At 33.8% G+C, this 57,671-nt stretch carries 34 protein-coding genes (2 of these 34 only partly in view); 9 read left to right on the top strand and 25 right to left on the bottom strand.

Going from position 1 to position 57,671, the window contains the following annotated elements:
- From B0I03_RS06560 to B0I03_RS06540, 5 genes are all read right to left on the bottom strand, one after another.
- Positions 1-825 carry the 5' portion of a dipeptidase gene (locus tag B0I03_RS06560; protein WP_111566658.1) on the bottom strand. The gene continues 564 nt to the left of window position 1, outside the view, so the window shows 825 of its 1,389 coding nt (coding positions 1-825); it begins with the start codon at positions 823-825; its stop codon lies off the left edge, out of view.
- Between the two features lie 102 nt (positions 826-927).
- The gene (locus tag B0I03_RS06555) at positions 928-5,199 is read right to left on the bottom strand and encodes a T9SS sorting signal type C domain-containing protein (protein WP_111566657.1); all 4,272 of its coding nucleotides are present in this window, start codon (positions 5,197-5,199) and stop codon (positions 928-930) included.
- Between the two features lie 94 nt (positions 5,200-5,293).
- Entirely contained in the window at positions 5,294-9,517 is a 4,224-nt protein-coding gene (locus tag B0I03_RS06550) for a M43 family zinc metalloprotease (RefSeq protein WP_111566656.1), read from the bottom strand.
- A gap of 122 nt (positions 9,518-9,639) precedes the next feature.
- Positions 9,640-13,734 (bottom strand): reprolysin-like metallopeptidase, encoded by a 4,095-nt coding sequence (locus B0I03_RS06545; protein ID WP_111566655.1) that lies wholly within the window; start codon positions 13,732-13,734, stop codon positions 9,640-9,642.
- 117 nt (positions 13,735-13,851) lie between these two features.
- On the bottom strand, positions 13,852-19,581 hold the full coding sequence (locus B0I03_RS06540; RefSeq protein WP_111566654.1) for a GEVED domain-containing protein: 5,730 nt from the start codon (positions 19,579-19,581) through the stop codon (positions 13,852-13,854).
- Positions 19,582-19,704: 123 nt separating this feature from the next.
- Here B0I03_RS06540 and B0I03_RS06535 point away from each other — a divergent pair, with 123 nt between their 5' ends.
- Positions 19,705-20,187 (top strand): regulatory protein RecX, encoded by a 483-nt coding sequence (locus B0I03_RS06535; RefSeq protein WP_317048044.1) that lies wholly within the window; start codon positions 19,705-19,707, stop codon positions 20,185-20,187.
- Between the two features lie 176 nt (positions 20,188-20,363).
- Positions 20,364-21,410, top strand: coding sequence for a thiamine-phosphate kinase (thiL, locus tag B0I03_RS06530; RefSeq protein WP_111566652.1), 1,047 nt, complete (start codon positions 20,364-20,366; stop codon positions 21,408-21,410).
- Positions 21,411-21,526: 116 nt separating this feature from the next.
- Here thiL and B0I03_RS06525 read toward each other — a convergent pair whose 3' ends face one another.
- Together B0I03_RS06525 and B0I03_RS06520 are read right to left on the bottom strand one after the other, a co-directional pair.
- Complete coding sequence (locus B0I03_RS06525; RefSeq protein ID WP_111566651.1) at positions 21,527-23,068, bottom strand: glycine--tRNA ligase; 1,542 nt, start codon at positions 23,066-23,068, stop codon at positions 21,527-21,529.
- A 63-nt stretch (positions 23,069-23,131) separates the two neighbouring features.
- The gene (locus tag B0I03_RS06520; protein WP_111566650.1) at positions 23,132-23,899 is read right to left on the bottom strand and encodes a hypothetical protein; all 768 of its coding nucleotides are present in this window, start codon (positions 23,897-23,899) and stop codon (positions 23,132-23,134) included.
- Positions 23,900-24,152: 253 nt separating this feature from the next.
- Between B0I03_RS06520 and B0I03_RS06515 the strand changes: the two genes are divergently transcribed.
- Both B0I03_RS06515 and B0I03_RS06510 read left to right on the top strand, forming a co-directional pair.
- Positions 24,153-24,644, top strand: coding sequence for a ComF family protein (locus tag B0I03_RS06515; RefSeq protein WP_317048043.1), 492 nt, complete (start codon positions 24,153-24,155; stop codon positions 24,642-24,644).
- Between the two features lie 67 nt (positions 24,645-24,711).
- Positions 24,712-26,313, top strand: coding sequence for an Ig-like domain-containing protein (locus B0I03_RS06510; protein WP_111566648.1), 1,602 nt, complete (start codon positions 24,712-24,714; stop codon positions 26,311-26,313).
- Here the strand turns inward: B0I03_RS06510 and B0I03_RS06505 are convergent.
- From B0I03_RS06505 to B0I03_RS06475, 7 genes are all read right to left on the bottom strand, one after another.
- A complete protein-coding gene (locus tag B0I03_RS06505) occupies positions 26,310-27,074 on the bottom strand; it encodes a nitrilase family protein (RefSeq protein WP_111566647.1) in 765 nt (254 codons plus the stop codon). The genes B0I03_RS06510 and B0I03_RS06505 overlap by 4 nt on opposite strands.
- Before the next feature lie 81 nt (positions 27,075-27,155).
- Positions 27,156-27,917 carry a succinate dehydrogenase/fumarate reductase iron-sulfur subunit gene (locus B0I03_RS06500; RefSeq protein WP_111566646.1) on the bottom strand — a complete coding sequence of 254 codons (762 nt, stop codon included), beginning with the start codon at positions 27,915-27,917 and terminating at the stop codon, positions 27,156-27,158.
- A gap of 6 nt (positions 27,918-27,923) precedes the next feature.
- A complete protein-coding gene (locus tag B0I03_RS06495; protein WP_111566645.1) occupies positions 27,924-29,933 on the bottom strand; it encodes a fumarate reductase/succinate dehydrogenase flavoprotein subunit in 2,010 nt (669 codons plus the stop codon).
- A gap of 18 nt (positions 29,934-29,951) precedes the next feature.
- Positions 29,952-30,818 (bottom strand): succinate dehydrogenase cytochrome b subunit, encoded by an 867-nt coding sequence (locus tag B0I03_RS06490; RefSeq protein ID WP_111566644.1) that lies wholly within the window; start codon positions 30,816-30,818, stop codon positions 29,952-29,954.
- A gap of 179 nt (positions 30,819-30,997) precedes the next feature.
- Complete coding sequence (locus B0I03_RS06485; RefSeq protein ID WP_111566643.1) at positions 30,998-31,870, bottom strand: hypothetical protein; 873 nt, start codon at positions 31,868-31,870, stop codon at positions 30,998-31,000.
- A 123-nt stretch (positions 31,871-31,993) separates the two neighbouring features.
- Entirely contained in the window at positions 31,994-32,845 is an 852-nt protein-coding gene (locus B0I03_RS06480) for a ChaN family lipoprotein (RefSeq protein ID WP_111566642.1), read from the bottom strand.
- 3 nt (positions 32,846-32,848) lie between these two features.
- The gene (locus B0I03_RS06475; protein WP_111566641.1) at positions 32,849-35,626 is read right to left on the bottom strand and encodes a VPS10 domain-containing protein; all 2,778 of its coding nucleotides are present in this window, start codon (positions 35,624-35,626) and stop codon (positions 32,849-32,851) included.
- 115 nt (positions 35,627-35,741) lie between these two features.
- Between B0I03_RS06475 and B0I03_RS06470 the strand changes: the two genes are divergently transcribed.
- A complete protein-coding gene (locus B0I03_RS06470; protein ID WP_111566640.1) occupies positions 35,742-37,034 on the top strand; it encodes an aminopeptidase P family protein in 1,293 nt (430 codons plus the stop codon).
- Between the two features lie 140 nt (positions 37,035-37,174).
- Here B0I03_RS06470 and B0I03_RS06465 read toward each other — a convergent pair whose 3' ends face one another.
- Both B0I03_RS06465 and B0I03_RS06460 read right to left on the bottom strand, forming a co-directional pair.
- Complete coding sequence (locus tag B0I03_RS06465; RefSeq protein ID WP_111566639.1) at positions 37,175-37,567, bottom strand: DUF1398 domain-containing protein; 393 nt, start codon at positions 37,565-37,567, stop codon at positions 37,175-37,177.
- A 19-nt stretch (positions 37,568-37,586) separates the two neighbouring features.
- Positions 37,587-38,765, bottom strand: a complete 1,179-nt coding sequence (locus B0I03_RS06460; protein ID WP_111566638.1) for an AbiH family protein — start codon at positions 38,763-38,765, stop codon at positions 37,587-37,589.
- 169 nt (positions 38,766-38,934) lie between these two features.
- Between B0I03_RS06460 and B0I03_RS06455 the strand changes: the two genes are divergently transcribed.
- Positions 38,935-39,717 carry an alpha/beta fold hydrolase gene (locus B0I03_RS06455; RefSeq protein WP_111566637.1) on the top strand — a complete coding sequence of 261 codons (783 nt, stop codon included), beginning with the start codon at positions 38,935-38,937 and terminating at the stop codon, positions 39,715-39,717.
- On the opposite strand, the gene B0I03_RS06450 is transcribed toward B0I03_RS06455, so the two are convergent.
- The 5 genes from B0I03_RS06450 to B0I03_RS06430 form a co-directional block, all read right to left on the bottom strand.
- On the bottom strand, positions 39,714-41,894 hold the full coding sequence (locus tag B0I03_RS06450) for a S41 family peptidase (RefSeq protein ID WP_111566636.1): 2,181 nt from the start codon (positions 41,892-41,894) through the stop codon (positions 39,714-39,716). The two genes, B0I03_RS06455 and B0I03_RS06450, sit on opposite strands and share 4 nt — an antisense overlap.
- Positions 41,895-41,966: 72 nt before the next feature.
- The gene (locus B0I03_RS06445) at positions 41,967-44,744 is read right to left on the bottom strand and encodes a PD-(D/E)XK nuclease family protein (RefSeq protein WP_111566635.1); all 2,778 of its coding nucleotides are present in this window, start codon (positions 44,742-44,744) and stop codon (positions 41,967-41,969) included.
- A gap of 63 nt (positions 44,745-44,807) precedes the next feature.
- Positions 44,808-46,211 carry an OmpA family protein gene (locus B0I03_RS06440; protein WP_111566634.1) on the bottom strand — a complete coding sequence of 468 codons (1,404 nt, stop codon included), beginning with the start codon at positions 46,209-46,211 and terminating at the stop codon, positions 44,808-44,810.
- Positions 46,212-46,313: 102 nt separating this feature from the next.
- Complete coding sequence (kbl, locus tag B0I03_RS06435; RefSeq protein ID WP_111566633.1) at positions 46,314-47,510, bottom strand: glycine C-acetyltransferase; 1,197 nt, start codon at positions 47,508-47,510, stop codon at positions 46,314-46,316.
- 32 nt (positions 47,511-47,542) lie between these two features.
- Positions 47,543-50,716, bottom strand: a complete 3,174-nt coding sequence (locus tag B0I03_RS06430; protein ID WP_111566632.1) for a UvrD-helicase domain-containing protein — start codon at positions 50,714-50,716, stop codon at positions 47,543-47,545.
- Positions 50,717-50,822: 106 nt separating this feature from the next.
- Between B0I03_RS06430 and B0I03_RS06425 the strand changes: the two genes are divergently transcribed.
- Positions 50,823-51,428 carry a superoxide dismutase gene (locus B0I03_RS06425; protein WP_111566631.1) on the top strand — a complete coding sequence of 202 codons (606 nt, stop codon included), beginning with the start codon at positions 50,823-50,825 and terminating at the stop codon, positions 51,426-51,428.
- A gap of 630 nt (positions 51,429-52,058) precedes the next feature.
- Here B0I03_RS06425 and B0I03_RS06420 read toward each other — a convergent pair.
- The 4 genes from B0I03_RS06420 to purN all read right to left on the bottom strand — a co-directional run bounded on the left by B0I03_RS06420 (position 52,059) and on the right by purN (position 56,246).
- Entirely contained in the window at positions 52,059-53,957 is a 1,899-nt protein-coding gene (locus B0I03_RS06420; protein ID WP_111566630.1) for an amidophosphoribosyltransferase, read from the bottom strand.
- An 80-nt stretch (positions 53,958-54,037) separates the two neighbouring features.
- Complete coding sequence (locus tag B0I03_RS06415) at positions 54,038-54,967, bottom strand: PfkB family carbohydrate kinase (RefSeq protein ID WP_111566629.1); 930 nt, start codon at positions 54,965-54,967, stop codon at positions 54,038-54,040.
- 79 nt (positions 54,968-55,046) lie between these two features.
- A complete protein-coding gene (locus tag B0I03_RS06410) occupies positions 55,047-55,682 on the bottom strand; it encodes a ribonuclease H1 domain-containing protein (protein ID WP_111566628.1) in 636 nt (211 codons plus the stop codon).
- A 3-nt stretch (positions 55,683-55,685) separates the two neighbouring features.
- On the bottom strand, positions 55,686-56,246 hold the full coding sequence (purN, locus tag B0I03_RS06405) for a phosphoribosylglycinamide formyltransferase (protein WP_111566711.1): 561 nt from the start codon (positions 56,244-56,246) through the stop codon (positions 55,686-55,688).
- A gap of 173 nt (positions 56,247-56,419) precedes the next feature.
- On the opposite strand from purN, the gene B0I03_RS06400 reads away from it, so the two are divergent.
- Complete coding sequence (locus B0I03_RS06400) at positions 56,420-56,656, top strand: acyl carrier protein (RefSeq protein WP_007137004.1); 237 nt, start codon at positions 56,420-56,422, stop codon at positions 56,654-56,656.
- A gap of 176 nt (positions 56,657-56,832) precedes the next feature.
- Positions 56,833-57,671 carry the 5' portion of a beta-ketoacyl-ACP synthase II gene (fabF, locus tag B0I03_RS06395; RefSeq protein WP_111566627.1) on the top strand. Its footprint extends 415 nt past the window's final position, so only the first 839 of its 1,254 coding nucleotides appear in the window; the start codon lies at positions 56,833-56,835; its stop codon lies off the right edge, out of view.

The raw sequence follows: 57,671 nt of genomic DNA, 5'->3' as shown, positions 1-57,671 counted from the left end.
TTCTAATGAGAATGGTGCTTTTGCCATTTCAGCTCTTTCAGCAGCAGATAATTCTTCTACTTTATCGTAAAAACCTGGAATCGTAATATGATTGTTTTCATCATGCAACGAAGCAATCATTTTAGTTAATACATTAATTGGATTTGCAACCGCCCCACCGTATAAACCTGAATGTAAATCTCTATTTGGACCCGTAACTTCTACCTCAACATAACTTAAACCTCTTAACCCAGTTGTAATAGAAGGCTGTTGATTAGAAATCATTCCGGTATCTGAAATCAAAATCACATCATTCGCTAACTTCTCTTGATTTCTTTCTACAAACCAACCTAAACTTTTAGAACCTACTTCTTCTTCGCCTTCAATCATGAATTTTACGTTACATGGTAAGCAATTGTTTTGAATCATGTATTCAAACGCTTTTACATGCATGTACATTTGACCTTTATCATCACAAGCACCACGAGCAAAAATAGCGCCTTCAGGGTGAATTTCTGTTGTTTTGATTACAGGTTCAAAAGGTGGCGATGTCCATAAATCCATTGGATCAGGTGGTTGTACATCGTAATGTCCGTACACTAAAACTGTTGGTAAATTTTTATCGATGATTTTTTCTCCGTAAACAATTGGATAACCTGGTGTTTCGCAAAGTTCTACGAAATCGCAACCTGCTTTTTCTAAACTTGCTTTAACTGCTTCGGCTGTTAATACTACATCGTGAGCATAAGCGCTATCAGCACTTACTGATGGTATTTTTAAAAGTTCGATTAATTCGTTTAAAAAACGTTCTTTATTTTCTTGAACGTATTGTTTTATATTGTCCATTGTGATTGTTTGATAAAGTTCAAAAATACAAAATTGATTTCAAATGAAATAAAAAAAGCCCAATCTTTAACGATTGGGCTTTTAAGCAAAACTATTTTAGGTTTAAAAAACTACTTTTTTAGTAATCTGACGACCATCTTCTAAGACTAATCTAACGATTAAAGATTGATTGCTTGATGTTAAACCTGAAACAATATATTCTTTATTATTAATGTTGTTTTTTGAAACAATTTGTTTCCCTAAAACATCATAAATTTCAAAAGATTGAATGTTTTTATCTGATGAAGTTAAATTAATTTTTCCAGCGTTAACAAAAACGAATACTTGATTATCAACTATAATTTCTTGTGAAACTGATGGTTTTTTAAATACCAATTCAAAACGATTTTTAAAATCACCTATTTGAGATAAGAAGAAATATTTTCCTTCTTTTAAGTTATGAATAGCTCCAATAAAATTATCTTTTAAATACACCTCTTGGTTTTCGAATATTCCATCAAAACTATTAATTTCAATTTCAAAAGAACTGTTCTCTGTTGCTTTGAAACCTATTGGAACAATATCATTTTCATCAAAAGGCAAGCTTCTTCCTTGAATTACATATTCTTTATCATCAATAATATTGTAAATCATAGATTTTGATGTTTCTAAAGCTAAAGCATCAATCTTTTTGTCAAATCCAGCAGTTGCTCCATTCATGTAACCTACTAAAATTTGATTATGTGCGTTTGTACTTGAATTTAAATTTAACCAAATTCTGTGTTTCTCTGTTTCTGAAACATTTTGTACTGTATTTTGAAGTCTGAAAAACTGAGTACTTAATGCTGCATCAACACGATATTCGTTTTCAAAATTCACATTAAAAGCTGAATTTGCTTGAACAAAAAATCCTTGTCCTACTTGGATGTAATCATTTGGAATTGCACTACCATTTGCCGATGCGGTTCCACCAAGAATAGTATAAGAAGCATAGTTATTAGAAGGATAAGTTCCACCACTTGCCGGAACGGTATGAGTCCAATAATACAATGCATCAACTTTTGGATTGTTAATCATAAACGTTTTAGCATTAATTGGTGAAGCATACGGATTTGAAAGTAAATTATATCCTTGACCAACCGCAAATGTAATTGAACCATTATTTGGAACTCCAGTAAACTGACCCAAGAATGATGTTCCTGGAGCAATTGAGGTCCAATTATTAGCCACACGAATCATATATCCTTTTGCTGTTTGAAAGCTATTAGTTGAAGGATCTAATGATTGATAAGCTGTTGGAGTTGTTGTTCCTGTAAACAAATATTGATAAAAACGATTTGTTAATGTGTTAGGTGAAAATGCTAAAAGATTTTGTCCTGAAACTGGCGAACCCCAAGCTGTATAATCTTGACGAATCATATTAGCTGAATTTCTTTTAACCGTTATATTTCCAGTATTTACAGCGTGTTTTGTGTACTGAACTAATGCTGAATTATTTTCAAATGTTAAAGTTCCTGTTCCGTTAACTGTGATATTTTCTCCAACGCGTAAAGAATGTCCTGAGTTAAATACGACATTAGCTCCTGAATTTACAGTTACTGAACAAGCATCTAAACTAGCTGTAGAAGTATAATTTCCTGCAAATGTAACAGCCGTTTTTGATGTAGGTGCGCCATTAGACCAAGTAGAACCGTTCCAAGAAGTTGTTAAATCACCACATTGCCAAAATTGACCTGTCCACATTCCTCTTCCAAAAGTTGCTGCTAAAATAGTTTTATCTGCAGCTCTGTAATCCAATGAAAGTACTTTACAATCTTTCATTCCAGCGTTTGCTCTTCTCCATGTTGGAGTTGCAGCATTAAAGTTTACGGTATACCAAATTCCTAATTCTGTTCCAATGATAACTTCGTTAGTTGCATTAGGATTTTGCAAAATACATTTTACTGGAATATTAGGAAGATCGCCTTCTTTATTAGCCCAATTTGCTCCACCATCAGCAGAATACCAAACACTTGTTACACCATAATTATGAATCGTAACAAATAAATCATTTTCAGAATTTCCGTATTTGATATCAGAAATAGCTCCTGTAAATGGCGTTGTTAAAGTTACATAGGTTGGTGTTGCAGCGTTTGCACTATTCATTCGAATTAATCTACCATTTGACAATCCTACCATTATTCTGTTTGTTGTATAAGGAGAAGGCTCAAAATAGGTTGGAATAGCATTAATAGAAGCATCTGTTAAAGTAGTAGTAGTGGTTGCTCCTGTACTTGGATTAATAGCATATCTATAAATTCGATATGTAGTTCCAGACGTTCCATTAGCATATAAAATATTTGAATTACTATCTAATCCACACTGATTAACGAAGTCTCCATCACTTCCACCATTATCATTAGCAATGTAAGCTGTTGCAACTCCTGCATACGTACAATAGATATAAGTATTATATACATAAGAAACCACCATGTATTGCTGTTGCTTATCAATAAACTCCCAACATCCATCACCGCCATAAACTTCATTTCCTGCACCTGTAGTAGCAGGATTAGAAACCAATTGGGAACCGTTATCTTGCAAACCGCCCAACATTTTATTTCCTGCAATGGATTGATCAATTGATCCTTTGTAAACTTGAGTTACGTTATAATCTTTATTTCTTTCACCAATTGAAGTTCCTGAATTATTACTGTAATAAACTCCTCCATCACATCCAAAAACAACTCTTGATGTTTGACTAGGACAAAAAGCCATTACATGATGATCTGAATGTACACCGTCTAAAGAATTTGCCGTTGCATTTCCGTTTGCAGTAGGATTTACCGTCCAATCCGTTAATTGAGTCCAATCTCCCGCCACTGGTGACGCTTTAAATGCATTCGTGTTTTTGAATATTTCAATTCCTCCAACATAAACCTCACTATCATTTGTTGGGTTCATCCCTATCATTAAATCATAAAAAGCTTGATTTCTACAAAAGTCAGTTGCTGCAGGAGGTTGATTCCCTGAACTCACAGGCAAAGGAACATTGGTATCAACAGTTGCAAAGGCATCCGTAGATCTTCTTATTACAGGTAATCCTGTAGCATAATTTTCGCATAAAGCATACATTCTACCCACTGTAGTTTTAGAAGCTACTAATTGTACTCTTCCATTAGCTGTTAAGGTTCTTACTAAAGTCCAGTTAGTACCATTTGTACATTTGTAAATTCTTCCGCCACCTGTTCCATAAGCACTTCTTTTTGTACCCATGAACAAATCTCCGTTAGCATCAATAGTAAAAGTATTTGGTGCGCAATAAGTAGTTGCAGTAGTTTGTAAAGCTACATTGGTAAACTTAGCAAAGTTTAATCCATCTGTACTTTTCCACAAGCCAATTGTATTCACTCCTAACCATTGCGTTGCTCCAACCGCTTCAGAATAAAACATGGCATCAGCACCAAAATAAATTTCTGTTAAACCTGTACTGGGATTAACCCAAGCAATAATATCTTGAATATACGTTAATTGATCTGCTATACCAGCACCTATTGAAGTTCCAAAAATTAATCTCCAAGTTACACCACCATCAATTGATTTGTATACTCCGTTACCATTTACTGCTCCCCAAGTATAAACTTCACCTGTTCCAATATACATAATATTAGAATTTTGAGGATCTATAGTCATACAAGTAACCGCCATATTACTAGGAACTCCCGAAACTTGTGTCCAAGATGAAGTTGCATTTGTAATATCATTATTTACCCATAAACCACCGCTTACTGCACCCGCAAAAACCTTGGTTGTACTTCCTGGAGCAAATTGCAAAACTCTTGTTCTTCCGCCTACATTGTTTGGTCCTCTTTCAACCCATTGATTATCTAGACCATCACCTGGAACTCTTCCTTCTTCTAATTGTCTATCTAATGTTTTTTGTAAGTCTAAAACAACTTCAGGAGTAGGTCTTCCTAAATTTGGATCAGCTGTATATAACCATTCTTGCTCATTAAATGCATTAGGAGGTAATCCCATTGCTTTTCTTTGTGCCTTTGGCAATTTCATCCTTTCTCTAAATGGATGATTTACTATAAATTGTTGGTATTTTTCTCTAATTTGATCAATAGAATCTAGTTCTCTTTTAAAAAGTTTTTGAACTTTTTCTTCTTGAATTGATTGAGATAAATTTACAGTCTGTGATTTTCTAAGATCTAACTGAATGTTAGTTTTCGAAGGTTGATTAACTATTGTTTCCTTTTTATCGGTAACATTTAGTTTTGAATTGGTATCAACTGACTTTACTTCTTCTTTTTTACTTTCTTTTTGAAACTCTTGTTCAGAATTTGAGAAAAAATAAAAGGAAGCCGAAAGAATTAGCGCTAACACACCAATTTTAAGTAATTTATTTTTCATGTTTATAGATTTGGGAAATCAAATATATTTATTATTAATTAATTAACAAAAAAAGCTCGGTAAATACCGAGCTTTTCAAAAAATATTATTTTTATTAATAAATTACTTTCTTCGTAATTACTTGACCATTTGACAATGTTGTCTTAACCAATAAGGCTTGGTTTGATTTTACAATCTTAGAAACAACAACCTCTTCTTGATTAACTGTTTGTTGGTGTAATTTTCTTCCTAAAACATCAAAAACAACTACTTCTGAAATCATTTCTGAAGAATTTACAACAATACCATTGTTTGAAGTGTAGACTGTTAATGCGTTTTCGCTAACAAAATCTTCACCTCCTAATGTTGTGTTTTTATAAACCAATTCAAAACGATCTTCAAATGTTCCTTCTTGTGATGTAAATGAATAAGCGCCTTGTTTGATATCATGAATAACACTCAAATACTTATCTTTTACAAAAACGTCTTGATTTACAAATAAGCCATCAACATTTTCTAACGAAATTGAATAGTTTCCTGGAACTAATACTTTTAACCCTAAAGGAATAATATCCTCATCAGTAAAAGGCAACCCTTTTCCTTGAATTACTAATTTATCAGTATTTAATACCGAATATAAGTTTGGTTTAGAATCATCTAAAATTCTACCGTCTATTGCAATGTCAAATCCTGAAGTTGCTCCTTCAGTATAACCTACTAACATTTGATTATAAGAAACATTCGAATCGTTTAAGTTTAACCAAATTCTATGTTTTTCAGCCATAGAAGTTGTTGCTTCTGAAGTTCTGTAAAACTGTGTAGAAACCGAAGCATTCTCTCTTAAATTGTTTGCAAAACTAACATTATTTGCTACAGAACTTAACACATAGAAACCTTGTCCTGTTTGAATAGTTCCATTTGGAACAACAGCACTACCAAAAGCCGCCGCACCACCTAAAGTTGTATAAGAAGCAAAGTTATTTTGTGGATAAACGCCTCCTGATGCAGGCGTTGTATTTGTCCAAAAATAAAGCGTTCCAATAGAAGAGTTATCTGCAAAGAATTTATTTGCGTTAATAGGTGATGGATAAGGATTTCCTAAAAGATTATATCCCACACCAACATTTTGAGAAACAACACCATTTACTGGAGTTCCAAAAAACTGACCATTATATGCCGACGCAACAGTAGCCGACCAATCATCCGCCACACGAATCATGTAACCTTTACCAGAAATAAAATTATTATTTGGATTAACCGATTGATAAGCTGTTGGGGTTGTTGTCCCTGTAAACAAATACTCATAAAAACGAGTACTAATTGTATTTGGTGAGAAAGCCAACAATTGTTGGTTAGCAACCGGAGATGACCAAGCCGTATAATCTAATCTTCTCATTGCAGATGATGATCGTTTAACAGTAATTGATCCTGTATTTACAGCTGTATCATTTAATTGTCTTAATGCTGCATTATTTTCAATGGTTAAGCTTCCGCCTGCATTTACAACAACATCTCCTTCAACAATTAAAGTATGATTAGGGTTAAAAACAACATTTGCTCCACTTGAAATTGTTACTGAACAAGCTTCTAAATTAGATGAAGAAGAATAATTACCCGTAATTGTTACAGCGTGTAATTTTGTTGGTACACCACTACTCCAAGCAGTCCCATTCCATGTTGTTGTAAAATCTCCACAAATAAGTCCAGTTGCAGGACCCACAGCATAACCTCCTCTTAAGTTAGAATTAAAAGTAGCTTCAAAAGTAACGTTTGTACCGAAAGCACCTATTGTTGCAGGAACTTCAGTAATAGTAAAATTCTCATAATTTGTTGAATTAACAGAACTAATACTATTATCAACCACTTTAATTATTCTTAAACTTGTCCTTGATTTACCTGTAGCAGCTTCCCAAGCAGCAACTTCTGCTTCTGTAAAATACAATTTAACTGTAAAATTACCCGATGCGTTATCATTCGCTGGATTAACATAAAAAGTCTTTGATAAAACTCTATTTGGGGCTGTAGTATCTATAAAATTAACTGTTGGTGCACCAGCAGAAACTTGACTTCTATCCACTTCAACTGTCGTACATCCGTAATTAAAGCTTGCTGCGCTAGTTACATTTGCCATTACTCTACCAGAAGTAACATCAGATGTATAGATAGTACCCGATGATGGGAATGTAGCTTGATAACGCGTTGGGTTATTCACCTCTGTTTGAACGTTTTTAGTAGCTACAGCTTGTAGTAGAACAGTATCTAATAAAAGTAACCCTACATTTGTTGTTCCTGTATTATTATGTCTAAATACAATATACCCTGTTTGACCTGCTAATGCCAACAAATTATAGGTTCTTAATTGTGAAGTATTCTCATTAACCACCGCATTTGCTTGAATAACAGTTCCAGCTAAAATTGCAGCTTCATTAGCAATACTTGTAGTAAAATAAACACTGTAGTTTCCTGCATTTCTTGTTTGAGCAGTATTATCGTAACCTGCTACTATATATGAAAAAGAAACTGATGTTGCATTTGCAGGAATTGTTACTTGAGGACTTATAAAATAATTATTTGGATTTGCATTACCTGTTCCTGTACCTAAATAATTTAATCGCTTTTCAGAATAAGCACAAGTTCCAGAAATTGTATTTGGAGGTGTTCCTAATCCGTCAGCGTTAATTAGCCCCCAATCTCTTCCATCTCCATCAGCATCAAAAATTAACCAATCTGAAGGATCTTCAAAATCTTCATTGATAAGTGTTAATGTTTCAACTAATGTTGGAGCCGCGTCATCATTTACAATTGTTAGTGAAAAGAAGTTCCCTTCTGTATTCATAACAGCATTTCCACCATTAGCATTAACTGTAAAAGAAATAACTAATTCTTCGTCTATTTCTTGAACTCCGTCATTGAAAATTCTAAATACTAAATTTTGATCTGCTGTAGAACCTGAGTTAAAAGTAACCGTTGGCGTCATTATTTGAATATCTGTAGCATCTGCTTGAGATGAAGCATCTATAAAGAAACTTACAACAGCATTTGCAGAAGGTGCTTTATCAATATTAAGTGGAACCGTAAATTCTGTATAATTACAACCATTTCCTTCGATTATAGATTTTGCTACTCTTTGTTCGCAAACTTGTCTTTTGAATTGAATATAAGGAACAGAAACAGGATTACAAACTGTTGAAGTTAACAAATCATCTCTTCTTGGAGAATTCATAAGTACGGCTAGAATTCTATCTTTTTGATCTTCTGTAAAAATGTTCATACAAGCATCATCACTATAATCCATGTAGTTCTGAACCATATCGTTGTAATCAACAGGAGAATCTACACAACTATTTGTTGTAGGACAACCATAATTTGCTGCATCAGACAATGGAGTATCGGCGCAAAAATCATCTACACCACAGCCACCATCACCCCAAATATGACGTAATCCAAACATGTGACCTACTTCATGAGTCATTGTTCTTCCTTTGTCGTATTGTGTTCCACCATAGTTTCCTGTTGGAAAAATTGTTCGAGAACCCCAAGTATCATAGCTACAAACTACACCATCAGTAGAAGCCTCTCCTGCAATACAATCTGCAACTGGCATACCTGCTAAACCTGAACCCGATGGAAATTGTGCATATCCTAAAATCCCTGCTAAATCACCTCCAAAACTAAAGGTCCACATATTTAAATATTTGGTAGGATCCCAAATTGTATTTGCCTTTGCTGTTTCTACTGCCGCATTATCAAAACTTGCAATTCCAAGATTTCTTCTATCAATTCCGTTTGTTGGATTACCATTTGGATCTACTTGGGCCAAACAAAATTCAATAGTTGTATCAGCTCCTACAGGATTTGTGTTATATCCTGGAGTTCCAACCATTCTTCTAAAATCTTGATTAAATACTGTTATTTGCGATAGCACTTGACCATCTGCGATGTTTTCATTAGCACCAATTGCGTCTCCATTATGAATAACATGAACTACAACTGGAATGGTAATAACTGAAGGCAATCTCCCTTGTCTTCTTAATCTTTTAATTTCCTGAACTCTAGGCGCTAACCATCTTTCAAAGTCTTCATCAGATGGTGCTAATCCAGCTTTTTGTTTTTGCTTTGTGTATTCGCTAGTAGCACATCTTACTATGCCATTAGGCGAAAACTGCCTCGCTCTATTAACCGATTCAGAAAAATTAAAATCTTGAGAATTTTCACGAGAACTCTCGTTGTTAATTAAAGAATTAGAATTCTTTTTTTCAATTACACGTTTAGATTGAGCATTTATACTTTGAAAACAAGCAAGCATAAACACTACAACGAATAAGTAGGTTTTTTTCATTATTTTTTAATTTGGGGAATTAATAGCAAACATAATAAAGTTTTTAATATTTAACAATTAATAAATGAATTTAATAAAAAAAGCTCGGTAAATACCGAGCTTTTCAAAAAATATTGTTTTTATTAATAAATTACTTTCTTCGTAATTACTTGACCATTTGACAATGTTGTCTTAACCAATAAGGCTTGGTTTGATTTTACAATCTTAGAGATAACAACCTCTTCTTGATTAACTGTTTGTTGGTGTAATTTTCTTCCTAAAACATCATAAACAACTACTTCTGAAATCATTTCTGAAGAATTTACAACAATACCGTTGTTTGAAGTGTAGACTGTTAATGCATTTTCATTAACAAAATCTTCACCTCCTAATGTTGTGTTTTTGTAAACCAATTCAAAACGATCTTCAAATGTTCCTTCTTGTGATGTAAATGAATAAGCGCCTTGTTTGATATTATGAATAACATTCAAATACTTATCTTTTACAAAAACATCTTGATTTACAAATAATCCATCAACATTTTCTAACGAAATCGAATAGTTTCCTGGAACTAATACTTTCAATCCTAAAAGAACAATATCCTCATCAGTAAAAGGCAACCCTTTTCCTTGAATTACTAATTTATCAGCATTTAATACCGAATATAAGTTTGGTTTAGAATCATCTAAAATTCTACCGTCTATTGCAATGTCAAATCCTGAAGTTGCTCCTTCAGTATAACCTACTAACATTTGATTATAAGAAACATTCGAATCGTTTAAGTTTAACCAAATTCTATGTTTTTCAGCCACAGAAGTTGTTGCTTCTGAAGTTCTGTAAAACTGTGTAGAAACTGAAGCATTAACTCTTTGGAAATTAGAAAACAATGCAGTACCAAAATCATAAGCTCTTACATAAAAACCTTGACCCGTTTGAATAGTTCCATTAGGCACTGGTCCGCCAGCTGCAGCTGCAGTTCCCCCTAATTTAGTATAACTTGCATAATTATTAACTGGATAAACACCTCCACTTGCAGCCACTGAGTGTGTCCAGAAATATAAGGCTCCAACTGTTGTTTCGTTGTCATTTAAGAATCTATCTGCATTAATAGGTGATGCATATGGATTTCCAATTAAATTAAAACCTCTTCCTAAATTTACTGATAAATCTCCATTAAATGGAACTCCCGTAAATTGTCCGTTATAAGGTGCTGGAGTAATAGATGACCAATTATTATCTACACGAATCATATATCCTTTACCGGAAACAAAATTATTTGTAGGCGTTATTGATTGATAAGCCGTAGGAGTTGTTGTTCCTGTGTACAAATACTCATAAAAACGAGTAGTAACTGTATTAGGCGAGAATGCTAATAATTGTTGTCCGGCAACTGGTGAAGACCAAGCCGTATAATCTTGACGAATCATAGGTGTAGAACTTCTTTTAACAATAATATTTCCTTCATTGATTGCTTGTTCTGTTATTTGACGTAAAGCAGCATTATTTTCGATAGTTAATGTTCCTGTTCCGTTAACCGTAACTTCGTTACCAACAATTAGAGTATGTCCTGGATTAAACACAACATTAAAACCACTATTTACAATAACTGAACACGCTTCAAGGTCGGCCGTTGATGAATAATTACCATTAAAAATTGCAACTACATTTTTCAGTGGCGTTCCGTTTGACCAAGTAGTTCCATTCCAAGTAGTAGTAATTACACCACAAGCATTTGGAGATTCTACAATCTGTTTGTAACAAATTTGAATTGAAAAACTATTAAGCACACCATCTCTTGCATCTGCAGTAACATCGGCAACTCTAAAGAACCAGTTTCCTAATGAACTTTGTCCGTTTAAAGTATTTAAATCACCTGTTGGTCTCATTGTACCAAAGTTATTATTTGCACCACATCCTGCAGCTGTTCCAGATTGACTGTCCCAAGTTCCCGATAAATCAGAAATTGCATTAGAACAACCTCCATCAGTAAATAATTGAACAAATGTTCCAGCTGGACTATTAATAGCGGCATATACCTGATTTCTTCTTGCATGTGTTACATTTGAAGTAACATTTACATCTGTAATTACAACATTATCAGGAATATTCAATGAAAAATTCTGATAAGCAAGAGGGTTTTGAGCCGTGATAACATTTCCTGTTGTTAGTGTTCTTGTATAGGTATTACAAACATCATTTACAGTATAACCAATAGCAAAATTTTGCGAGTTAATGGCATAAAAATCATTTGCAGTTGGCTCAATTAAAATTCTACAGAAAGGAGCAGAAACATTAGGAATAGTAACCGTTTGAGTTCCATCATTAGTAGTATTTGCAGCTAAAATTATCGGATAGGTTTGTCCGCCATCTGTTGAAAGCTTAATGTTTACGTTTGCTGCGCCAGTCATAGTATTGGTAGCATTAACTGACCAAGTAACTGTTTGAGTAGAACCTTGTGTATAACTAATTCCGGCTGTATTTTGTGAAGTAATAAGGAAAGGACCTTTAGTAGCGTCAAAAGTAACTGCAGTATTAGCACTTTCGTTATTACCTCCACCCGGTCTGTTATCTCGAACCGTCATTCTAAAATTTAATGTTCTATTTATTGTTGGAATAATTTCCCATGGATTTCCGTTGATACCGTTTGCAACGTGATCTTCTAATCTAGGGAAATATCTTGTACCATTATTTTTTGGCATAAAAGAGCGGAAATTAGCTCCATTTGTTTTTGTTCCTGAAGGATAAGATGCTGCCGCTCCAACAGTTGTTGCATCATTAACTTGTTCCCAACAATACGATAAAACATCTCCAGCATTTGCATCTGTTGCAGTTCCTGTTAATTTAAAAGCAGTACCAATTGGTAATGTTTTTGTAGCTGGAGCCGAAGGAACTGGCACTGCATTACCCGTATTTAGCAATGTAGGACAACTTTTCCCTTTAATATTATTAGTAATTTGCTGGATTGAACCTGCATGAAAAATTGGAATTGAATGTGCCGCAACATCTGTAGCTCCTGTAATTCCAGCATATCCCATAATAGTTACTCCTGAACCAGGTTCCATATTTACGGCATTATTTTCAGTACTATGAGAAAACGTATGGTTACCTCCTAATTGATGTCCGATTTCATGTGCTACGTAATCGATGTCAAAAAAGTCACCTTCAGGTATTCCGTTAGAAGGCGAAGTATAGCCACTTCCTTTGTAAGCAACTGGATAAAGTTGAGGATCACCTGCATAAGTAGTTGTTGTTTGGTCGTTACTACATACACAACCAATACACCCAGCATTTCCACCACCACCAGAAGCTCCGAACAAATGACCAATATCAAAATTTGAATTTCCAATAACACTACTTAAAGTTGTCATTAATTCATAATTCCATGGGTCCATATTAGTTGATGCAGTATATGGATCTGTTGCAGCATTATAATAAATTACATTAACCGTGCTAGCAATTAAAACCATTGTTGCATTAAAATCCATTTCAAACACAGCATTTACTCTTGTGTAAGTTCTGTTAAATGCCGCCAAAACTAAATTAACTTGCGCTGCAGAAGTTGCTCCAAAATAATTTGAATATTCTGCAGTACACGATTGTGCCATTCTGAAACTTCTTAACACACCGTCATCTGCGTTGTTTAAAACAACATTACCATCTGATGGACGATTTAAAACCTGCCCAAATTGCTGTACTGCTTCTTCAGTAGTACATGTAAAACCAGATTCTTTTTTAGAATGAACTCTATCGAAGACAATAACGGTTTTGTAATCCATTGAAATTGGATCGATAACATAAGTTGTTCCGTTTGATCCTGAACGAATTAAAGCACTTACACCATTATACGGTGAAACACTAAAACGAATTACATTTGAAGGATCATTTACACCTTGACCGGCATAAGATCTAATTTCAGGAAATTGACTTTGTAAACTTTTTTCAAAAGTAGATGCTTCGATAATTCTAAAATCTTCTACGGTACCATTTGGCATTGGAAAAGAAACAATTACATTTGAAATACCTGTAAACTCTCCTCGAACAGGAACATTAACTAATTGCGATTTGAATTTGTCGTAATCAAAAGTAAACAGTTTGTACTGAGTAGGTAAAACTTCTCTTCTTAGTTTACTTTGGATAAACTCAAGAGAATTATCAACTTCTTTCCAAGCTTTTTTATCTTGAGCACCAGCAAAAAAAGCACAAAATAGCAATGAAAAAATAAGTATTCTTTTTTTCATATTATAATAAATTGGGGTTAGAGAACAAACTTAACAAAAAATATTAGATATTCTAAAAAATAAACAAAAAAAACTAGCTATTTAGTAGCTAGTTTTTTGTTAGAATACACTTCGTTATTAGTATAAAACCTTTCTAATTATTTGTTTACCGTTTTCTAAAGTAACATATATAATTAAAGCACTGTTTGTCTTAATAATTTCATTTAACGAAACATTAAATGAATTCACATTTTGCTTATTTTTTATTAATCTACCTAAAACATCATAAACCATAACATCCTTTATTGACTCTTTTGTTGATGTTACTGATAAATTATCTCCACCAATAACAAAAACAGAATTGTCAAGTGTTTCAAAGTCTTCGTTACCTAAAGTTTCATTTGTATATCTTAAAACAAATCTATTATTTACAACACCTGAAGTTCCTGTAAATGAATAAGGAGCTTGTCTTAAATCATGTATAATTCCTAATAGTTTATCTTCTAAATAGATATTTTGTCCTTGTTCAAAAAGTCCATCTATGGCTCCAATTGCAATTTTATAAATTCCATTTGAAGCTATCTTAATTCCTAAAGGAACTTTATCTTCTTGATAGAATGGCAATCCTTTCCCTTGAATAGTCATTACTTGATCATCAATCAAAGAATAAAAATTTTGAGCACTTTTATAATCTGTTAAAGCATCAAACATTCTGTCTTTTCCTTCTGTTGCGCCTTCAACATAAGCAACTAATGTTCTCGTAGTTTGATTTGTTGGACTTACTAAATCTAACCAAATTCTATGTCTTTCGATATTTCCACCTGGTGCTGAATTCACAACATTAGCGCTTCTATAAAATTGATTATTAGAATATCCAATATTACGCATTGCATTATTAAATGTAGCAGTTGTTGTAGTAGCTGCACCTGGATCCATTAGAACAAAAAATCCTTGACCTGCTCCAATAACACTTAAAGTTCCCGGACCACTTGTAGCTCCTGCTCCATTAATTGCAATATAATCTGAAGCTGAATAATTATAGGTAAAATTATTGTAAAAAGGATCTACAGAAGATGTTGGAAGTGTTCCATGTGTCCATAATCTCACAAAACCATCTAATTGAGGATTTGCAGTTAAAAACGCACCAATACTAATAGCTGATGGATATGGATTTCCTAGTAAATTCCAATTGTCATCATTAACAGTCCTCATTACACCATTTGGACCAGCGGTTCCTGCATTTAAATCAGTTCCTCTAGCAATTGTAGGTGTATAAACTCCATTATTAGCAACACCATTATTAAAAGTAGCCGTCCAGTTTTGATTTACAGTATTACTAAATCCACTTGGCGCTCTCACGATATATCCTTTACCTCCTAGCATTGTTGTAGAAGCATTTACCCAATTTCCTTCTCCACCATTTGGATTCAAAATAGTTGGATTCCATTGCCAATGATAATAAGCAGGTGTTAAAGGTGAAATACTATTTACATCAAAACCACTAACAGGAGAAGACCAATACACGTAATCTTGAAGTTTTACTGAAGCAATTCTTTGGTATGAAATATTACCTGTGTTTACTCCTAAATCATTTACCTGAACTAAAGAACCGTCGTTTAACACATTAAGTGTTCCATTAACAGTTAAATCATTTTGAATTAACACATAATCATCGGCCTGAATATTTAATGTAAAAGTTGCATTTACTAACAAACTACAACACTCAAAATCACCGTGAGTTGTGGTATCGTAGTTCCCGTTTATAATTGCTAATTTACTTACATCTGGAGTACCATTAGACCATGTTGCTCCATTCCAAGTTGTCGCACTAGAATCTGTAATTTTTATTGCATTACTCGCTGTATAACAAGTAGCTAAATTTTCTCTAATTTGACAGTAATATTGATAATCTATAACTCCAACAATCGAAGAAATAGTTAAAGAAGCTGTTGTTGCACCACTATAAATTCCTCCATCTGCAACAGCTGTCCATGTTGCGCTTCCTGGTGCCGCAAAATACCACTGATAAGTTAGTGCATTTCCGCCAGCAAAACCTTCAGTTCCAGCTGTAGTTAATACTGCAGAAGTTGATGCACATGATGAAATGTATGATGGATGAGTAGTAACTGTCGGAGGCGTAGCTCCTCCACTTGGAAGTACTAACCCTGCACTTGGATTACAAACTCCTGGACCTAATGGAATAGCACTCCAATCTGCAGCAACATAAGATACTCTTGCATTTAATGCTCCTGCATTTCTAACCATATAATAACCTGGTGCTGTTGGATAGGTATCAACATCATCAATTATAACAGTTCCTGCCGCATTTCTTAACTGAATACCATCATTTTCATTAAATCCACCGTCTATTGTTCCATTTGTTGATGCTGGTCCACAACTACCTACAGATACTTTTAGTATTCCTAAAGCTCCTGGAGCAATTGTTCCAGTTAAATTAGCATAATCAACTTCATTTCCATCATCATGAACAGATGTTCTCCAAATACTGTAATTTGTTAAATCTACAGTAGTAGCAGTCCCATTGTATAATGTTATAAATCCTCCCGAACCAGTTTCTTCGTCATGAATATCATAAATAATTAAATCTGTAGTAACTGCAATTCCTTCACATGAAGTCACATCACTTGATATAATTGTGTAAACATTATCAATTGCACAAGGTTGAGCATCTCTTACAGACAACATTCCTGTTGTAGCTCCTGCTGGAATAATAGCCACAATTTGAGTTCCTGAATTAGAAACAATTGTTGCATTAACACCTGAAAAAGTTACTGTTGCCCCTGTTAAACCAGTCCCATTAATAGTAACTTCTGTTCCTACAGGTCCGGATGTTGGTGTAAAAGTGGTAACCGTATGAGTAGGAATACAAGCGTTTACAACCTGAACAGTATAATCTTCCGTTGAACCATATGTAAATGTGCCACAAGGATTAATTGTTTCTAATGTACCACCTTCTGTTTGAACAATTCTCATTCTATAATTTCCAATTGGTTGCCCTCCTGGAACGTTAATTGTAAAGTTTTGAATTACATTTCCACCAGAAACAGCAACTAATGCTGTACCAATCATTTCATTAGCATCAAGAAAATCGCCATCGTTATTCCAATCAATCCAAACTCCTCCTGCGCCATCATATTGCGTTCCTCCATCACAATCTCCAAATTCAACCGCAACCGTATAAGTTCCGCCAACTTGTAAATCAGCACTCATGGCTGTGTAATTATTTACACCTGTAGTACAAGCATTTGTTGTATTATTTGAAATTGTAGTAGAATATCCTACTAACGTAACATTTTCAATTTCAGAATCAGCTGTATTAGTAGCGCCTGAAGCACAATATACAATGTTTGGTGTTTGACACACTTCTACTCCATCACTCCATTCTGTACCTCTTCTTACAAACACTTTGTAACAATATGATACCCCATTTGTAAGTCCTGTAACTGTTACACCGGTACCTGTTCCATTATAAACCACTTGATTTGGTCCTGAATAAACTGTATTTGGACTATAAGCTGTTCCATCACCTGTTGGTGTAAACACTACAGAACCTTGATTGGCAACCACTAAATATTGGTCATAACAAGCTAAAGGTGTTGGTCTGTTCCATGTTAAAGCAGATTGACCACTTGCAATTGAAGCCGTCAAACTTGATACTTCTGGCATATCGGCAATAATATTGGTTGTTGGTGTACTCCAACTTCCATTTGTATTAATACCACTTGACCAACCTGTTCCCGTATTTCCTCTGTAAGCTACAACTTTGAAAGAGTAATTAGACAAGTTTGTTAAACCAGTAACTGTAACCGAAGTTCCTGTTCCTTTATAAACACACTTTCCTAAAGACGCTGTAACAACTGTTGCTAAAGAAAAATCAGAATTAGCAGTGTATAAACTAGCATTTCCAGCCACAACTGTAGTTGCCGCAGGTGCAGTAGCTCCTGCCAAAGCGAAAACCATATATCCATCTGGAGCAGCACCACCAGAAGAGGCTGTCCATGACAATGCAATTGAATTATTTTCGTAACACGGAACTATATTTGATGGATTATTTGGAGCTGTTAAAGTCACTGTTAAAGTTCCCACATTTGATGTCACACTTCCACACGGAGCAGCACCACTTACTATACAACGATATAAGTATCCATTCATTCCAATTGTAGCTCCAGTAATATTTAAAGTTGCAGTTGTAACATTAGAATATGGCGCACCATTTGTTAAATTAACAAATCCACTTCCTGTATCTACTTGCCATTGATATGTAGGAGTAGTTCCAGTAGCTGTAACAGTAAATGTAGTATTATTGCCATCGGTGATAACTCTATTTGGTGGTTGAGCAGTAATATTTATTGGCTCAACAATTGTAAAAGATGCTGATGCCGTAGCAGGCGACCAACAAGTTCCATTCAATTCTCTTACGTATCTTATATAAGTACCTGCTGTTGCTAATGATGTGAAAGAAGAAGTAGTTGGATTTGCTGTAGATGTTCCTGTAGCAGTAGTTTGCCAATAAATATTGGCACTTGGTGCTGAATAAGTCAAAGTTGCCGCTCCGCAAGATGGATTAGCTGAAATATTTATGGTTCCAGATGGTGCACTTGGAATTGCTGTTACATTTACAGCACCCGAAACATTACTAGTAACCGAAGCACCACAAGCTGCCGAAACCACACAGTAATAATATAAAGTTCCCGCTACAGTTGTAACTGGCGTATAAGAATTACTGCTTGTTCCAACTGGAGTTCCTCCTGATGTAGTTGCAGTTGTATTGCTATACCATTGGTAAGTTAAAGTAGTCCCTGTTGCCGTTACTGATAAAGCTGTAGCAGCCGAACCTTGACAAAGGTTTTGAACCGTAGTAGAAGGCTGAGTAGTTATTGCCGCCGGAACTTGAACCGTTAAATTAACCGTATTGTCTGTTCCAATAACTGTTGGATTATTTGAAACCACACGAATTCTATATCCTGTTCCTGCTGCTGTCCCTGCTGGTATTGTAGCAGAAATAGTGCCTGAGTTTGCTGTACTTGTAACCGTACCAATACTTACAGGCGAAGCAAAACTTCCAGCTGCGTTTGATAATTGAGCTGTATATACATTACCTGCATTAAAAGTACCCACACTTGTAAAAGGTACCGAAACCGAAGCTCCCGTTGAAGCACTTACACAAAATGGACTGCCTGTGATAGCCGTATCTGTTGTGATGGTGTTTGTAGAAGCTGGAGTACCAATTACCTCTACATCATCAATACACCAAACTTCTGTTGTATCATTATTCAAAGAATTAATCCTTAAGCCTACCAAAGAAGTTCCGTTTGGGATATTTATAATTAAAGTTGAATAAATTGTTCCAGTATTTGTACCTGAAGTACCCGCAACAACTGAATTTGTCCCTGCATTTGTTGTATTTCCAGTTGTATTGTAACCCCATCTTGAATTAGAATTACCATTTACAGCAATATCAGCATTTGCCTGTGTATTGGTTAAAAAAGTTCCTGCATCTAACTTAACAAATGTTCTAATATAATCAGCGGCATCCGCACCATTGGTTGTATTGGTTGAAATACTTGAAACTCTAATTATAACACTAACAGAATTATACCCAGAAACATTTATATCATCAAAGGTTAAAGTACTTGTAGAATTATTGATTTGAAATGATCTCAAACCATTTCTAATTCTTTGATTATTTGGAGTTCCTGTGTTTGTTGTAGAAACTCCACCACCTGTGTTAGTGTAACTCCATGTTGGTGTTGCAGGAGAAGTTTCAAAATCTTGAATAGCGATAGTAGTCTGTCCCCACCCTAAAACCGAGCAAAATAACGCAACAATAAGTAATTTTAATTTCATAACTTTGAATGAAAATATTAGATTTGGTTTGATTATGCTTCTTTGCTTAAAAAAAAGCCAACAAAGATAAATCATAATTTTTTGATTATGAAATATTTATTGCATTATTAAATTGTTAACGAATTGAAAACTAATAAATCCGCTTTTTCCTTAAAAGAAATCTATTCTAAGATGGAATATTACTGCGCGTATCAAGAGCGTTGTTATAAAGAAGTAGAGGAAAAATTGCATTCGTTTTCGGTTAATTCTTCTGAAAAAGAAGAAGTTCTAACGTATCTAATCGAAAATAATTTCATCAACGAAGAACGTTTTGCACAGAGTTTTGTTCGTGGCAAACACAATTATAAACATTGGGGTAAAAACCGCATTGTAAACGAATTGAAGTTTCGAAATATCTCCTCACGTATCATCACAATTGCCTTAAAAGAAATTCCTGAAGCCACGTATTTAGAAAATTTTCATCAATTAGCTGAAAAAAATTGGAACAACATCACCGAACGAAAAGGTCAAAAAAAGAACAAAAAGTTCGTCGATTTCTTACTTCGTAAAGGCTATGAAACGAGTTTGATTTATGAGAAGCTAAAAGAGTTGGAAGCTGGGAGTTAGAAGTGGGGAGTTGTTACACAGAGCCACACGAAGTCAACACAGCGTTTCACAGAGATTTACTTATATTCCTTATGTGGTTTAGAAAACTTTGCGATACTTTGCGAAAAAACTTTGCGTGACTTTGCGTTAAAACATTTGTATCACAATAAAATCGTACTTTTGCAAAAAAATAATCCATGTTAGAAAATAAAGACCAATCAAGAACCAGTTTATCGCAATTAGGCGAATTTGGCTTAATTGAGCACTTAACTAAAAACTTTACTATCAATCAAGAATCAACACTAAAAAGCATTGGTGACGATGCTGCGGTATTGAATTTTGGCGATAAAAAAGCGGTAATTTCCACCGATTTATTAGTTGAAGGCGTTCATTTTGATTTGGCTTACATGCCATTAAAACATTTAGGTTACAAAGCCGTTGTTGCCAATGTATCTGATATTTGCGCGATGAACGCAACTCCTACTCAAATTACGGTTTCGGTAGCGGTTTCGAATCGTTTCCCTTTGGAAGCTTTGGAAGAATTATTCGAGGGAATTACGTTAGCTTCTAAAATTTACAATGTAGATGTGATTGGTGGAGACACGACTTCTTCACAAAAAGGATTAATCATTAGCATTACCGCTATTGGTGAGGCGAATTTAGAAGATATTGTATATAGAAACGGAGCGAAAGAAAACGATTTATTAGTAGTTTCGGGTGATATTGGAGCGGCTTACATGGGATTACAAGTTTTGGAACGCGAAAAACAAGTGTTTCAGGTAAATCCAAACAATCAACCAGTTTTAGATGATTACACGTATTTGATCGAGCGTCAGTTAAAACCAGAAGCACGTAACGATATTAAAGAATTACTAGAAAAACTAGAAATTAAACCAACTGCCATGATTGATATTTCGGATGGTTTGTCGTCTGAGATTTTACATTTGTGTAAGCAAAGTAATGTTGGTTGTAATTTATATGAAGAGAAAATACCAGTTGACCCACAGTTGATTAATGTGTGTGAAGAATTTAATTTGGACATCACAACCGTAGCGTTAAGCGGTGGCGAAGACTACGAATTGCTTTTCACCATTAAAATGGAAGATTTTGACAAAATCAAAGGGAATCCAAATTTCACCGTAATCGGACACATGGTTGCCGCTACAGAAGGAAATCATTTAATCACAAGATCAAATACTAAAATTGAATTGAAAGCAAGAGGCTGGAATGCTTTGAGTGAGTAGTTTACAGTCGCAGTATTCAGTCTCAGTTTAAATAATTTTAGAAATAAAAACCCCGAATTTCATTTAAAATTCGGGGTTTTACTTTGTATTTCGTACTTTGTATTTCGTACCTCCAACTACATTTTCATCAACCAATTTCTCATCGAAACTTCGTTGTTGATAATATCGCGCAATTCCGAAATCTTCACTCTATCTTGTTGCATCGAATCTCTGTGACGGATTGTTACGGTTTCATCTTCTAGTGTTTGATGATCTACGGTGATACAGAATGGCGTTCCAAGAGCATCTTGTCTTCTGTAACGTCTTCCTACCGCATCTTTTTCATCATAGGCAACATTGAAATCCCATTTTAAATCATCGATAATTTTACGAGCTACTTCTGGTAAACCGTCTTTTTTAACCAATGGCAAAACGGCAGCTTTTGTTGGTGCTAATACCGAAGGCAAACGTAAAACCGTTCTTGTTGAACCATCTTCTAAAACTTCTTCTTGTAACGAGTTTGAGAAAACCGCTAAGAACATTCTGTCTAAACCAACCGAAGTTTCTACCACATAAGGCGTGTAGTTTGAATTCGTATCGTTATCAAAATATTGTAATTTTTTACCTGAGAATTGTTCGTGTGCTTTCAAATCGAAATCGGTTCTCGAGTGAATTCCTTCTAATTCTTTGAATCCGAATGGGAAATTGAATTCGATATCTGCAGCTGCATTTGCATAATGTGCTAATTTCTCGTGATCGTGGAAACGGTAATTTGATTTCCCTAATCCAAGCGATAAATGCCAATTTAAACGAGTCGTTTTCCAGTATTCGTACCATTTCATTTCTTCTCCTGGCTTTACGAAAAACTGCATTTCCATTTGTTCAAATTCGCGCATACGGAAAATGAATTGTCTTGCTACGATTTCGTTTCTAAACGCTTTACCCGTTTGAGCAATTCCAAAAGGAATTTTCATACGACCTGTTTTTTGAACATTTAAGAAGTTTACGAAAATACCTTGAGCCGTTTCAGGACGAAGGTATAAATCCATCGCACTTTCAGCTGAAGCACCTAATTTAGTTCCGAACATTAAGTTAAACTGCTTCACATCCGTCCAGTTTTTTGAACCACTTTCAGGACAAGCAATTTCTAATTCTTCGATTAAAGCTTTAACATCAGCAAGATTTTCTGTCTCTAAAGAGCGAGCCATTCTTTCTAGAATTTCTTTCTTTTTAGACAAATATTCCATCACACGAGGATTCGTTGTTTTGTATTGTTCTTCATCAAATGAAGCTCCAAAACGCTCACGTGCTTTGTCGATTTCTTTTTGTGCTTTTTGATTTAATTTTTCGGCATAATCCTCAATTAAAACATCGGCACGGTATCTTTTTTTAGAATCTTTATTATCGATTAATGGATCATTAAACGCATCAACGTGTCCTGAAGCTTTCCAAGTGGTTGGATGCATTAAAATTGCAGCGTCTAATCCTACAATATTTTCGTGCATTTGCACCATAGATTGCCACCAGTATTCACGGATGTTCTTTTTTAACTCCACACCATTTTGTGCGTAATCATAAACCGCACTTAAACCGTCGTAAATTTCGCTAGACGGAAATATAAATCCGTACTCTTTTGCATGCGAAACTACATTTTTGAAAATATCATCTTGTTTTGCCATAGTGCAAAAGTAAAAATAGGAATGAAATAAAGAAAAGAAATTAAGGAATAAAAATAAGAATTATTAATATTCGAAAATTGCAGTACCAATTTTAACAAAATCGTGATAGATATTGATTTTGTATTTACCTTTAATAGTCTTGTTTTTTTCTAAATCTACATAAGTACAAACATCAGTATCTTTCTTTTGATAATTAGTACTAACAGATGCGCTGTATTGTAATTTAATATTGGTATCAGACTCTACAGAAGTATCTCCAGAAGAAATAATTTGATTTTTAGGATTAACCACTTGCACATAAATAGTTTTATTGCCAGAATTAATCAATTGGTTTTCTTCTAATGTAAAACAAACTCTTAATTGTTGAATTTTAGCTTCACTCATTTTATAAGCATCAGAATAAATTTTAACCCCTTTGGCGTTAACATTTAAGGCTGTAAGTTGAGCTGTTTTACTAACTACTTTTGGACTAGTAATAGCATTAGTTTTTAAAGTAATCTCTTTAGAAATTTGTTGCTGTTTAGCAAAAAACACGATAGAATCTTCAATTGAATTAAATCTAGAAACTTGTTTTGAGGTTTTTCCAGATTGAACTAATTTAAGTTGCTCATCAAATCTTAAACTATCGATTTTGTTTTTCACACTTAAAGAATCGTACTTGTGTAGAATTTCAGTTAACTGACTTTCTAAAACTTTATTCTCTAAATCTGAAGTTTCTATGTAGTTGTTAAAATCGTCTGAAGTTTTATAATATTTCACACCAAAGAACAACGTTAACAGCATCAAAATCAAGATGCTAATTTTAGTTATTTTGTTCTTTCTACGTGTCATTTTATAAACTTTTTTATAAATTTATTCAAAAATGTTAATATTGATATAATTAATCGATAAAATGCTAAAATATCTGATAAACTTACTTTTTCCAAAACTTTGTTTGGGTTGTAATTCATTGCTACTTCATAATGAAACTATTATTTGTAGCGAATGTAATCATAACTTGCCTTATACAAAACATCATTTTTTGGAGCGCAATGATACGACAATAAAATTTTATGGCATAGTCCCAATTGAATTTAGCGCATCGATGCTCTATTTTCACCACAAAGGTATTGTACAAAATTTAATTCACAACTTAAAATATAAAAATCATCAAGAAATTGGAACACTTCTAGGAAAAAGGTATGCAAAAGATCTAGAAGCTGTCAATCAAATTAAAACCATTACTGAAATAATTCCGGTTCCGCTACATAAAAAAAGATTAGAAGAGCGAGGTTACAATCAGGTAATCACTTTTTGTGAAGCATTATCCGAAGAACTAAAAATTCCTCTTAACGATTCATTACTATATAGAAGTCGTTATTCAAAAACACAAACTAAAAAAGACAAAGAAAGCAGGAAAGATGTGAGCAATGCTTTATTCGATATAAATTTCACCGAAGCTGATTCCAACAAACACTTTTTACTTATTGACGACGTTTTAACTTCTGGAGCTACTTTAGAAGCCTGTGCAAAAGCTTTGTTAAAAATTCCAAACAGTAAAGTTAGCATCATCACAATTGCTTACACTCTTTCATAAAAATTCCTAAAAATTGTATGTTTGCACTAATTATAGTTGTTATTTTGTAACACCATTATTTGAAAAGATGACAAAATTAAAAAACATAGCCTTTTTATTGGCAAGCCTTTTATTATTAACCAATTGTGCCAAAAGAGGAACTATAACCGGTGGTTCCAAAGACACTATAGCGCCTACAATTACTAACAGTTCGCCAGAAAATTTTAAAACAAATTTTAAAGGAAACGAAATTAAAATCTCTTTTGATGAATTAATCAAGGTTAAAGACATTAACAAGCAATTGATTATTTCGCCTCCAATGAAAAAGCAACCTGTAATTGTACCACAAGGAAGTGCTAGCAAATTTATTTCAATTAAAATTTTAGACACATTACAACCTAATACAACATATAGCTTTAATTTTGGTCAAAGTATTACTGATAACAATGAAGGTAATCCGTATTCGCAATTCAAATATGTATTTTCTACTGGAAGTTATGTAGATTCTTTAACTGTTGTTGGAAAAATAAAAGATGCATTCGAACAAAAACCAGATAATTTTGTAAGTGTAATGCTATATGATGCGAAAACTTTTACCGATTCAACTGTTTATAAAGAAACTCCTTTATACATAACAAACACATTAGACAGTTTGAAAGTATTTTCTTTAGAAAATTTAAAAGAAGGCACTTACAAAATTGTGGCCATGAAAGACAAATCAAATAACAATATTTACAATCCTGCGATTGATAAAATTGGTTTTTTAGATTTCCCTATTACTATTCCAACGTCTGATATGTTTGAGTTGGAATTGTTTCAAGAAAAGAAACCTTTCAAAGCAGACAAGCCTACTCAAGAAAGCAATAACAAGCTTTTTTTAGGATATGATGGTGATTTTAAAAACACAAAAATCACAACAAAATACAACAATAAAGAAGTTCCTGTAAGAATAATGAAATATCCTGAAAAGAATAAAGACTCGGTACAAATTTTCTACCCAAATGTAAAAATGGATTCCTTAGAAATTGCTGTTACCAATGGAACTTACTCTAAAAACTTTATTGCAAAATTAAAAGACTTAAAAGAATCAGATTCTCTTACAATTGAAAAGAAAACAGGAGGAATTTTAGCTTTCAGAGATTCTTTTACACTTAAATCAAAAACACCTTTAACTTCTATTGATGAATCAAAAATTATATTGCGAAATAAAGATTCAGTAGCCGTTAAATTTACTTCAAGAATTATTGAATTTGAAGAAGAAATTGTTTTTGATTTCAAAAAAGAAGAAGATGAAAAATACACGATGGAATTGCTACCTGGCGCCATTAAAGATTTTTATGAAACAACTAATGACAGTTTGAAATACAATTTTTCGACTAAACAGCTAGCTGATTATGGAAATTTAAAGATAAACTTAATAAACAATAAGCGCTTTCCATTCATTATAGAGTTAATGGACAAAAACGAAGTTTTATACAAAGCCACATCTACAAAAGAAACTAGTATTTATTTTGAGACTATAGAGCCTAAATTATATACGATAAGAATTATTTACGATGATAATTCAGACAATGAATGGACTACTGGAAATTACTTAGCTAAAAAACAAGCCGAAGAAATCATCTATTTTCCAAAGCTGATTGACGTTAGGGCAAACTGGGATGTTGAACAAGATTTTATCTTAGATTAACGAATTTCAAAATCATCTTTATCGTTTAGAAAATTGAATTTAGTTCTAGCTTCATTCTGAGTGCTTTTGTCTAAATCGAAGATAAAAACACCTAATTCATCATCACAATCCACCATTTGATTACCTAAATAATCAAAAGCTTGAGAGTGTCCAGGATATTCTAATTTATTAGCGTCTTCTCCTATTCTATTAACTCCAATGGTATAACACATGTTTTCAATGGCACGCGCTTTTAATAATGCATCCCAAGCGTTAATTCGTGGTTTTGGCCAATTGGCAACGTACAATAACAAATCGTAATTTTCAGTGTTTCTAGCAAAAACTGGAAAACGTAAATCGTAGCAAATTTGTAAGCAAATGTTCCAATTATTATAGTTTACGATTACTTTTTCAGTTCCTTTTGTATACACTTTTTCCTCGCCAGCTAAAGTAAATAAGTGTCTTTTGTTGTAAAACTGCACTTCGCCAGATGGAAAAACAAACACCATTCGGTTGTAAAAATTATCATTTTCTTTGATAACTAAACTTCCTGTTATGGCGCAGGTTTTCTTTTTTGCTAAATCTTTTAACCAAGTCATGGTTTCGCCATCCATAGTTTCCGCTACAGCAGATGGATTCATGGTAAAGCCAGAAGTAAACATTTCGGGCAAAACAAATAAATCAAAAGACTCGTCTTCATTTAGAAAATATTCTTCGATGAATGTTCGATTGATTTCTGGGTTTTCCCAAGCTAATTTGGTTTGAAAAAGTGCGATTTTCATTAGATAAAATTTTTATTAAAAGTACAAAAAAACGCATCCAAATAAATGAATGCGTTTTTATTATTTTAAAGTTTCAATGAATTACTTCACAGAAGCTTTTAAAAATTCTCTGTTCATACGAGCGATGTTTTCTAACGAAATTCCTTTTGGACATTCGATTTCACATGCTCCAGTGTTTGTACAATTTCCGAATCCTTCTTCGTCCATTTGACGTACCATGTTTAACACACGTTGCGTAGCTTCTACTTTACCTTGTGGTAATAAAGCATATTGCGATACTTTTGCTCCTACGAATAACATCGCAGAACCATTTTTACAAGTTGCCACACAAGCTCCACATCCAATACAAGCCGCTGCTTCAAAAGCTTTGTCTGCATCATCTTTAGGAACTGGAATTGAATTAGCATCAATCGTATTTCCAGAAGTGTTTACCGATACGAAACCTCCAGCTTGCTGAATTCTGTCGAAAGCTGTTCTATCTACTACTAAATCTTTAATAACAGGAAAAGCTTTACTTCTCCAAGGTTCGATGTAAATTGTATCACCATCATTGAACATTCTCATGTGTAACTGACACGTTGTAATTCCAGTATCAGGTCCGTGAGCACGCCCGTTGATATATAAAGAACACATACCGCAAATACCTTCACGACAATCGTGATCAAATGCTACTGGCTCTTTTCTTTCGTTAATTAATTGCTCATTTAATTGGTCTAACATTTCCAAAAACGAACTTGCAGTAGAAACATTATCTAATTTATAAGTTTCCATGCTACCTTTTGAACTAGCGTTCTTTTGACGCCAAATTTTAAGGTTTATATTGATATTTTTTGCTGCACTCATAATCTATTATTTGTAATTTCTAGCTGCAATTTTAATTTCTTCGTATTTCAATTCTTCTTTGTGAAGTTCTTCTTTGCTGATGTCATCACCTTTGTATTCCCAAGCTCCAACAAATTTGAAGTTTTCGTCATCACGTAATGTTTCACCTTCAGCATCTTGATATTCTTCACGGAAGTGACCTCCACAAGACTCTTTACGTTGTAAAGCATCCATTGCCATTAATTGACCTAATTCGATGAAATCGGCAACTCTTAATGCTTTTTCTAACTCAGGATTTAACTCGTCTGCACTTCCAGGAACGTAAACATCTTTGTAGAAATCTTCTTTTAATTGAGCGATTTCAGCGATAGCCTCTTTTAAACCAGCTTCATTTCTTCCCATTCCTACTTTATTCCACATAATCAAACCTAATTTTTTATGGAAATAATCAACCGATTTAGAACCGTTGTTGTTTAAAAATTTGCTAATTGAATCTTTCACTCTTGCTTCTGCTTCAGCGAATTCTGGAGAATCTGTTGAGATTTTACCAGTTCTAATTTCGTCAGCTAAATAGTTAGAAATCGTGTAAGGTAAAACGAAATATCCATCTGCTAAACCTTGCATTAAAGCCGAAGCTCCCAAACGGTTAGCTCCGTGGTCTGAGAAGTTAGCCTCACCCGCTACGAAACAACCTGGAATTGTAGATTGTAAGTTATAATCAACCCAAACACCACCCATTGTATAGTGAACTGCTGGGTAAATTTTCATTGGTGTTTCATAAGGATTCTCATCCGTGATTTTTTGATACATAGTAAACAAGTTACCATATTTCTCTTCTAACCATTGTTTTCCTAAAGCTGTAATTTCTTCAGCGGTTGGATTATGATTTCCTTTTGCGTAAGCAGCTTGTTTACCTTTTGTTTGAATTTCAGTAGAGAAATCTAAGTAAACTCCCTCGTTAGTATCATTCGCTTCGATTCCGTAACCAGCATCACAACGCTCTTTTGCAGCTCTTGAAGCTACGTCACGAGGTACTAAGTTTCCAAACGCAGGATATCTTCTTTCTAAGTAGTAATCTCTATCTTCTTCAGCAATTTGAGTTGGTTTTAATTTCCCAGCTCTAATTGCTTCTGCATCTTCTTTTTTCTTTGGAACCCAAATACGTCCAGAATTACGTAACGATTCAGACATCAACGTTAATTTTGACTGATTTGTTCCGTGAACCGGAATACATGTTGGGTGAATTTGTACATAACATGGATTAGCGAATAATGCTCCTTGTTTGTGGATTTTCCATCCAGCCGTTACATTACTTCCCATTGCATTTGTAGAAAGGAAATATACGTTTCCGTAACCTCCAGAAGCAATAACAACTGCATGAGCCGAATGTCTTTCGATTTCTCCTGTGATTAAGTTACGAGCGATAATTCCACGCGCTTTTCCATCTACTTTAACAATATCTAACATTTCATGACGGTTGTACATTTTTACACGTCCTAACCCGATTTGTCTTGATAAAGCTGAATATGCTCCTAATAATAATTGTTGTCCAGTTTGTCCAGCAGCGTAAAAAGTACGTTGTACTTGTGTTCCACCAAACGAACGGTTATCTAACATTCCACCATATTCGCGTGCGAAAGGAACACCTTGCGCCACACATTGGTCAATGATGTTACCCGAAACTTCTGCTAAACGATGAACGTTTGCTTCACGTGCACGATAGTCACCACCTTTAATTGTATCATAGAAAAGACGGTAAACACTATCACCATCATTTTGATAATTTTTTGCTGCATTAATACCTCCTTGAGCCGCAATAGAGTGTGCACGACGAGGTGAATCTTGAAAACAGAATGCTTTTACATTATATCCCATTTCTCCAAGAGAAGCAGCAGCAGAAGCACCTGCTAAACCAGTTCCTACCACAATAATATCGATTTTTGGTCTATTGTTTGGAGCAACTAATTTCAAGTGGTTTTTATGATCGGTCCATTTGTCTTTTAATGGACCCGCTGGTATTTTAGAATCTAACTTCATAATATATACTGATGTTGATTATTTTTTAAAGTGTAAGATAATAGGAATAATTGCAAATAATAGCGGAACTATAATTGCGAATGCTTTTCCGAAAAACTTAATTACAGGCGTTAATTTAGAACTATTAACCCCTAGAGATTGGAAAGCACTTTGAAAACCATGCCATAAGTGAAATGCAAGAGCTAACATTGACAAAACATAAAAAGCAGTAAAAGCTAAACCTAATTTAGGGTCTTTAAAGAAATCAACTGTTAATTTGTGTAAATCTTTATACAAATCAGCTGTTTTAACATCAGCCTGCAAATAGTATAATTCAGTTCTGTTTTTAATTACAAATTGCTTAGGTAATTGCATTATTTTTGTTTCTATCTTTTCCCCTTCTTTAGCAACTTGCTCTACAGGGTAATACTGACCAACATTTGTTCCTACATAGAACTGTTGTTTATTTCCCTCTACTTCAATTGTTTTAGTCATTAAGGGCATATTCTTGTCGAAATGCATTTTTGCCCAAAAATTAGTCATGTGTGTAGCGATAAAAACTAAAATCACAGTTCCTAAAACAGCCATATTTCTTGAAGCTAAACTACTAGAAGAACCATCTGTTTTAGCATAACCAATTGGCCTTGCTTTTTTGTTTTGGATTGTCAACATAATTCCATCGATTGCATGGAATATAATTGAAATGTAAGTAAGGTAAGAAAGTAACTTAACTGCAGGATTGGTGGTCATGAATAAAGCATATTCATTGAATTGCAAGCTGGTTCCAAAAATCAATTGAAGATTTCCTGCCAAATGCCCCGCCAAAAACAAGCATAGAAATAAACCTGTAAGAGCCATCCAGTATTTTTTTACGATAGATGACTTTAATAGTGCCGATTTTGCCATAATTTTTATTTGATTGTACTAGTTTAATAAAAAATCAAACAAAAATAAGGCTATTTGAAATTAACTACAACCTTTTCGAGCTAATTTATAATGATTTTAAAATGAATTTAACTATCGTTGAATATCAAGCATTTAGACACTCCAAACAACAACAATATATACTATTTTAGCAAATATATTTATTTAACAAATGAAGGAATCAATCCTCTGAGTCCCATATCTACCACATTTTCACCAATAGAAGGCTCATATTTACCATCAGAGGTTACTTCTTGCCACTCAAAACTATTATTGGTTGACAATGACAATGTAATAACAATATCACGGGTTTCATTTCCGTTAATAACTAAATTTTGCGCAAATTTTCCAGTTACTACACATGAGCCTGACGGAATGGGAGAAGTTGAAGCTATAGGATTTGGAACCGTTGTAGCTCCTGCTGGGGCTTGTCCAGAAGTTGCATAAGGTAAATTATTCAATGCAAATGCCCAGTAACCTTGCAAGCGATTTCCGTTTACTGGAAATGAATTATTACCTATTGAATGTGTTGTAATATAATTGTTGTAGCCTACAAAACTCGCTAATTTACCTTGATAATCTGCACCATTGTTGCGAATTGAAATATTGTATTCTTGATAAGCTAATGAAACTCGCACATATTCATAGTTTCCTTGTGCTACTTGACTTAATGGGATTTTTAAAAAAGCTTCACCTTCACCTACCACAACAGCTTTGCTAAAATCAATTGCAACCGAACCTCCTTGAGTAGTTTCATCTGCATGATATAAGACAGTTCCTTCTGTTAATTGAGTGTAAGCTGTGGGTGCCAACTCAAAATAATGCGCACTAATTTTACTAAAATCAGGTGATTGTGCTGCATGGCCTGAAGGAATAGTAGCAGGTTGACCCAAATTATTCAATCGCACTTGATTAGGATCAAATTGGAATTTGACTATTAAATGAGGTTCTTCTGATACACCATCTGAATCTTCACAAGAGAAAAAGGCAAATGCACCAACTATTAAAGTGAATAAAACTACTAATTTCTTCATACTATCGATTGTTTTCTAACCCTGATTGGAGTGATAGCTCCCGATAAAATCGGGACTATAACGGAAAGCAGGAATCCAACATTAAACAAAACCCAAGCGTTTGGTTTCTAAATAAAGACGATTTTAATGCGTTCTTGTTACATCTTCATCTATAACGAGAATAAAGTCGGCTTTATTGTAATGTTCGGCATCTAATTTTGAAATATCTTTTTGTTCCACCATTGCAATTGTCACAATTTTTATGCCAGCGTCTAATTTTCTTAAATACCAATTGATGCCTTCGTAATTATCAGAATGATAAGTACCGTTGTAATGGATAAAAACACTGTTTTCTTTTCTGTTCTTATTGATAAAATATGCCATTGTAGCATCTTTTATAGCTTGTGCTTTTGGCATTTTATAGCCTGCATGACCCCCTTGCATTCCCATCATGCTTTTATAACCTGGAAGATTGATATCAAATGCTATTGGCAACGGAGCAATCCACGATTTTTCTTGAGCAGAAAGCGAATCCAAAGCCACTAAATCTTTTTTAAACACCAATGAAGCATATCTTCGAGGCACATTTGTAGCAATAAAACTGAATTTTTTTTCTTTAGCAAAATCGACTAAAGGCTTGTAATCAGTTTTGTAATTTTTCCAAAGGCGAGCCGAAGAATCCAATTGTTTTTGATTGATTTCGCCATTCAAATATTGATTTACCTGCGTTTGATTATCAGCTTCGAGCATTTCGGCACCTAAAACCAAATCTTTCTTTTGGGCTAAATCCTTTGTGAATTCTAATTGCAACCAATGTACAACAGAATTGTCATGATATTCGCCAAACAAAACTACATCGGTTTTTTCAGCTGCTTTCAAAACTTTTTCATACGATGATTTTTTACCCTTTTTATCAAAAATTTGATAGGCTTTTTTGTCTTGAGCAACACTTATGACGGTTGCAAATAGAAAAATACAGAATGTGATTTTTTTCATTACTTATTTTTTTGGAGCTGAAACTTCGAATGATTTGCTTTCCGATACTTTATCTTTTGAAACTGTCATTTTGTATTTTCCAACAGGCAAATAAAACTTCTTGTTTTCAGCTTCTTTAATTTTAATGTTTTTGTCTTTTTTATTCCACTTTTCAGCCATTTCTTTTGAAAGCGAATAATCAAAATTAAACGAATTCAATCCTTTTTTAGCTTCTACTTTTTGAGTGTGAACAATCATTCCTGATTCATTTGCAATCGAAACATTCACAATTCCATCTGCATTTGAATAAAACCAAATTTCTTGAGATGGTTCACTCGCTTTTCCCCAAGCGTAATTTTGATTTCCCCATCGCTCTGATTTTGTTCTATCGTTTACTTTAAATAAATGCAGGTTTTTAGCTAAAACATCTTTCGTCAATTCCTGAACTTTAGAAATATCCATTTTATAAATCGAACGACCGTGTGTACCAACGATTAATTCTTTTGCTTTTGTTTGAATAACCGCATCGTGAACTGCTACTTTTGGCATTCCATTAGAAAAATCTTGCCAAGTTGCACCTTTGTCTAACGAAATAAACAAACCATTATCGGTGCCAATGTATAAAATATTTTCATTTGCCGAATCTTCAACAATAACATTAACCGCCTCAGTTAATCCATTTGAAATAGAAGTCCAAGTCACACCAAAATCTTCCGAAACATATGCAAAGCTTTTAAAGTTATCATTTCTATAACCATTCAAAGTCGCGTAAACTCTTTCTTTTTTGTGAGTTGAAGCAACAACTCTTGAAACCCATAAATTCTGAGGCAAATTAGCCGAAATCAATTGCCAAGAAACACCACCATCTTTCGAAACATGGATTTTTCCATCATCAGAACCTACATAAAGCAATCCAAATTGGAATTTACTTTCTGAAATAGAAGTTAAAGTTCCAAAAGCTACGTTACCTTCTTTTGCTCCGTTTGTTAAATCACCTGAAATTCTTTCCCAAGTTTCACCTTGATTCATAGAACGATGTAAAAACTCCGAACCCATGTATAAAATATCTTGGTTGTGCGAAGACAATAAAATCGGTGTTTGCCAATTGAAACGGTATGGCTTTTCTCCTTTTGGAGCTTTTGGCGTGATGTAATCAAACTTTCCTTCTTTTTGATTGATTCTGTAGTAATTTCCAAATTGATAACCCGTGAAAACTACATTTGGATTGCGACTATCAATTTGCGTTTGCATCCCATCACCACCCATCAATTCTTGATACGGATATTTCCCTTCTTGATGCCAAGCGACATTGTGCGAATAATTATTTGGTCCAAACCAAACGCCGTTATCTTGCATTCCTCCATAAACATTATAATTTTCTTGATAATCTACATTTACCGCATACAACTGACTTACTGCTTCATTGTTACATTTAATCCAATGTGCTCCGTTATCATATGAGATATTCACACCGCCATCATTCCCGTTAATAATGTGATTTGGATTTTCTGGATTTACCCAAGTTACGTGATGATCCGCATGCACATTTTCTTTAGAAATCGCAGTAAAAGTTTTTCCACCATCTTCAGAAAACAATAATGGAACTCCACCAATATATACACGATTTTGATTGGTTTCATCTACCGAAATATTCGCAAAATAATAGCCATAGGTATAAAACATATCATCGATGTAATTCTGATTCGCTTTTTTCCAAGACTTTCCACCATCTTCCGATTTATAGACTTCACAGCCAATTACTTCGGTTTCAAACAACGCTTTATTCGCATCCAATAAAACCGCTAAAACTTCTTTTGGCTCCATGTTATTATCGGCAACCCAATTTTTTATATTCTCAGCACGATATTTATCTCTAAAACCACTTTCTTTCAATGCGATGTTCAATTCTTTATTCGAAATTTCCATGAAATCCGCTCCCGGAGTTGACAACATCGTAGTCAATTTATTTTTTGAAACTGTTTTTGGTCGTTTGTTCTGATTATCTAAAACCGCATAAATTACATTTTCGCTGAACATCGCTAAACCAATTCTTCCCACACCTTCGTTAGCAGGAAATCCACTTTCTTTTGTGGTAACCAATTTCCACGAAGTTCCACCATCTTCACTTTTATAAATACCTGATTTTTCCCCATCACCATCAAAATGCCAAGCTTTTCGATCTTTTTGCCAAGATGCGGCAAACATGATTTGTGGATTATTTTTCGAAACAGCTAAATCAATAATTCCAGCATCTTCTGCTACAAATAAGGTTTGTTTCCAAGATTTTCCACCATCAGTTGACTTATAAATCCCACGTTCTTTATTAGTTGTATATAAATGTCCGACAGCAGCGACTACAATTTCATTCAAATTGCTTGGGTTAAACCAAATTCGGCTAATATGATGCGAATCTTTTAATCCTAAATTTTCCCAGGTTTTGCCTTTATCCGAAGATTTTAGAACGCCAACTCCAGCATACGACGAACGCGAAGCATTCACTTCACCAGTTCCAACCCAAATAGTTCCCGAATTCCAATCCACCGTAACCGAACCACAATTTACCGTTTCTGCTGTATCCATCACAGGAGTAAATGAAGTTCCGTTGTTGTTAGTATACCAAAGTCCGCCAGTAGCATACGCGACATAAAATTCAGTTGGATTTTTCGGATTTACTGCTAAATCTACCACACGACCGCTCATGATGGTTGGACCGATATTCTTAGCTTCTACTTGATTAAACAACGAATTTTGTGCAATTGCCGATTGCACAATCAATAAAAACAGGATAGTAATTTGCTTCATCTTGAAAAATTTTGTTGAAAATTAGCCAAAACATTGCACTTCTACAAAATTTCTAAAGTATTTAACAACTTTTCATTTTTATCTTATTAATTTTGGAGAACAAAACATTTACATCATGAAATACCATCAAATAGACCGCGATTTATACGTGAAAAACAGAGCGAAATTCACAGCTCAAATGAAACCAAACAGCGTTGCGGTATTCAATTCAAACGATATTTACCCAGTTTCTGCCGATTCTACTTTGCCTTTTGCACAACATAGAGATATTCTATATTTATCGGGTGTGGATCAAGAAGAAAGTATTTTATTGCTTTTTCCAGATGCGCCTTACGAACATTTGAAAGAAATTTTATTCTTAAAAGAAACAAACGAACATATCGCTATTTGGGAAGGTGAAAAACTTACGAAAGAACGAGCTTTTGAAGTTTCCGGAATTAAATCGGTGATTTGGTTACAAGATTTCCATAAAACTCTTAAAGAAATCATGGCATATGCCGATACCATTTACATCAACACTAACGAACATTACAGAGCCGTTATCGAAACGGAAACTCGTGAAGCGCGTTTTATCAAATGGTGGAAAGAAAATTATCCTGCTCATAAAGTAGAAAAATCGAATCCTATTTTACAAAGATTGCGTTCGGTTAAAGAAAGCGAAGAATTGGATTTAATCCAAAAAGCGTGTGATATTACCGAAAAAGGATTTAGACGCGTTTTGAATTTCGTAAAACCAGGCGTTATGGAGTACGAAATCGAAGCCGAATTTGCACATGAATTTTTAAGAAATCGCTCGAAAGGTTTTGCATACACACCAATTATTGCTTCGGGTAATAATGCAAATGTGTTGCATTATATCGAAAACAACCAACAATGTAAAGCTGGCGATTTGATTTTATTAGACGTTGGTGCAGAATATGCGAATTATTCAAGCGATATGACGCGAATGGTTCCGGTTTCGGGTCGTTTTACAGACAGACAAAAAGCGGTTTACAATGCCGTTTTAAATGTGAAAAATGAAGCTACAAAAATGTTAGTTCCAGGCACATTATGGAAACAATATCATGTAGAAGTGGGTAAAATCATGACTTCAGAATTGTTAGGTTTAGGATTATTAGACAAAGCCGACGTACAAAACGAAAATCCAGATTGGCCAGCGTATAAAAAATATTTCATGCACGGCACTTCGCACCATATGGGATTAGACACACACGATTACGGATTATTACACGAACCTATGCAAGCCAACATGGTGTTCACAGTTGAACCTGGAATTTACATTCCGAAAGAAGGTTTTGGAATTCGTTTAGAAGACGATATGGTGATTCAAGAAAAAGGCTCTGCGTTTAATTTAATGCGCAATATTCCGATAGAAATTGAAGAAATTGAAGCGATAATGAATGCTTAAATTAGTTTAAGAGTTTAAAAGGGCGGCTTGCAGTAATGTGAGCCGTTTTTTTTATGTTCAAACTTGGCTCAACGCAAACTTGTCTTGCTGTTAAGCATCTCTTTATGAGATTCCTACGGAATGACAAGTTTGTGGCGAAACTAAACCGATGGAATAACTTCCACCACCATTTCGTTCCCGGCTTTGTCGTAATAACTGCACGTCATTTTATCCATAACTACAACCCATTTTTCAACACCTGATTTGGCGCAATCATTTAAAAACGTCATGTAATCGGTGTTGCCTTGTTGGTGCGATTTTAAGTCGGATTTGAATTGCTCAACATTACTTTCATTAGCAATAGTTAAGGTTTCTGAAAAACCAATTGACGAAGTCTGAAAATCATTGACACCATAATAATTGGTATGATTGTCAAATACAAACGTTTCGAAGGAAGTAACACCAAGCGCAATAATGTCTTGCGTGTATTTTGGAAAATCGGCACCGCTTTTTACTTTGGCGTGCGCTTCGTGGATTTGTTGGATGGTGAACATGAGTTTTAAAATTAAATATTTATAAGATAGTCTTTTGAAAATTTTGTTTTATGTTTTCTTCATTTAACTCAAAAAACAACAATCTTTCATTTTGGTTTAAATCAACTAATAAATCATTATCAACTATATTAAATAAATTATTCAATTTTGTTTTATGATCTTGTTCATTATAATAAAAAATATAAATTTTAGAAAGTTCTTGCTTATCACTTTCTAAAAAATTAAATAATCTTAAAATGTAATTTTTATCTGAAATATCCAAAGAATGTCCAATAATATAAAACACAAATTCCTCTAAATTATCTTTATTTGCATAACTAATAAACTTATTATTTGTCTTTTTTATTATTCTTTGATAATTCTTTGTAAATCCATAAGATTTATTTTCTTTAATTATTTTATTAACTTCACTTATTCCCAAAACTAAGTTATTTGAAACTAAATTACCATGTAAATAAACAATTTTTAATTTATCAAAATTATATACATCTTCAATTATTTGAGTATAATTAAAAGTAAAAATCAAATCTATTGAATCAAAAGGGAAACTATATTTCTTTTTAATATTTGTTGATAATGACCTTACAATTAAATCCAAATAAAATTTAAAAATTGAAGTAAACTGTTCTAAAGATTCAACTAATTCATCAAGTATCTTATCCGTATCGATTTTCTTTTCCCTACTATTTATATTTTTTTCATCAACATAAAATGTAAAAATATCTTCTTCATTAAATAATAAAATATTAAATTCTTTAATTCTATAATTAAGATATGCGGTTTCATTATCTAATTTATAAATGATTTTGGGAAGTATTCTTTTTTTGTTTGCGAAATTTATTACATCATAAGTTAAGTTTAATACGCTTTCAATTTCATTTTCAAAATCTATCCATGTTTTAAGTTCTAAAGCGGATTTAAAATATTGATACCAAGAATTACCTTTTAAAAGAAGCCTGATTTCTTCGATTATTTTATGTTCATAAACAATATTTTCAATATTAAATTTTTCAAGAATTAAATCATAATCTCGACCATACTTTACCTTAAAAATTTTACCAAATAATTCATCAAATATAACATCCTTATCAAAATTACAATCTTCAATTGTCATCATAATTGCCATAAAATGTCCATATTTCGTTGGCAAACCGTGATATAAATCGAAACCGTTTCCTGTAATTAAAATCTTGCTCATAAATCTAAAAATGCTTTTCTCAAAAATACGTATTTATTTACAATCTTGTCGTACTGAAAGCATCTCTTTATGAGATTCCTACGAAATGACAAGTTTGTGGTGAGAAAATCCATGCGTACTTCGCGAAAAAACTTTGCGCCCTTTGCGTTTAAACCCTAACTTTGCCCTTATGAAAACCAGCAACTTCAAAAACACCAAAATCAGTTACACCGACCAAGGAAAAGGAACGGCTGTGGTTTTATTGCATGGTTTTTTGGAAAATCAATGGATGTGGAAGGCGTTTATTCCTGAATTATTTAAAAAACACCGCATCATTACTATCGATTTATTAGGTCATGGTGAAACAGAATGTCTAGGTTATGTCCACACCATGGAAGACCAAGCCGATATGGTGCATCATGTGTTGCACGAATTAAAAATCAGAAAAGCGGTTTTGATCGGACATTCGATGGGCGGTTATGTAGCGTTGGCTTTCGCCGAATTGTATCCCGATAATGTCAAAGGAATTGTATTACAAAACTCCACTTCAAGAGCCGATAGCGACGAACGAAAAGCAAATCGTGACCGCGCTATTATTGCGGTGAAGCAAAATTATTCGGCTTTTATTCGCATGAGCATTGCCAATTTGTTCAGTGAAGACAATCGCGAACGTTTAGCTGATATTATCGAAGAAGTAAAATTAGAAGCTTTAAAAACACCACTTCAAGGAATCGTTGCAGCATTAGAAGGCATGAAAATTAGAAAAGACCGTGAAGTCATTTTACATTTTGCGCCTTACCCGATTCAACTAATTTTAGGTAAAAAAGACCCAGTTTTAAATTATGATGACAATTTAGAACAAATCGAAGGCACCCAAGTACAACTCACTACGTTTGAAGACGGTCACATGAGTCATTTTGAAAATCAATCGGAACTGTTGGCGGTTTTAAGTGGATTTTTGAAAAGGGTTTAGTTATTAATCAACTCAATAGCTTTTTCTAACACTTCATCTTTTCCTGAGCGAATTCCGTTAATTGTTGGTTCTAGTTTCACATCAGGAACAATTCCTATACGTTGTGTTTCAGAACCATCAGGAGTTATAACTCCAATTCCTGAAATGTAAGTAAAAATATTTCCTGGCAAAGTAATCCCAGAAACATTTCCATCAGCACCAGCCGTTGTACTTCCTAATACTTTTGCATTTGGCGCTACTCGCAATGCCATAGTTGTATATTCTGCTTGACTTTGGGTTTCTTCATTAACTAATATAATTACTTTTCCTTTGAAATAATTTTTATTTTTACCTCCAACTCGCATTTCTCCACCTCTAAAAGTAAACAACCCTGGTGTTCTAATATCTCCTGCGGTGAATTTTACAAAATCTTTTTTCTCATTTAAAAGATAATTACTTAATCTAAACACTATAAAATCAGAAGGATAACATCTTAAATCGACAATCAAACCTTTTTTGTCTAAAAACTTATCCATGATTTGATGAATCTCTTCTTTTTTCAAAGATCCTGGATAAATATAGCCGATGTTTTCATTGATAATTTTGTGAGAAACTATCTGGCTTGGAAAGTATTTATATTTGACTGTATTTACGACAACTTCTTTTTGACCCAAAATATTTTCAATAGTCAAACTAATCGTTTGTTCATTGGTTCTCAGAATCCTTTGAGATATGTCTCGCAATTGTGTTGGGTAATTGGAGGCTGGAAAATATTTCAAATTATTTTTAATCCAATCTTCTACTTTGATTCCATTTACAGCTAAAATTACATCACCTATTTGTAAATTTCCATCTTTAAATTCATCGTGCAATTTGACAACTACCGCTTTATTTTCAATAAAACTTACTCCAATGGGAGCAATATTTTGACCAAAATAATCCGAAATCACTTCATTGTATCTCCAAATATTGGCATGCGTATCTTGAATTTTCCCGATAAGTTCTAACAAGGTTAAAGTATACTCTTTTTGATCTTTTGTAGCGGTCATTCTCGGAATGAATTCTGTTAAAACTGAATCCCAATTTTCATCCATCAAATGACGGTTTGGAAAAAAGTATTCAATCAAATTCCAATATCTAAAAATCGCTAAAAGCTTAATTCCAGTATCGGAATATTCCATTTTACTATACACTTTTTCATTAGTAAATTCGGGGTTTTTTACTCTTCTTCTTAAACCGATGTAATAATTTGAATCGCTTCTATCCGCCGCATTTACTTTTTGAAGCAATGCCGATAATTCTGAGGAAATTAAATTCGTGTCAGAAATCCATTTTGTGTTAGGAAGTAATTTAATGGCACTTTCTTTCGGAAGTTTTTGAGTAGTAGTTTTGAAAGTACCCAATTTATTAATCCATTGCACCAATTCGCTATCAAAGTTTTGACTATCTATTTTTGACAACATTCTAAACAACTCATAATCCCAGCTGATTTTACCTTCGGCTATCGCTGGATGATAATATTTCACAAACCCCCAAACTTTTCCTAATACAAATAAATTTCTTTTTTGAATTTCATTAAGACTGGTGATTTCAAATTTTGAACCTGAGTCAAATTCTGTGTCTTTTTCAATAATAGAAAGTTCTTTTTCAACAGGTTTTATATTCTCAATTGGTTTTCCATCAATAGTGACTTTAAAATTATCAAACCAAGCCTTTCCTTTTCCAATTAAGATTCCAGCAACATAAATTTCATCTGCATTTTCTTTAAAATCTAATGTAATAGAATATTTTTTCCAATCGGCTGTTCCTTGCAATTTTTGGTTTTGCATATTGGCAGATGCAATAGCTTGTTCGTCTTTTTCTATTCGCAAAAGTAAACCTACATAACCATCCGTTGCCTCTTCGTACTTTAAATAACCTTCTAAAGTGATTTTTCTGCCTTTAAAATTTGCTGGAAGTTTGTAAGCTATACATCCAAAACCTTCTCCTTCTTTTACATTTATTAATAATGAGTTTTTACCTGAAATAGCATTTGTAGAGTCAACTTTCAATTCACTCTCACTCCATCGAATCCAATCGTTTGGTAATTCATCCTTTTTAGAATGTTTTTCAAAATCAAGATTAAAAACAGGTGCCTGATTTTGCGAAAACAAAATATTAACCAATAAAATGGATGCGAAAGAGAAGATTTTTTTCATAAGTATGTTTTTCGGTTACTGTAACTTTTGTAAAGAAAACGAAAAAGCATGTAAGAAAATTGTAACGAAACGTTAAACCTTTTCTTTAAACGGAATTTCTGGATTGAAAATTTCCAAAATCAACGTTTCTAACTCCGATTTAAAATCTTGTAAAATATCATTTGAAATAACAAGTTCAGCATCATTTCCTTTTCCTAATCCGAATGGTAAAAAACCACTTTTCATATTTTTAAACGAAACTATTCCGGCCGAAACTTCTCGGTTTTGTTTTAATTCATGATTTTCAAACATCAAAGCATAACATAATAACTGAATGATTTTTTCATTTTTAATATCGGAAGTCAAATCGGTAAAATCGTTAATTTTTAAACTATTGCCTAATACTTTTCCGGTTTTGTAATCAATGATTCTGATAGTCCCGTTTCGCTCTTCAATTCGGTCGACTTTACCTGCAATTTTTATTGGAAATGACAACGATTTCATTTCGATTTCACAAGATAAACTCGCTTCCAACAATAACACTTTTATGGCTTGACCTTCTTCGATATCTTTCTTTTCCAATTGTAGAAAATTGTAGACATTTCGTTTCGCCACTTCAAAAGCTAACAGGTTTTTACCTTTTGTGATTTCACCTTCTTTGTAAATTTCTTTGAAATGTTTTAGAATGACTTCGTCAATTTTTGCTTCCATCGCTTCAATATGATGCAATGCCAAATACTGATTCAAATAAGGTGTATACAATTCTTCCAAAGCATTGTGAATTATGGTTCCCAAGGTATTCACTGCGATATTTTCCTCCACTTCATCGGCTTCGTTGATGCGCAAAATACGTTGCATATAAAACTGTAACGGATTTCGAATATAATTGGTCAACGACGATGGTGAAAATCCTTTATCGGTTGCAATTTCCTGCAAACGGGTTAAGATTTTATCTGTTTTTGGAATGGTAACTGGTTCGTATGCTTTTTCGGGTAAAACTGCGTTATAAATTGCACTAGTAATGTTGTGTTTTGGTTGTTTCTCGATTTCTAATTGGGTAATAAAACGACTTTTTTCGCCAGCATCAATTCCTTCGTTATCGGTATTATAAAGCAACCAAACGTTTTTCGCACGTAACAACAAATGATAAAAATGATAGCAATAAATCGCATCTTTTTCTTTGTAGGTAGGTAATCCCAATTCTTTCTTTACATCATACGGAATGAATGAATTTTGCGATTTTCCAGCTGGAAATTTGCCTTCATTTACCGAAGTAATAATCACATTTTCAAAATCCAATACGCGGCTTTCTAAAACCCCCATCACCTGAAGACCACTCAAAGGCTCACCTTCAAAAGAAACTTCCGCTAAATCGATAATTTGCTTGTAAATGGCTTGAAGCGAAGGCAAGCTTTCAATTTGATCATACGTTTCGTGATAATTGGTTAATTTATTTATCGTTTTAAAAACGGAATACACAAAAGCTTTGGTTACTTTTTCTTCGGCATCGTCGTTACTTAAATAAGATTTTATGATAAGTAAAATCGAATTCAAATTCACTAAAATATCGGAAATTGAATCATCCCAACGTGTAAATAATAATTTGAAGAATTTGTTTTCTGTATTTGGATATTTCTCTTCGTATAAACTGAATAATTTTTGATTCGAAAAGAAAGTAAAATTATTGTTATTAATCACTTTTACAACTTCTTCCACTTTGCAATACGGTTCCACCAAAGGATGATTCAGAATATCTAAAACTTCTTTGTAATAGAATGTATAGCTTTTTTCGTTTCGTTGTTTGGCATTCGTATGCAACTTAAACAACTTGCTAATCAAGAGTTGTGCGGGATTATTTTTACTTGGATAACCCATTGTAATATTCAAAGCATCCACCGATTCAGGTAAACCGTATAAAACGGGAAGCAATAGGTTTTCATCACCTAGAACAACAGCTGTTTTTTCTAAATTTGGGTTTTCGGATTGAATTTTTTCGATAATCGTTCCCACAATTTTAGCTTGACCAATACTTTTTGGAGTGCCAATAATTTCAATATTTTTTTCTTGACTAAAGTGATTCACCACCCATTCGAAATCTTGATTTACGAAAGGTTTCCATTCTTTCTTGAACTTACGAATAAACAAACCAGCATCGTGATAAGAGTCATTCAAAAACACTTCATCAATATCCCAATAAATTTTGGCTTTGTTTTCGTTGGCTAAATGTTTGAATATTCGTTCCTCCGCTTGATTTAAAGCATTAAACCCAGCGAAAAAGATTTGATTGGTAATTGTTGTGGTAAACGAAACTAAGTTTTTAACTGCTTCTCTGTACAATAAACCTTGATAACCAATTCCTTTGTTTAATAAATGTTCGTAAAACGATTCGTAATACAAAGGCAATTTAGCCCAAAACTCTAAATGAGTTGTGATTAATTTGGTTTTATCTTGTGGTTGTAAATCCCAACGTTTTAATGCTTCTATATCTTCTAAATAAGAAAAAACATGATTTGAATCTAATAAATATCGATCGATTTCATTAAAATCTTGAATGGCAGTTTTTGCCCAAGTGGCAAATTCTTCAAAGGTTTGCTGTTTGGATTTTTCAGTTACGGAAAGATAAACTTCGTAGAATTCAAATAGTAATTCAATTGGGTCAATTGTACGAAGTCCAGAAATTTCTTGAATAAAATCTTCAATACTAATGATAGTTGGTGCAAACGAAGTTGTTTCTAATTGGTTTTTTAAACTTTCTAAAAGAAATACTTTGGCTCTTTTATTGGGTAAAACAATCAGACAATTCGATAATTCAATATCAGATTGTGATAAAATAATGGCGCTTAACTTATCTAAAAAAGTATCTTGTTTCATTTTATAAAAATAAAAAAACGCCCCGATAAATCGAGGCGTTTCTTAATATATTTTAGAAAGAAATTATTTAACTAATTTCACTTCTACTCTTCTGTTGTTAGCTTTACCTTTAGCAGTTTTGTTAGAATCTACTGGCATAGACTCACCAAAACCTTTAGAAGATAATCTAGAAGCGTCGATACCGTTTTCAACTAAGAAGTTTTTAACAGCAGCAGCTCTATCTTCAGATAATTTTTGGTTCATTGCATCTTTACCGTCAGAATCAGTATGACCTTCTAAAGAGAATTTAGCAGTAGGATACTCTTTTAAGATAGCAGCCATTGCTTGTAAAACTGGAATTGTTTGTTTTTGGAAAGAAGCTTTACCAGAGTTAAACAAAATAGTTTTACCATAGTCATTTAATTTTTTCATTGTTTCGTCAGAAACTTCTGGACAACCATTGTTAGCAACAGTACCAACTACAGTAGGACATTTGTCATCTTTATCAGCAACACCGTCACCGTCTGTATCAGGCCATGGACAACCAGCGTTATCTTTAGCACCAGCTACAGTAGGACATTTGTCATCTTTATCAGCAACACCGTCACCGTCAGCATCTGGACATCCATTCATCATTTTAGTTCCTTTGTCATCTGGACAAGCATCTTCTGAATTGATGATACCGTCTCCGTCATTATCAGGACAACCGTTTAATTCTTTAGTTCCAACTTCTTCTGGACAAGCGTCTTCTGAATCTTGGATACCATCTTTGTCTGTATCAGGACATCCTTTGAATTCTGGTAAACCAGCAACTTCAGGACATGCATCATCTTTGTCATAAATTCCATCACCGTCTGTATCTTTACCTCCAAATTTGAAAGTTAAACCAGCCATGTGTTGAATATGAGTTGGAACATCTAAATCAGCAACTCTGTTATCATCAAACGAATGTTTGTAAGTAGATTGTAATTGTAAACCAACTTGTTCAGTAAACCAAAAAGTTAAACCTAAACCTCCATTTACAGTACCTGCAGATGCATCACCAAAGAAGTTGTAACCTCCACCAATGTTAAGAGATGGATCTAACCATTTAGATTTTAACATTTCCATGAAGCTATACTTGATAGTTGCATCAATTGCATAATAAGATAAATCTCCTGGGTTTACTACTACATCAGTATACTCAGTTGATAAATCTCTGTAAACCATTTTGTCAATTTTGTTAACAGATCCTGTTAAACCAAAAGAAAAACCATCTCCAACGTATCTAGACACAGTCAAATAAGATACTGAAGGTATAAAATTCCAGTTTTCTCTTGCGTTTGCTAATTGAATCCACTTTGGACTATCGTTACCAACAGCACTAACTTTAGTGTCTACTGCGTTTGCCCCAAAAGACACCGCCCATGGGTTGTTACTGTCTTGTGCTTGCGATGTTAATCCAGCAAACAATAAAGCTACAGCAAATAATTTGTTTAAATGTTTCATACTTATTTATTTAATTACAATGCGTTATAATTAGAACAAAAGTAATACGTTTTTTTTAACTACAAAAAGTTTTGTTAAAAAAATTTACTCCTTTGTCGGATTTTACTTGATTATGGCTAAATTTTTTGCGACTTCTGTGAAAGCTGCAATAGCTTTATCCAAGTGTTCTTGCGTATGCGCAGCAGATAATTGCACGCGAATACGGGCTTTATCCTTTGGAACAACCGGAAAGAAAAACCCTATAACATAAATTCCTTTTTTTAACAGTTCTTCTGCCATTACTTGAGATAATTTGGCATCATATAACATAACTGGCACAATTGCAGAGTCTCCATCAATGAAATCTATACCTGCTTTTCTTAACCCTGCTTTAAAATAATTGGTGTTCCACTCTAATTTATCTCTTAGTGTCGTATCTTTTTCTAATAATTCAAAAACTTTTAATGAAGCTCCTACAATTGAAGGCGCTAATGAATTTGAAAACAAATACGGACGCGAGCGTTGGCGTAATATTTCAATAATTTCTTTTTTTGCTGTTGTATAACCGCCCATTGCACCACCTAGAGCTTTTCCAAGTGTTCCTGTAATGATATCTACTCTTCCCATTACACCTTTAGCTTCTAATGTTCCTTTTCCTGTAGCTCCAATGAAACCCGCAGCGTGACATTCGTCAACCATTACCATAGCATCATACTTATCTGCTAAATCACAAATTTTATCTAATGGTGCTACTAATCCGTCCATTGAGAAAACTCCGTCGGTTACGATTAATTTAAAACGGTGACCTGCTTCAGTTGCTTTGATTAACTGTTGTTCCAAGTCTTCCATATTATTGTTTTCGTAACGGTAACGCGCTGCTTTACACAAACGAACACCATCAATAATAGAAGCGTGATTCAAAGAATCAGAAATAATACAATCTTCTTCTCCTAATAATGGTTCGAAAACACCTCCATTTGCATCAAAAGCTGCTGCGTATAAAATGGTATCTTCTGTTCCGTAGAAATTAGCGATTTTTTGCTCTAATTCTTTGTGAATATCTTGAGTTCCACAAATAAAACGCACTGATGACATTCCGAAACCATGAGAATCTAAAGCATCTTTTGCTGCTTGCACTACTTCGGGGTGAGAGGAAAGTCCTAAATAATTATTGGCACAAAAATTTAAAACCGTTTCACCTGTAGAGATTGTAATTTCTGCTCCTTGAGGCGAAGTGATAATGCGCTCTTTTTTAAACAATCCGTTTTCTTGAATGGTATTTAATTCGTTTTGTAGGTGTTGTTGGATTTTTCCGTACATGATATATTAATCGTTTATGGTTGTGTTAATGGTTACAAAGTTACTATTTCTATACTTTCTCCTATATATATAAGTGCTTTTTTTGCAACGGTGTATTTCATTTCTTGTAAAGCCAATTCGTATTCTTCTAATTGTGCTTTGTGTTTGTTGTGTTTTTCTCCAGTTTTGTAATCTAACAAATACGCCACGCTATCTTTGATTACGACTCTATCAGGTTTACTGTTTTTAGTTGCTTTTTTGATGATGTTTTGTTCGTTGAAAACTTTTGCATCGGCATCAAAAAACGAAATCAATTCTTCATGATTTACGATTTTTTCAATTGTTTCTTTAAAAATTGCATTTTGGGAAAACGTGATCAATCCTAATTCTGTTGCTTTTTGAATTGCCAAATTCACATCGTCTTTCGCATGAATAAACGCCATGATTTCATGCAAAATATTTCCAAAAGTAATCGCATCCTGCTGAACCGTTCCCCACATTAAGGCTTCGCGCTGTGCAATTTTGATGTTTTTTGGATTTAATTTATGCGTTACGATTCCGATTTGATGGTGATTTCCTTCGTGGGATTTGTTAGTTGAAATTCGGGTTGGATTTCCAAACTCGTATTCTGATTTGGTTTCTTCATATTTCCCGATATTTTGCAAAAACTCCAGAAAATAGTATGATAAATTATTGGCAACTAAATCTCCTTTTTTCGTTTTCAGTTTATTCGAAATCACATACAATTGCTCTTCGGCACGCGTTAAAGCCACGTACAAAACGTTTATTGTATCTAAAACTTCTTCTTGGTTTTTGGTTTGAAAAATTGCTTTTGCTTCATTTCCGTAAGTTTCCACTTCTTTCTTATTGTTGATAAGTGCTTTTGGAAAATTCACATTTGCGTCTTCTAACGGAATCCACAATTTATCTTTTGGTTTACTTGAAAAATTTTCTTCTGCAAACGGAAAAATCACCACTGGAAATTCTAAACCTTTTGATTTATGAATTGTCATGATACGAACGGCATTTGTTCCTTCTGGTGACGGAATACTTTTTTGGTAACCGATTTTATCCCAATACTCCAAGAAATCCGCAATACTCGATTGTACTTTTACATCTTTTTCTAATACCAAATCCAAGAAATACTGCAAATACGAAGTATTCACTTTGTCATTTAAAAATGTCGCAATCAAAATTTCAACTGCTTCGTACAATGATTTTTTCTTGCAATTTTTAAACGAAATCTCAATTCCGATGGTTTTTAAAAACGTTTCTAATTCATCTGAATTTTTGTCTTTCGAAGCCAAAATGAAATCATGAATTTCTAATTCCGATTGTAAATATTTCGCAATGAAATACAAGAAGTAGACTTTCGATTCGTCATCTTTTGGATTTTTCAAATAACGAAGTAACGCAATCAACAATTTCACTTCTGTCGCATTTTGAATCAATAAAGTTTCCGAAGACAAAATTGGTATGCTGTTTTCGGTTAAGAAATTCGCTAATTTTATTCCAGGTGCTTTAGTTCGTGTAAGCAACACGATGTCTTTGTATTCAAATCCGTTCGCGATACATTTTTCAATGGTTCGTAACGTTTGATTCAAGTAAAATTTATCTTTTACCGAAATCGAATCGTTATCCGAATCAAAACCTTCAACTTCGGTTTCGTCTTCTGGCACTTCAATGAACGACAAATTCACATAGCCGCCCATTTTGGAATTGATTTCTTGATGTGATAAGTTTTCGTATAGATTTTTATAATCTGAATTTTCGAATTTATCCGATAATTGTTTGAAAAACGCATTGTTAAACTGAATAACTTCGGAATAACTGCGATAATTTGTACCCAATCGAAGCGTTTCTTTGTCTTTATTGGAAAACGGATTGTGTTTTTTATCTTCCTTGGCCAAATCGATAAATTGTTCGGCTTTTCCTCCGCGCCAACGGTAAATCGCTTGTTTTGGATCGCCAACCAACATCAAAGTTCCTTGTTGACCAAAATCATCTTGACCCGAAAGTGCATTATCAATTAAAGGAATCAAATTTTGCCACTGCATTACCGAAGTATCCTGAAACTCATCTATAAAATAATGACGGTATTTTTCGCCCAAACGCTCATAAATAAAAGGCGCTGGTTGGTTTTGAATTTCGTTATGAATGATTTTATTGAAATCGGAAATCGAAACTAAATTTTGTTCCTCTTGAATTTGTTTAAATTCCTGGTAAATCGTGTTTAATAACGAAAGTGGATTTAAATTTTGTAGAAAAGCTTCGTACATCGCTACTTTTCCTAACTTATCGTAAATCGATTTTAATTGTGAAACGATTTCATCAATAATCGATTCAATAATAGCAACATCTTTAGCCGATTTTAAAACCTTAATATCATCAGGAGAAAAATATTTTTTTTGAGTGTCTTTCAACTGATTTAACTCAATATTATTCAAATGATCATTGAAATACTTTGGAAAAGAACTTAAACTCGCTCCATTTGATTCAATAAAATGCTTAATATTTTTTCCGGCTTCACTAGTTTCGGCTTTTAATTGTTTGATTTCTTCCTGCAATTTCTTTTTTACGATTCCGAAATCATCAATACTTTTTTCAGACAATTCTTTGATTTCTTCCGAATTGTTTTCGTTGGTAATCAATTGGGCAACCTTTAATAATTCGGCCGAAATATCCCAGTTTTTATCGTCGTCTGTTTTTTCTTTTGAAAATTCGATTAGTAATTTGGTCAAATTTGGATCATCACCTGCTTTAGAAATCACCAAATCAATCGCTTCTTGTAATAAGGAATCGGTTTCCAGTGACACTTCAAAATTTGGAGGTAAATTCAAATCTTGAGCAAACGTTCGTATCACTTTGTGCGTGAATTTATCAATCGTAGAAATATCAAACGCCGCATAATTGTGAATGATATTTTTGATGATGGCTTTCGATTTGTCTTTTAAAGTAGCAATGCTTAATTTGGTTTCCGAAGCAACATCTTTTAGCAATTCCATCGCTTTATCAGAAGTGTTATCCAATGAAAATTGATACAAACTCGACACAATTCGGGTTTTCATTTCTTCTACCGCTTTATTGGTAAAAGTGATGGCTAGAATTTTTCGATACGCATCATCATTCGTCGCCAAGAAGAGAATTTTTAAATATTCTTTCGTTAGCGTATAAGTTTTTCCGGAGCCAGCCGAAGCGTCGTATATGGTAAATGCGGTTGTATTCAATGTTATATTTATCTTACTAATAGTGGTATAAAAACTATCTATTTTTGAATCCGAAGTTTAATTTGTAAATTTGGTGAAAATATTATTAATCTAAAAATTAAATATCATGGCTTTTGAATTACCACAATTACCTTATGCATACGATGCATTAGAACCACATATTGATGCGAGAACAATGGAAATTCACCATTCTAAGCACCACAATGCTTACGTTACCAACTTAAACGCAGCAATTGCTGGAACAGATTTAGAAGGAAAATCTATTGAAGATTTGATGAAAAATTTAGACATGAACAACATGCCAGTTCGTAACAACGGTGGTGGACATTATAACCACACTATGTTTTGGGAAATTATGTCGCCAAATGGTGGTGGTTTACCAACAGGTGAATTAGCTACTGCTATTGATGCTGCATTTGGTTCATTTGATGCTTTTAAAGCAGAATTTGCTAAAGCGGGAGCTACTCGTTTTGGTTCAGGATGGGCTTGGTTATGTGTAAAAGATGGCAAATTAGAAGTTTGTTCTACTCCAAACCAAGACAATCCGTTAATGCCAGGTGTTGCTTGTGGCGGACAACCAATCCTAGGAATGGATGTTTGGGAACATGCTTACTACTTACACTATCAAAACCGTCGTCCTGATTATATGGAAGCGTTTTTTAATGTAATTAACTGGACTGAAGTTGCTAAACGTTTTGCTGCAGCAAAATAATTCAGAATAAACAAAATTAAAAAAGGCGAGGATTGAAAAATCTTCGCCTTTTTTGTTACCAAGTTTATTAAAATAAAAAAGGTGAAATTGCTTTCACCCTTTTTGCCCCAAATCTACCATAAAACTTAACCTACTAATTTTCTGGTAGCACTAAAGTAGAACACTCTTATATATATGACGAAAAAAATTGTTGAACAACACAAAAAGTCGATGAAATGCGTTTTTGAAGAATAAAATAAGTTAATTTTTTACTTTTTCTAACAAGTTCATTCATTTTTGGGCAAAAAAAAGGCACGCATTGCGTACCCTTTTTGCCCCAAATCTACCATAAAACTTAACCTACTAATTTTTTGGTAGAGCTAAAGTAGTATAAGATACTATGCTTGCATAAAAAAATTGTTAAACGAATTAAAAAGTCGATGAAATGCGCTTTTTGAGCAAAATTGGTCTTCAATTTTTGTTAAAACAGATTTTGGGGCAAAAAAAAGGCACGCATTGCGTACCCTTTTTGCCCCAAATCTACCATAAAACTTAACCTACTAATTTTCTGGTAGAGCTAAAGTATGGCGAGATTTTGTATTACTATAAAAAAATTGTTAAACGAAATAAAAAATCGATGAAACACACTTTTTAGTATGCTCGTGCATCTTTACCTTCATAGAAATTCATGAATGCACGATTTACTACACGATTTCCTCCATCTGTAGGATAATCTCCTGTGAAATACCAATCTCCTAAGTTTTTCGGACATGCTTTATGTAAATCTTCCACCGTTTGGTAAATGATTTTTACTTCTGCTTTGGTGTCATCTGGCGTAAGCATTTCGGCAATTTTATCTGAAATTTCTTGATCGGTGAAAGGCGCATAAATTTCTTTTACATAATTCACTACATCAGCATCACTAAAATCTTCTTGTGCTTTCGATTTTTGATATACTTCTTCTACTATATGATATAAATTGCGTTCTTTTAATAAATCTAAAGCTGCTCTGAAAGCTACTAATCCTTCTAATTTCGCCATATCAATTCCGTAACAATCTGGATAACGAATTTGAGGTGCTGATGAAACTACAACAATTTTCTTTGGATGTAAACGATCCATCATTTTAATGATACTTTGTTTTAAGGTAGTTCCTCTCACAATACTATCATCAATAATTACCAAATTATCGGTTGGTTTTACTACTCCATAAGTAACATCATAAACGTGAGCTACTAAATCATCACGGCTACTATCTTCGGTAATAAACGTTCTTAATTTCGCATCTTTAATCGCAATTTTTTCCGTTCTGATTTTCACAGAAAGGAGTTCTTTCAACGTGTCTTCCGTCAACGTATCTTTTTGCTCGATAATCATTTTGGCTTTTCTTTGATTTAAGAAATCTTGCGCCGCTTCTGACATACCGTAAAAAGAAGTTTCTGCTGTATTTGGAATAAAAGAAAAAACCGTATTATCGGTATCGTTATCGATAGCTTTTAAAACACTTGGGAAGATTAATTTTCCTAGTTCTTTACGCTCTCTGTAAATTTCGGCATCGCTTCCGCGAGAAAAATAAATGCGTTCAAACGAACATGCTTTTTTGATCAATGGAGTTCTAACTTCTTGAACTGAAACATTTCCGTTTTTCTTGATAATAATAGCACTTCCAGGAGTTAATTCTTGAACTTTTTCGAAAGGCACATTGAAAACCGTTTGAATAACCGGACGTTCTGAAGCGACTACTACAATTTCATCATCTTCGTAGAAATAAGCAGGACGAATTCCAGCAGGATCGCGCAAAACAAACGAATCGCCATGACCGAAAAGTCCAGCCATTGCGTAACCTCCATCGAAATTACGAGATGCACGTTCTAAAATACGCTGTACATTTAATCGTTCGCCAATTATCGGAGAAGCTTCTTGCTTAGAATACCCTTCATGTTTGCAGTGTTTGTATAATTCGGTAACCTCATCATCTAAGAAATGTCCGATTTTTTCCATTACGGTAACGGTATCGGCCATTTGTTTTGGATGTTGTCCTAAATCAATTAAGTTTTGGAATAACTCTTTAACATTCGTCATATTGAAATTTCCCGCAACAATTAAATTACGGTGCATCCAATTGTTTTGACGAAGGAAAGGATGTACACTTTCGATGCTATTTTTACCGAAAGTTCCATAACGAACGTGACCTAAAAACACTTCTCCCAAATATGGAATATTTTGTTTTTGAAGCGCCACATTGTTTTGATATTCTGGATGTTCTTCTAACTCGCGACTGATTCTGTCGTTAATTTGAGCGAAGATATCCTTAATAGGTTGTGGGTCGTTTGAACGAATACGGCTGATGTACCTTTCACCTGGATTTACATCCAATTTAATACTTGCTAATCCAGCTCCGTCTTGACCGCGGTTGTGTTGCTTTTCCATAAGTAAGTACATTTTTTGTACTCCATAGAAAGCAGTTCCGTATTTTTCTTTATAGAACTCTAACGGTTTTTTTAATCGTAGTAAAGCAATTCCACATTCGTGTTGTATAGCGTCACTCATAAGTTGTTGTGTTGTTGTAGGTTGTTGTAATTCTTATTCTTTTTGAAACAAAAAATGCCCCGAAATTTCGAGGCACGTTTTTATTCTTCTAATTCTATTTCAAATTGCGTTAAGGCTTTGAATTGTTTCAAACGCGCGTTCACTTCATTTTTATCTAAAGTTTCCATTCGCTCAGTTCCAAATTTCTCCACACAGAAAGAAGCTAAGTTTGAACCATAAATAATAGCGTTTTTCAAATTGCTAAACGAAATGTTCTCTGATTGTGCAATGTAACCTGCGAAACCACCTGCGAAAGTATCACCAGCTCCTGTTGGATCAAACACTTCTTCTAACGGTAAAGCTGGAGCAAAGAATACGTCTTTGTTGTGGAACAATAGCGCTCCGTGTTCTCCTTTTTTGATAACCACATATTTTGGTCCCATTGTATGAATTTTAGCCGCTGCTTTTACCAAAGAATATTCTCCTGATAACTGACGCGCTTCTTCATCGTTGATAGTGATAACATCTACACGTTTGATAACGTCTAATAATTCTGGTAAGGCACAATCCATCCAAAAGTTCATCGTATCTAAAACAACTAATTTTGGTCTTTCAGACATTTGGTTTAAAACACCTGATTGTACAATTGGATGTAAATTTCCTAATAAAACTACGTCTGAATTTTTATACGCTTGAGGCACAACTGGATTAAAATCTGCCAAAACGTTTAATTCTGTTACTAAAGTGTCGCGAGAATTTAAGTCGTTGTGGTATTTTCCACTCCAAAAGAAAGTTTTTCCACCTTTTACGATTTCGATTCCTTCAATGTTTACTCCTTTATTTTCTAATAAATCTAAATATTCCTTTGGAAAATCTTCACCAACCACAGAAACTACTGCTGCATCTACATTAAAAAAATTAGACGCTAAACCAATGTAAGTCGCGGCTCCACCTAAAATTTTATCTGTTTTTCCGAAAGGCGTTTCAATAGCATCAAAAGCTACTGTTCCTACTATTAATAGTTTGTTCATTAAATTGAATTTGAAATAAGGTGCAAAGATAAGTTTTTGTTTAGAAGTTTAAAAGTTTTATAGTTGTCAAATTATAAAACTATTGTTTTCTTCCAAAATCTGCAGGAATTTCACCCCATGCTTTTGTCTCCCATTTTAGAATTTCATTTTGATAAGAATTGCTTTTTAACCAATTCTCAGCTCTTGTAATTAATTCAAATAACTTTTGGTTACTCTCGTCTTTGTGGAGATTTGTTCTACAGACTTTCTGTTTTACCCAACTTATCGCATTTCTAGAATCCGAATAAATAGGTAGATTTATCCCATTTTTCTTTAATAATGCTAGTCCATGCACTAAAGCTAAAAACTCTCCAACATTATTTGTTCCATTTTCAAATGGCCCCATAATAAATAGCTGTTCTTTAGTTTTAGTATGAACACCTCTATACTCCATTATACCAGGATTGCCACTACAAGCAGCATCAACAGAAATTGAATCTAAAATCGGATTGCCTATTTTTAATAAATCTTCTTTAGACAAACTAGTTTCAAATATTTTTTTTCCAGCAAAGTCATAATAACTCTTTGAATACGCTTCCTTTGCCATTTCTAAAGTCATAAAAGACTTATATTTTGCTTGAGGATAATTCTTTGTAACTGATTTACATTTCTCCCAAGAATCAAAAATTCCAGTTTCAATTCCATCCCAAACAACATAATACTTCTTTTTTGCCATAACTTATTTCATTAACACACTTGCGATAACTTCTGGAAAATATTGATGTTCTAATTCGTGGATTTTGTGGGCAATTTCTTCAGCGGTTTTGCAATCTTCGATATTTACCGATTTTTGAAAAATGAATTCGCCTTCATCGTAATGTTCGTTTACATAATGAATGGTGATTCCGGTTTCTTTTTCTTTATTTTCTAAAACAGCTTGATGCACATTCATGCCATACATACCTTTTCCGCCGTATTTTGGCAATAAAGCAGGATGAATATTAATCACTTTTGGATATTCTTTTAATATAGACTCAGGAAATTTTAGTAGAAATCCGGCTAAAACAATTAAATCAGGCTGAAATTGATGCAATTGTTCCAACACAAAACCTTCATTTAACTGCGTTTTATTAAAAACGACTGAAGGAATATCATGATTTTTTGCTCTCTCTAACACTTTGGCATCTGGTTTGTTAGAAAAGATAGCGACTACAGTTCCTTGGTTATTTTTTTTAAAATAGCGAATAATTTCTTCGGCATTTGAGCCATTTCCGGAAGCAAAAAGCACAATATTCTTCATTTCAGTATTGATTTCTTCCCACAAAAAAAAGAATAATTATTGGTAAAAAATAAAAAAAAGAGGCCTTTGTGAATATTTTTTTTTATTTTCGTAGTCACATTTAGTAACAAAAAGGTTGTTTTAAAATAAAGTTTTTTATTTTTGCCAACAAATTAAATTAAAAATTAAAGATTATGTCAGACATTGCATCAAGAGTAAAAGCGATTATCGTAGACAAATTAGGTGTTGACGAAAACGAAGTTGTAACAGAAGCAAGCTTCACAAATGATTTAGGAGCTGATTCATTAGACACTGTTGAGCTTATTATGGAGTTCGAAAAAGAATTTGATATCCAAATTCCAGACGACCAAGCTGAAAACATTGCTACTGTAGGTCAAGCTATTTCTTACATCGAAGAAGCTAAAAAATAATAAATAAAACACCCGTGTGCATTTTTTGCATGCGGGTTTTTATTATTTTAAAAAAATTAGACTATTTTTGATTGAATTTCAATCACAATATATTGAAATACCCTTGTCTCTTTATTCATTATAACTAAAGAAAACACGGGTATTATTTGTTTAAACGATTTTTTAAAAATTAGAATATGCAATTAAAGCGTGTTGTTGTAACAGGTCTTGGAGCGTTAACTCCTATCGGAAATACTCTTCAAGAATATTGGGACGGTCTTGTGAACGGAAAAAGTGGCGCTGCCCCTATTACTTATTACGATACTGAAAAGCATAAAACCAAATTTGCTTGTGAGATTAAAAACTTCAATGTTGAAGATTTTATCGACAAAAAAGAGGTTCGCAGAATGGATAAGTTTGCTCAATATGCTATTGTTGCCAGCGATGAAGCCATCAAAGATGCTGGTATTTCCTTAGAAAATGTAAATAAACATAGAGTTGGAGTTATTTGGGGAGCAGGTATTGGAGGTTTACAAACTTTCCAAGACGAAGTAATGAATTACGCCGCTGGTGATGGAACACCGCGTTTTAATCCATTCTTTATTCCTAAAATGATTGCTGATATTGCTCCTGGACACATTTCGATGCGAAATGGCTTTATGGGACCTAACTATACTACAGTTTCTGCATGTGCTTCTTCGGCTAATGCTTTAGTAGATGCGTTCAACTACATCCGTTTAGGAATGTGCGATGTTATTGTTTCAGGTGGTTCTGAAGCAGCAGTAACAATTGCAGGTATGGGCGGATTTAACTCAATGCAAGCTTTATCAACTCGAAACGAAAGTCCAGAAACAGCTTCAAGACCTTTTGATGCTACTCGTGACGGATTTGTTTTAGGTGAGGGTGCCGGTGCTTTAGTATTAGAAGAGTATGAACATGCGATTGCGCGTGGTGCTAAAATTTACTGTGAAGTAGGTGGTGGTGGTTTATCTTCTGATGCGTACCACTTAACAGCTCCACATCCTGAAGGAATTGG

The sequence above is a fragment of the Flavobacterium aquaticum genome (assembly GCF_003259835.1).
GTDB lineage: Bacteria > Bacteroidota > Bacteroidia > Flavobacteriales > Flavobacteriaceae > Flavobacterium > Flavobacterium aquaticum.
The sequence above is the reverse complement of the archived record's forward strand: the minus strand, read 5'-3'. Positions and strand labels throughout refer to the sequence as shown.

What these genes read in the sequence shown, in the direction of transcription:
- B0I03_RS06555 (WP_111566657.1), bottom strand. Translation starts at nt 5,199, where the DNA reads ATGAAAAATAAATTACTTAAAATTGGTGTGTTAGCGCTAATTCTTTCG.
- B0I03_RS06550 (WP_111566656.1), bottom strand. Translation starts at nt 9,517, where the DNA reads ATGAAAAAAACCTACTTATTCGTTGTAGTGTTTATGCTTGCTTGTTTT.
- B0I03_RS06545 (WP_111566655.1), bottom strand. Translation starts at nt 13,734, where the DNA reads ATGAAAAAAAGAATACTTATTTTTTCATTGCTATTTTGTGCTTTTTTT.
- B0I03_RS06540 (WP_111566654.1), bottom strand. Translation starts at nt 19,581, where the DNA reads ATGAAATTAAAATTACTTATTGTTGCGTTATTTTGCTCGGTTTTAGGG.
- thiL (WP_111566652.1), top strand. Translation starts at nt 20,364, where the DNA reads ATGTTAGAAAATAAAGACCAATCAAGAACCAGTTTATCGCAATTAGGC.
- B0I03_RS06525 (WP_111566651.1), bottom strand. Translation starts at nt 23,068, where the DNA reads ATGGCAAAACAAGATGATATTTTCAAAAATGTAGTTTCGCATGCAAAA.
- B0I03_RS06520 (WP_111566650.1), bottom strand. Translation starts at nt 23,899, where the DNA reads ATGACACGTAGAAAGAACAAAATAACTAAAATTAGCATCTTGATTTTG.
- B0I03_RS06515 (WP_317048043.1), top strand. Translation starts at nt 24,153, where the DNA reads ATGCTCTATTTTCACCACAAAGGTATTGTACAAAATTTAATTCACAAC.
- B0I03_RS06510 (WP_111566648.1), top strand. Translation starts at nt 24,712, where the DNA reads ATGACAAAATTAAAAAACATAGCCTTTTTATTGGCAAGCCTTTTATTA.
- B0I03_RS06505 (WP_111566647.1), bottom strand. Translation starts at nt 27,074, where the DNA reads ATGAAAATCGCACTTTTTCAAACCAAATTAGCTTGGGAAAACCCAGAA.
- B0I03_RS06500 (WP_111566646.1), bottom strand. Translation starts at nt 27,917, where the DNA reads ATGAGTGCAGCAAAAAATATCAATATAAACCTTAAAATTTGGCGTCAA.
- B0I03_RS06495 (WP_111566645.1), bottom strand. Translation starts at nt 29,933, where the DNA reads ATGAAGTTAGATTCTAAAATACCAGCGGGTCCATTAAAAGACAAATGG.
- B0I03_RS06490 (WP_111566644.1), bottom strand. Translation starts at nt 30,818, where the DNA reads ATGGCAAAATCGGCACTATTAAAGTCATCTATCGTAAAAAAATACTGG.
- B0I03_RS06485 (WP_111566643.1), bottom strand. Translation starts at nt 31,870, where the DNA reads ATGAAGAAATTAGTAGTTTTATTCACTTTAATAGTTGGTGCATTTGCC.
- B0I03_RS06480 (WP_111566642.1), bottom strand. Translation starts at nt 32,845, where the DNA reads ATGAAAAAAATCACATTCTGTATTTTTCTATTTGCAACCGTCATAAGT.
- B0I03_RS06475 (WP_111566641.1), bottom strand. Translation starts at nt 35,626, where the DNA reads ATGAAGCAAATTACTATCCTGTTTTTATTGATTGTGCAATCGGCAATT.
- B0I03_RS06470 (WP_111566640.1), top strand. Translation starts at nt 35,742, where the DNA reads ATGAAATACCATCAAATAGACCGCGATTTATACGTGAAAAACAGAGCG.
- B0I03_RS06465 (WP_111566639.1), bottom strand. Translation starts at nt 37,567, where the DNA reads ATGTTCACCATCCAACAAATCCACGAAGCGCACGCCAAAGTAAAAAGC.
- B0I03_RS06460 (WP_111566638.1), bottom strand. Translation starts at nt 38,765, where the DNA reads ATGAGCAAGATTTTAATTACAGGAAACGGTTTCGATTTATATCACGGT.
- B0I03_RS06455 (WP_111566637.1), top strand. Translation starts at nt 38,935, where the DNA reads ATGAAAACCAGCAACTTCAAAAACACCAAAATCAGTTACACCGACCAA.
- B0I03_RS06450 (WP_111566636.1), bottom strand. Translation starts at nt 41,894, where the DNA reads ATGAAAAAAATCTTCTCTTTCGCATCCATTTTATTGGTTAATATTTTG.
- B0I03_RS06445 (WP_111566635.1), bottom strand. Translation starts at nt 44,744, where the DNA reads ATGAAACAAGATACTTTTTTAGATAAGTTAAGCGCCATTATTTTATCA.
- B0I03_RS06440 (WP_111566634.1), bottom strand. Translation starts at nt 46,211, where the DNA reads ATGAAACATTTAAACAAATTATTTGCTGTAGCTTTATTGTTTGCTGGA.
- kbl (WP_111566633.1), bottom strand. Translation starts at nt 47,510, where the DNA reads ATGTACGGAAAAATCCAACAACACCTACAAAACGAATTAAATACCATT.
- B0I03_RS06425 (WP_111566631.1), top strand. Translation starts at nt 50,823, where the DNA reads ATGGCTTTTGAATTACCACAATTACCTTATGCATACGATGCATTAGAA.
- B0I03_RS06420 (WP_111566630.1), bottom strand. Translation starts at nt 53,957, where the DNA reads ATGAGTGACGCTATACAACACGAATGTGGAATTGCTTTACTACGATTA.
- B0I03_RS06415 (WP_111566629.1), bottom strand. Translation starts at nt 54,967, where the DNA reads ATGAACAAACTATTAATAGTAGGAACAGTAGCTTTTGATGCTATTGAA.
- B0I03_RS06410 (WP_111566628.1), bottom strand. Translation starts at nt 55,682, where the DNA reads ATGGCAAAAAAGAAGTATTATGTTGTTTGGGATGGAATTGAAACTGGA.
- purN (WP_111566711.1), bottom strand. Translation starts at nt 56,246, where the DNA reads ATGAAGAATATTGTGCTTTTTGCTTCCGGAAATGGCTCAAATGCCGAA.
- B0I03_RS06400 (WP_007137004.1), top strand. Translation starts at nt 56,420, where the DNA reads ATGTCAGACATTGCATCAAGAGTAAAAGCGATTATCGTAGACAAATTA.